This window comes from Rhodothermales bacterium (genome assembly GCA_040221055.1).
Lineage (GTDB): Bacteria > Bacteroidota > Rhodothermia > Rhodothermales > UBA10348 > 1-14-0-65-60-17.
Window position 1 is genome coordinate 1 of sequence record JAVJVN010000004.1, and the last position, 57,671, is coordinate 57,671.

A 57,671-nucleotide genomic window follows, 5' to 3' on the forward strand; every position below is an offset into this window, starting at 1 on the left:
CGGTAACTAACGACCCGGGTGGGGGGGGGCGCGTTTGCCCCCCGCCCCACTTTTTTTGCCGGATGCGTATCCTCAGACCGACCCGACGTGGTCTGATCGAGCCCGAACCAACCCGAGCACCAGAATGACCGCACTGCGCCGCATCCTCGCCTATTTGGCCGACATGGTGATCGTGTATGTGTACATGATCCTGCTGTATTTCGCGTCGACGGCCTTGAACGACATCTGGCCGTTCCATGCGGCCATGGGGGAATCCTATGCTCTACGTCATCTGGTCGGCTTTTTCACCCTGACGTTGCCCATGATTGCGTACTTCTCGCTTTTCGAGGCCGGCCGGCGCCAGGCCACGCCGGGAAAACGCCTGCTGAAGATCAGCGTCCAGTCGCCAACGGGCGAGATGACCCTTCGACGGGCCCTGCTGCGCAACGGGGTGAAATTCCTGCCGTGGGAAATCGCCCACACGCACCTGCATCTCAATCCGGCATTCATGTTCACCGGAGAAACGACATACGTCGGATGGGCTCTCGGCGTTTGGCTACCTGTTCTGGCCGCATTCGTCTATCTCGGCATGATGTTCTTCGCGCCCGCCGGTCGCACCCCGTACGATCTCGCCGCCAGGACCCACGTAGGGTCTGTGAAAGGCTGAACGCGGTGGTGCAAAACCGCGTCCCCCCGGACCGGAATCGAATCTTCCACGGCAGAACATGGGTAGGGTTATGGCTCCGGCACCGTCCCCGGGCCTGCGAAACCAGCCATTGCACTCAACCCGTCCGCCATGCGATTCCATGTACGTATCCTGCCCGTCCTGATGGCCCTCATCCTGCTTCCTGCCTGCGACAGCAACGACGATGGCGTAGTCTGCACGACAGAGGCCCGCCCCGCCATTACCGTCACGGTGACGATCGATAGCGGTGAAACCCCGGAAGACGGGATCTACGAAGCCACGGTCACGGACGGGGATTTCCGTGACACCCAGCCGGTGGTGAATGGAAATGCGAGCCTGGCGCATGAGCGGGCCGGTACGTATCGGGTGGCGGTAACAACCACCCAGGGTCAGCCGGTCTGGCACCAGGACGACGTCCGCGTAACCCGTGACGAATGCCACGTAGAAACGGTTGAGCTGACCGCGCTCGTCGAACCCCAATAGATTCCCGCCATGATCAGGACCGCAATACCCATCCTCACCGTCGCCACGTTGTTGGCCGCATGTACCACCCCCGAAGCCGATCCTTCGACGGCAACGGACACCGCCACCTGCCATCCGGACGCCGTCTGGGCGGTGGACCTGGTGCGAACACTCCCCGGCATGCAGGACACGTACCTGCGCACCATCGAGGAAAACTGGGGAGGGGCCCGGGCCCTGGTCCAGGAGCACGGTCACATCCTGTCGTACCGCGCGCTGGCTGCGGCCCCCGACTCCATCCGCGGCTGGGATGTCATCCTGATGACCGAGTACGTCGACTCCACGGCATTCCAGAACCGGGAGTCCATCTTCCAGGCCGTGTTCGATTCCCCGGAATTCGTGGCCTGGCAGGCTCCCGTTCCGTCGGCGGAAATGCGCTCCTTCACCGCCGGCGAAGTCACACTCGGAAACGTCGTATCATCGGGATGTCACCCTTCCTGATGCTCCCCTGTGAATCACCGATTCCCCCGCGAACTGGACGAACTGCCGCGCATCTTCCGTTTCCTGGACGATGCTGCGCACACGCTCCACCTGGATGCCGATGCGAAATTCGCCCTGGATCTCGCCGTTGAGGAGTTGTTCACCAATGCGCTGAAGCACAACCCGTCCGGAGGTGGGCCTCTCGAGATCGAGGTCTGGATTGAGGGGGACCCCCAAACCACGGCCAAATCCGGCACCGATCCGGTTCTGAGGGTCACGTTCACCGATCCCGACGCTTCCCCGTTCGACCCGGCGTCTGTTCCGCCCGTGGACACGCTCGCACCGCTTCACGACCGGAAACCCGGTGGGCTGGGTCTGCATATCCTGTCGAGCATCATGGACCACGTCGAGTCGGAACACGACGGTCGAATCAGCCGCATCCACCTCGGAAAATTCTTGCCCGACCATGTTTGAAGCCACACGCACCGAACCCTGCGCCATCCACCTGGCCGGCCGGCTCGACGCCACGCGGGCGCAGGCCATGGATTCCCTGTTCCAGGGGGTCGGGGAAACCTGCACGGTTCATTTCGACCGTTTGGAGTACATTTCCAGTGTCGGTCTGAGTGTGTTGCTGGCCACCCAACAGCGCCTTTCCGCCCGTGGGGCGGAACTCAGACTGCGCGGAATGACACCCCACATCCGAATGGTATTCAACCTTGCCGGCTTCGACACCGTCTTCGATATCGACTGACGCAACCTTTTCCAACCTGACACCCAACCGGTTGTAGTTCATGCATGATGATGAACAGGATCGGCTCATGGTGGAACAGACGCTGAACGGCGACCGCAATGCATTCGGAGGCCTCGTGCGCAAGTACGAGCGCCCCGTGTACAATGCGGCATACCGCATCCTCGGCAACCCACCCGACGCCGAAGACGCCGCACAGACCGCCTTCGCAAAGGCATTCGAGAACCTCGGGATGTATCGACCGGAATACCGGTTCTACTCCTGGATGTACCGGATTGCCGTAAACGAGGCGCTGAATCTGCGCAAGAAACGACGTCCGTCGCAGGACATTGATGTCGTACCCGTCGAGTCGGATTCGTCCCCCGAACTGGCCCTGCACGAGCAGGAACAGGAAGAACGGGTGGGCAAGGCCATGATGGATCTGTCCCCGGAGGACCGCGCCCTCATTCTGCTCCGTCATTATCAGGATCTCTCCTACCGGGATCTCGCCTTTGTATTCGAGGTGCCGGAAAAAACCATCAAGTCCCGACTGTTCACAGCCCGATCGCGTCTGCGCGTCATCTGCGAAAGTCAACAAATACGGTTTGAAGCATGACGGAACACATTTCCGACGATATCGCGCTCCTGATTGAGGCTGACGTGGACGGCCTGATCACCGAGGCGCAGGCGCGCGAGCTCGCCCAGGCGGCCGCTGCCGACCCCGCCATCGCAACGGCGCTTGCCGATGCCCGACTGGCCGAACAGTTCATGGCCACGCAGACCGACCTCCCGGTACCCGAGGGGTTTGCCGACCGCGTCATGGCCGCGCTTCCGGAACGGGCAGTCTGGGAGGCTGCCGCCCGAACCTCATCCGACGCAAGGCATTACGCCGTCCGCCCGGCCCGGCCCACCCGGTCCCGCTGGACCCTCGGCCTCGGATTCGCGGCCATTGCCGCGTGTGTTCTCGTGGTGGTCATGGTCATCGCGCCCGGAACGAATCCGGACGGCATCCAGGCCACCATGATCACACCCGATCGCGCCCTCACCACCGGAAGTGAGGACGTGTCCATCAGCATCCGCCAGGTCGCGGACGAAATCGTGGTACATGTCATCAGCGGTCGCTCCGAACCTGTCCAGCTGGCGTTCGACCCCTCGTGGACGTCCACCCCGGTTCCCGTGGAAATCGTTGCGGCCGGAGCAACGGACGAGTATCGCCTGCCGGTCCGCCCCTCCGATTCCGGTAGCCTCATCCTGACCGGTACGACGCCCGACGGCGAAGTCCTCTTCCGCAACGAACTCCAGGTCCAGCCATAATCGCGGCCGCCACCAGCCTGCTGCCCGTCGTCCTGTTCCTGGGCGGGCTCGTGCTGTTGGACAGCTTCAAGCTCATGCGCCTGCGGTTGCTGGGCGTCTGCCTTCTGGCCGGCGTGGCATCGGCGGTCGCCGCCCTGGTCCTGAATACGTCCTTGGGGCCGACCGCCGCGCCCCTGGTCGAGGAAGTGCTGAAAAGCCTGTGGATTGTCTGGCTCATCCACCGGAGCCGGATCGGTTTTTCGGTTGATGCAGCGATTGCGGGATTCGCGGTCGGCACAGGCTTTGCCCTGGCCGAAAACACCTGGTACCTGCTCGCGCTGACCGATGCGCCGCCACAGCTCTGGATCCTCCGCGGCCTGGGGACCGCCGTCCTGCACGGAACGTTGACGGCCGCGTTTGCCCTGCTGGCACGCGCCGTGGCCCGGACCCGGACCGTGCCGCTGGCCTGGGGTGCCGCACTGGTCCCGGTGGTCATCCTGCATGCCGCCTGGAATGCCGTTCCCCTCGATCCACGCACCCAGGTCGTGGCCCTCCTGCTGGTCGCGCCCGTGGCGCTGGTACTGGTTTTCCGGGAAAGTGAACGCCGTACCCGGATCTGGCTGGGAAGCGGATTCGATCGGGACCAGGAGGTGCTGGCCCATGTGCTGGGCGGGACGTTGCCGGATACGCCGGTGGGCGAGTACCTGCAGGGCCTCCGTGGCCACGTCGCACCGGTCGTCCTCGTGGACATGGTAAACCTCCTCCGCCTGCGGATTGAACAGTCGCTTCGTGTGAAAGGACGGATCCTCCTGCGTGCGCATGGATTCACTGAACCACCGGATGCGGACGAAGCCGACCGGCTGGCCGAATTGCGTTACCTTGAGAAGGCCGTCGGCCCCGCCGGCGTCCTGGCCCTGAACACCCTCCATCCCCATGACCCAGCGCGAAGCCCTCGACATCCTGAAAACCGGCGTGAACGTCTTCCTGACCGGTGAACCCGGCAGCGGCAAGACGCACACCATCGGGCAGTACATAGACTGGCTGAAGCAGCATCGGAAAATCGCAGGGATCACGGCCTCCACGGGCATTGCCGCCACCCACCTCGGCGGCCTCACCATCCACTCCTGGAGCGGTGTCGGCATCAAGGATCGCCTCACACCGCGCGACCTGAAGGCCATCAAGGAGAACAAGCGGCTCACGGACCGGGCCAAGAAAACGCACGTCCTGGTCATTGACGAAGTGTCCATGCTCTCGGCGGACATGCTCACCTCCATCGATCGCGCCTGCCGGGTCCTGCGCGAGAATGCGCAGCCGTTCGGCGGTCTTCAGGTCATCCTGGTGGGGGATTTCTACCAGCTGCCTCCCGTCCAGCGACGCGCCCCCGTGCCACCCCCCCGCACATCGGAGTGGGACGACATGCCCGGATTGTTCGACAACGAGCCGGAGGCCCCGCCGTCCATCCATGCCTTCGCGTCCCCGGCGTGGGACGCGCTGGAGCTTCGGGTGTGCTACCTGCACGAGCAGCACCGGCAGGCCGACAAGACCTATCTGGATGTGCTTACCGCCATCCGTTCCGAACAGCTCTACGACGAGCACTACGAACTCCTGGCGTCCCGGATCGTGGAGCACGTATCTCCCGGCATCACCAAATTGTACACGCACAATGCCGACGTGGACCGCCAGAACATGCGCGCCCTGGACCTGCTTGCGACCGACACGCGCATCTACCGGATGGAGACCAAGGGTCCGCAACCGGTCGTGGCCCAGATGATCCGCGGATGCCTGTCCCCGGAGGAACTCGTGCTCAAGGTGGGCGCCCGCGTGATGTTTACCCGGAATGACTTCCAGGCGGGCTTCGTGAACGGGACAACCGGCGTGGTCGTGGAGTTCACCGCAGACGGACCGATCGTAGAGACCGAGGACGGCACGTACATCGAAGTCGAGTCGGCGGAATGGCGCTTCGAATCGGGTGAGGATTCCGAGGAAGCCTCCCTCACGCAGTTGCCGCTGCGGTTGGCATGGGCCATTACCATCCACAAAAGCCAGGGCATGTCGCTGGACCGGGCCCACATGGATCTTTCGCGGACGTTCGAGTTCGGACAGGGTTACGTGGCGCTGTCCCGGCTCCGCTCACTCCAGGGGCTCACCCTCAAAGGCATCAACGAGCGTGCCCTCCGGGTCCATCCGGAAATCGTGTCCCGTGACCTGGCCTTCCGCCGCGCATCGGAACGCAGCGAGGACTGGCTGCATGAACTCGGCGACGAGGGACTACGACGCGTTCATGCATCGTTCCAGCAGAAGACGTAACGCATCGGCCCCCATTTCCCGGGTACGCGCAATATTGCGCTCCGGGATTCCGGACGTGGGACCATGCTTCTTTTCCCATCCGTCAATCGCCTCGGACAGGCTGTCCTCGCGCAGGATGTGCAGGAGTGGCCATGGCGAACGGTTCGTGAAGTTGGCCGGATCGTCGACCTCGGTGCCCTCGAACCGGTAGTCCGGATGGAAACTGGCCACCTGGTAGGTGCCGGTACGCTGGAGTGAATCCAGCAACGGATCCACCAGGTCCAGGAAATCCAGGTATTCATCGAACCCGGCCAGCATGTGCGGCAGGATGACCAAGGTCGTCTCAATGCCGGCATGGTCGTCCATCAGGTGGAGCTCCTCCGCCAGCGCAGACAAAAGACCGAGATCCGTGGTCGCCCGGGATTCGACGTAGCGGACCGTCCCCTGCATGACCTCTCGCCGGGCGAAGGGACACCATTCGAGTCCCACGACCAGGTTGTCGACCCACGTGCGGACGGCCTCCTCGGGGGAGGCCTTCCGGGGGGATGGGGCATGGGGTGCGGTCATGGGGTGGCCAGGCTCGTCAGTACTTCCAGGAACGCCTCTACACTCGGAATGGCAGCCGATTCGTGCATGGTATGATACCCCGTGGTCGGAATCTGGAGGGTCGTGCCGTCCACGAGCCCACCCGAGGCCGCAATGATACGTCCCATTTCGGTGCTGCCCAGGGAACGCGAGGCTTCCCCCCGTGTCGCGAGGCGTTGGTTTTCTCCTTCAACATACGCGTCCTTGTAGAGGTACGTCAAGCCGAGCTCCCGGCACGCCGCCGCCAACCGGTCCGTAGCGGCTGAGTTGAACGAGGCGTTGGCGTCCTTGCGGCGCAGCACAATGTGCTGCTCGTTGGCCGACGCGACGGTCGGAAACGGGCTCGTATCCACCACCAGCAATTCGTTGGTCGACTCACCGAATCGCCGGAACCACTCGAGCAGGTAGCGCCAGCTCTTCCCGGCCTCTTCCTGAGCCGTAAAGAAGGCCGTCCCCTCGAAACCTCGGTTGAACAGATGCACGAGCGCCGCGGCTGTCAGGACGTTGTCGAGTTGGCCCTCCAGGCGACCGTCGATTTCGTGCAGGCGGTCCTGGAACGCGATGGGCGTACCGGCAACCACATCATCCAGGCCGTCGATCTCGAAAATCAGGTTGTTGCGGTGCTCGCACACATAGGTGTTCTCGATGACACCGTTGCCGAGATAGGCCCCGGTCCACGGTTCGTAGGCAAACACCTCCTGGGCGGCAAACCGCTCCGTGATCTTCGTCATCAGCTCTTCCGATACGGAATTGTTCAGCAGGTCCGTCCGGTTGGCGGAAATGAACGCCGCATACTGGTATTCGGCGGGACCCGTGCATACCAATCCGTGCCGATCGATATGGGCCGACACCATGAGGCTGCGGGGCCGCGCCCCTTGAGCCACCAGCAGACCCTCGTACCAGGTGACCGTGGCACCGCGCTCCTCGAGCTCCCGCTGCAGCGCGCGGAAGAACGAATGTTCGGCCCCCACCACGCTCGGGCGACGGATAAGGGCTTTCAGCAGATCCAGGAATTCGGTTTCAAGCATGGCAGGAGCTCACGCGGCGGGTTGGGCCGGAAAATACCGCCGCCCCAACCACAATGACACGTGCACGAGGCCGATCAGGACCGGCACTTCCACCAAGGGTCCCACGACCGTCGCGAACGCCACGCCGGAATGGATGCCGAACACGGAAATGGCAACGGCAATCGCCAGCTCGAAATTGTTGCCGGACGCGGTGAAGGCCAGCGTAGCCGATTTCCGGTAGTCCGCTCCCAGGCGCCACGCCATGAAGAACGACACGAAGAACATGATCACGAAATACAGTACGAGCGGGATGGCCACGCGCACCATGTCCAAGGGCAGCTCCACGATGGCATTGCCCTTCAGGCTGAACATCATCACGATCGTGAACAGCAGGGCAACGAGCGTGACCGGAGAAATCCGTGGGATGAACTCCGTCCGGTACCAGGCGTCTCCTTTTCGCTTCCGGAGCACGAACCGGGTCATCATCCCCCCGAAGAACGGAATGCCCAGATAGATCATGACGCTCTGGAAGATCTCCCCCGTGCTGATTTCCACGATGGCTCCTTCCAACCCCACGAGCGGGGGCAGCCACGTGATGAAAATCCACGCGTAAACGCCGAAAAACAGCACCTGGAAAATGCTGTTGAAGGCGACCAGCCCGGCCGCATAGTCGGTATCCCCGTCCGCCAGGTCGTTCCACACCAACACCATGGCAATGCACCGGGCCAGACCGACCAGGATGAGTCCGATCATGTACTCCGGCAGGTCCGGAAGCAGGAGGATCGCCAGCGTGAACATGAGCACAGGACCCACAATCCAGTTCTGCACGAGGGACAGCACCAGGATCCGGACATTCCGGAAAACCGTGGGCAAGGTCTCGTAACGGACCTTGGCCAGTGGCGGATACATCATGAGGATGAGCCCGATGGCAATGGGTACATTCGTCGTCCCGACGGCCAGGCTGTCGATGGCCGCGCCCACCGACGGAAGGAACCGACCCAGTGCCACACCGGCCGCCATGGCCAGGAAAATCCAGACGGTCAGATAGCGATCCAGCAGGGAAAGCCGCTTCATGGATGGCTTATGGATTCGGCCGCACCGGAGACCTCGATGCCCCCGGTTTCCGGCACGTTTACGTGAATGAGACTCGGGCGGCCCATGGCCTCCCCCTGCCGGATCTGAACATACGCCGGAGTCGTCAGCCGTCCGCTGTCCCTCAGGTATCCCCCGAGGGCCGCGGCCGCGGCACCCGTGGCGGGGTCCTCAAACACACCGCCGACAGGGAAGGGATTCCTGGCATGAAAAACAGTGGGGCGCGCCGTCCCGGCGCCGCTCGTCGCCCCGCTCTCCCGCCAGACCAGCTGGAGCGTCGTCAAACCCGAGTCCGACATGATCCGCTTCATTCGATCAAAATCGTAGTGCATGTTGGCGAGTCGCTCCTCCGTCCGGACCGCGATGACCAAGTGCCAGGCGCCGGCGTAGGCGCGAGCGGGCGGGATGGTTTCGTCCAGGTCGCCTTGCGTCCACGCGAGCGCACCGAGAACGGCATCCAGTTCACCGCCGGGGGGTTCGTGCCGCGGCGCCACGGAAGTCAGCGTGGCGGTCCACACGGCTCCATCGCACGCCACACGGACCGGAATCTCCCCCGCCCGGGTTTCCAGGACATACGCCCCGACGCCCCGAAGCTGCCCGAGCAGGCATCCGGCCGCAATGGTCGCATGCCCGCAGAACGGGACCTCGGCCACGGGGCTGAAATACCGGGTGGGTATGGGAGCATCTTCCCCGACCGCCAGGAACACCGTTTCGGAGTAGCCGACATCGGCAGCCATCCGCTGCATGACAGCGGCATCGGGAAGCATGGACCCCACCCACACGCCAGCCGGATTTCCTCCGCCCGTGACGCGTGCAAAAGCCGCCAGCCTGTACATCCTCCCACCCGACACCGGATGGCCAAGTATGCCCTCAGCCACGCGAATCGAGTTTGTCGAAGGTCTTGTCCAGCGTACGCTCCAACCGGGCCACGGCACCATCTATCGCCTGGTCCATGGTATCGGCCATGTGCGTGACGGAAATCGGCTGCAATCCGGCAGGCCGCGCCTCCATGACGCATCGTTGGTCATCCCCTTTGGACTTGGTGGGGCTGTTCTCGTCGGTCAAGTGGACCTCCACGCGGGTCAACCGGTCGGAAAACCGCTCCAGGGTACTTCCCACCACCGACTCCACATAGCCCTGAAGGCGCTCACTTCCATTGATATTGTTGTCCGTATTGACCAGAATCTGCATGTGTCACTCCTTCGTTAATGAATCCAGGGCCTTTTTGGCCGTCGTGTATCCGAGCTCGATCATTTCATCGGCCCGGTGAAATTCCAATACACCGCATGCCGTCACCGGGATCTCGATGAGCAGATCCGGGGGATACGATGCAATCTGATGCCGTGCGATGCGGTCCTGCATGGCCTCCAGGGAGCGCGCTATGGTATCGATGGCGTCATAGGGATGCGCCTCGTCATCCTCGTCGCTCCACATGTCCTGCGCCCGCTGCGCCCAGCGCCGGAACAGGTTCGTGTCCTGTTCGGCACCGGGGTCTGAGCCGGCGGCTCGCGGTTGATCCGTGTCGTCGGTGTCGACCGCCCCGTTCAGCGATACGGCAATGGTCCGCTCGGTCGTACGCGCCAGCGAGGGGCCGATGGGAAGCGGACTCAACAGCCCGCCGTCTACCAGGATACGGCCGTTGCGGACCGCGGGCGTGAACAGTCCGGGAATCGCGACCGATGCCCGGATGGCTTCGAACAGCCCACCGGTGTTCAACCAGACTTCCTGGCGACGCTCCAGATCGGTGGCGACGGCCGTGAAGGGAATGGCCAGGTCCTCGAATTGCGCATCGCCCACCAGTTCCTTCAATTTCTTCATGACGCGGTCGCCCTCGAACAGCCCCTTTCCCGTGAACGAGAAATCCAGCAGTCCCCACACATCCGATCGCGACAGGCCGCGCACCCACTCGGTGTAGACATCCAGGTCACCGGCCGCATAAAGTCCGCCGATGAGCGCGCCGATCGAGGCGCCCGTCACGGACTGCACATCCCATTTTCCGTCGTCCGACAGGGCCCTGATGACGCCGATGTGCGCCAGTCCCCGTGCACCACCACTCCCCAGGACCAGGGAAACCGGCGTCTTGTCACGCGACGTGTCGTATCCGCTCATGGGTGTGGGTGAAGGGGTGATGCTTGAGCCGGGCCATCCAGAATCGGGCAATCGTAAACCAACAACAGCCGGGCCTATAGGTAACGCTGCAGTCCGCTTAGTGATTCATCCCGCCGTGGCCGCCATGATCCTGTCCGCCCATTTCATGGGCGCCGTCGCCGTGCGGGTTCTGGCCCGTGGCAATGCCCCGATGATGGGGCTGATGATGCGCTCCCCACGCCATCACGCCGATATAGCCGAGACCGCGGATGACGGGTACATCGGCTTCGTCGTCCGACGTGACCATGACATGCCAGGCATCCCCGTGCTTCATGGCCTGCATGGCCCATCCGGACTCGGCGGCCAGCTGCTGCGGATGCGCCGCAAAGACCCGTTCCAGCGCCCGGGCCGCGCGGTCCGTTGTGGGCGTCACCATGGCCTGCAGGCCGTTCGCGATGTCGGACTGCTCGACCGTCACGTTGAGGGTCATGTCATGCATGTCCAGCAGGTGCCGCCGGAGTGCTTCGATGTCTACCGTTGACCAATCCGTCGCCGGGTCAGCCGCCAGTGCTGCGATCACTTCCTGTATGGTCCCGAAGGCATCGTTCCCGGCCTCGGTCAGATCCTGGGCCGCAGCCGTGCCAGTGGTGCAAAGAAGGAGGAGGGGAACGGCAATTGCCATTGCGATCGCACCGACCCGGGCACCGGCGCCCGTATACTCACGTGTTATAATACTGTTTTTCATGGGTTTGTATTTGTAACCTCACAGGTTACATTTTGCTGGATGGTCGCAATGCCCTCCGGGAGCGGGATTTCAGGCAGACGGGCCGACGGCGAGAGGCGGGCGACCACGTCGTCCGTCGGGCGGGGGTTGGGCTCGGCCCACAGCTCGCCGCGGGTGGAGCGCATGACGACGTGGTCGCCCGCCCGTCCGAGGACCCAGGACCGGTTCAACGGTACTTTCCCGAAGGGCGTATCGAGCACGTAGACCGGCAGTGCGAATCCGGTAAGCCGTCCCTGCAGGCGTTCCATCAAATCCATGCCCACCTCGATGGACGTCCGGAAATGGGCCGTCCCGCCGATGACCTGGGCCTGATAGAGGTAGTAGGGGCGCATCCGAAGGCGCACGAGCCCCTCGAAGAGGGCGCGGAGCGCATCTTCCGAATCATTGATCCCGGCCAGCAACACGGTCTGGTTGCCCACGGGCACGCCCGCGCGGAGCAGCCGGTCAATGGCCGCACCCGCCTCGGGGGTCAACTCCTTCGCGTGATTGAAGTGCGTGTTCAGCCATACCGGATGGTGGCGGCCCAGCACGGCGCAGAGGTCCGGCGTAATCCGCTGAGGCAATTTGACCGGCATCCGGCTGCCAATCCGGATGATGTCCACGTGCGGGATGGCGCGGAGTCGGCCCAGCAGCCATGCCACATGCTCGTCGTTGAAGGTCAGCGGATCGCCGCCGGTCAGCAGGACATCCCGGATTTCGTCGTGCGCGGCAATGTAGTCGATGGCCTCCTGCAGCTCCGACTTGCGCATCATGAAGGAGGCCTCGCCCACCATCCGCTTTCGCAGGCAGTACCGGCAGTAGATGGCGCACTGGCTGGTCACGCAGAACGCCACGCGATCCCGGTAATTGTGGATGAGATTCTTGACCGGCGAATGGGCGACCTCCTCCAGCGGATCTTCGACGCCCACGATGTCGGGAAGCAATTCCTCGGCCCGCGGGACGACCTGTCGCCGGATGGGGCAGTCCGGATTGTCCGGGTTCATGAGGCTGGCGTAATACGGCGTAATACTCCACTGGAACACGCCCTCGGTCTGCCGGATGCCCGCGAGTTCGTCGGGTGTCGGCTCGAGGAATTGGCGGAGCGCATCTGCCGAGCCGACCCGGTTGCGCATGTGCCAGCGCCAGTCGGCCCAATCAGTCTTGGTTTGCAAGGGCGTGTCGAAGGGCATCGTCCAGGATGGAGGCCAAAAATGCGGGGTACGTCTGGCCCATCAATTCCGCCATGATGGCAAACGTTCCATCGGGCGCGAACGTGGGGAGGGGATTGATCTCCAGGAACCAGGGACGGCCCTCGGCATCGACCCGGAAGTCGAGTCGGGCAAAATCCCGGCATTCCAGCTTGCGGAATACCGTCAGTGCGTCCGTTGTCAACTGTGCTTCGAGCGCGGGTGTAAGCCTGCCGGGCAGCACCCACGGGCGCTCGGCCGACGGAAGATCCGGCCGATCGAGCACATGCAGCCCGATCCCGGTTTCAGAGCACAGGGCGCGCTGCAGGACGGGGAGCGCCCGTGGCGGATCGTGCCCCACGATGGCCACCGTGAATTCGCTGCCCTCCACGAACGCCTCCACGAGGGCGTCCTGCCGATAGGCGCCCGTGATGTGGGTCACCTGGCGCTCCAGTTCGGCGGCATTGTGCACCTTGCTGCGGGCGTCCAGTCCTTTGGCCGATCCTTCATAGCGGGGCTTTACGAAGAGCGGGAACGGGGGTAGCGCGGAAAACTCGAGCAGACCAGGCCGTGCCTCCCACGGATACACCACCCAGTCGGGCGTTGCCACACCGGCTGCCCGCACGAGGTCCTTCGTCCAGGCCTTGTCCAGGCTCAGGGACAGCGTGAGCGCATCGGAGCCGGCACAGGGAATGCCCAGCATGGCGAGCAACGTCGGGACCTCCCCTTCGCGGCCGCGGTGGTGGGCGCCTTCGGCAATATTGATTGCCGCATCCATCGAAAAACCCGGCTCACGCGACGCGCCAAGAAGAGCATGCGCGGGACCGATCCGGACCGGCTCGTGGCCCAGCAGGACAAGGGCGTCAGCAATGGCGTCGACCGTCTCCACCGGCTCATTCTCGGCGTGCGCATCGAACGGCTCGCCCTCCCGCCAGGGATAGTCCTCGAAGAGATCGTACAGGATGCCAACGCGCATGAGGTCCCCGGAAGCTGAATGGCGGTTGAATACGTGGGTGGACTGTTTGGGCCGGAGGAATTCCATAATATGGCCCCTCGCCCATGTCTGACAGTCATTTGCCGTGAAAACGCTGCCATGAAATACTTCGCTGCCCTGCTGCCCGTCCTGTTGCTTTCCGCCTGCATTACCGCCGAACAGAAGGATGGGCCCGAACCGGGACCGGAAGCCAACGTGCTGGCCGACCTGCTGGCCGGAGCAACGCTGATCGATTTGTCCTATGCCTACAATGACGAAACCGTCTACTGGCCCACGGCCCCGGGCTTCGAGTTCAGCACGGACTTCGAGGGGGTAACCGACGCCGGCTTCTATTACACGGCCTATACCGTCAGGACCGCGGAACACGGTGGGACCCACCTGGATGCGCCCATCCACTTCGCCGAGGGGCGGCAGTCGGCCGATCAGATTCCCCTCGAACGGCTCATGGGCGCCGCCGTGGTCGTGGATGTGTCCGAAGCGGCGCTCGCCGACCGGGATTACCAGATCGGCGTAGCGGATATCCAACGTTTCGAAGCGGCTCACGGCCCCATCCCGGATGGTGCCATCCTGCTTTTCCGCACGGGATATGGCCAATTCTGGCCCGACCGGGAAGCATACATGGGGACAGCGGAACGGGGGAACGATGCGGTGGCCAAGCTGCACTTTCCCGGCATCCACCCCGAAACCGCCGACTGGCTGGTGGCCAACCGATCCGTTGACGCAGTGGGGATCGATACGCCGAGCATCGACTTCGGACAGTCCACGCTGTTTGAAACCCACCAGACGCTGTTCGCCGAGAATATCCCGGCCTTCGAAAATGTGGCCAACCTGGACCAGGTCCCCGAAACCGGAGCCACGGTCATTGCGCTGCCCATGAAGATCGAGGGCGGCAGCGGCGGTCCCTTGCGGATTGTTGCCGTTCTGCCCTGACCCTATATAGAAACGCAACATAGGGGGCGGATCTTCGTCTTACAGGCCACACACGCACGAACCGGAGTCCCATGATTTCCCGAACCCTTGCAACGGCAACCCTGAAACCCATGGTGTTGGCCATCCTGGATGGGCGGCCCGAGTACGGGTATCAGATCATTTCCCGCATACGGGATCTGTCGGACGGGCAGATCGAGTGGACCACCGGTACGCTGTATCCTTTCCTGCATGGTCTGGAAAACGAAGGCCTGGTCGAGAGTTTCTGGCAAAACGCGGAGAACGCGCCGCGCCGGAAATACTACCGGATGACCCCGGCGGGTGAACGGGCCCTGGAGGCAGAACGCCAGCAATGGCAGACGGTCCACGCCATGCTGGCCCCGCTGTTGGCCCGCTGACAGCACCGCGAACCCATTGGAATCCCCGTGTTTTCCCTCGAACATGCCATAGCCACCTGGCGGCAGACGCTTTCCCGGCGGAAAGAGTTCTTGCCGGAGGATCTGGACGAGCTGGAACAGCACGTCCGCGACGAGGTGACGGCGCGGGTCGCGACAGGCGCCGCGACGGAAACCGCCTACCGGGAGACCATGGCGCGGATGGGCGATCACGGGGAAGTGGAGGATGCGTACCGACGTGTGTACTGGGGCAAGCTGAACAGGCGCGGCCTCGTAGCAACCACCATTCTGTCGGAGCTCTTCATGATCAGGAACTACCTTCTTCTCGCCTTCCGGAATCTGGCCCGCTACCCCGGGTATACGTTCATCAATATCGCGGGCTTGGCCGTGGGCATTGCCTGCTGCCTGCTCATCCTGCTGTTCGTGCAGGACGAACGCTCGTACGACCGATTCCATGAACGTTCCGAAGACATCGTCCGGGTCACCCTGGGGATTCCGGACCGGGACGAGAACCTGGACGTCACACCGACCATTGTCGCTCCGCTGTTCAAGCGGACCTTCGCCGAAGTGGAAGATGCGACGCGCATCTACAACATCTCGCGTTTCCGCAGTACCATCATCCGGAACGGAGACACGGCATGGGAAGAGAAGCGATTCGTCTATGCCGATTCCACGGTATTCAACGTCCTGACCTTCCCGTTCATCCAGGGAGATCCGCGGACCGCCCTCGTCCGGCCCGGTACGCTCGTACTCACGGAGTCGGCTGCCTTGAAGTACTTCGGCAGTGTCGCGGAAGCCATGGGAGGACGTCTGGTGATCGGTACCGACGCGGAGTTCGAGGTCACCGGGATCCTTGAGAACGTCCCGGCGAACTCACACATCCAGTTCGATGTCATGGCCTCCTTCGCATCCACCTGGTGGGCCAACCAGGAAATGTGGGGGTCTGCCAATTTCCAGACCTACCTGCTGCTGCACGATCGGGACGGGCTCGCGAATGTCCGGCGTCAGACCGAGGAGATGCTGACGGCCGTCCGCGCAGAAATGGGCGTCGGCCCGGGCTTCGGGCTCGGGTTCGAGCGGTTGGAGGATATCTATCTGGTCCACATGGGCCGTGCGCGGTATGTCCGGATGTTCACGGGTCTCGCGCTCCTCATCCTGTTCATTGCGTGCGTCAACTACGTGAACCTGGCCACGGCGCGGTCGGCCCGGCGGTCGCGCGAAGTGGGCATGCGGAAGGTCCTCGGGGCCGACCGCGCCCAGATCATGCGGCAGTTCTTCGGAGAATCGGCGCTGGTGGCTGGAATTGCCCTCCTCCTTGGCATCGGACTGGCCGTACTGGCCCTTCCGGTGTTCTCCGATCTGGCAAACAAATCGCTCTCGTTCAACACGCTGAATACGGCCCGGAGTTGGCTTTCGGTCGCCGGTCTGATGGCACTCGTGACGGCGGCAGCCGGATTGTATCCCGCGCTGGTCCTGTCTTCCTTCGAACCGGTACGGGTCCTGAAGGGCGGCCGGACCACCACCGGCGGCAATGCGCTGTTCCGGAAGGTCCTTGTGGTGTTCCAGTTCGGGATCACGGTATTTCTGCTGGTCGCGACGACGGTGGTGTTCAAGCAGCTCCAGTTCGTGCAGAATACCGATGTCGGATACGACCGTGAGCAGGTGGTGGCCATCCCCCTTTCCGAGACGTCTGCACGACGGGCCATCCCGGCATTGCGATCCGCCCTCATGGAGAACGTGGCCGTCCAGTCCGTGTCGGCCGTGAACGCCATTCCCGGACGCATGATGGGCGGATACCGGTTCGCCACGCCGGCGACGGTCAGTGATGACGACACGCCCATGACGTTCGCCTCGCCGGTCGACCCCCACGTGGTGGAAACGCTGGGCCTGGAACTGCTCAGCGGAGACGGCTTCCGGGAAGTACCCGACATTTCCGTCCGCCCCGACAGCGGACGCTACCAGTATGTCATCAATGAACAGCTCATGCGTGAAGCCGGCTGGACGCCGGAAACCGCCATCGGCCAGCGGATGACCGTGTCCGGAAGTACACGGATGGGGGATGTCGTCGGCGTGGTCCGCGACTTCAATTTCCTGGATCTGCGCACGGAAATCCGTCCGCAAGCCCTGTTCATCGAGCCTGAATACAACGTGTTGCTGATCAAACTGTCGACCAGTGACCTTCAAGGGACGCTCGCGTTCGTCCAACGCTCGTGGTCGGAACTGACGGGCGGAAGCCCCTGGTCCTACACGTTCCTGGACGATGCGTTTTCGCAGATGTACGATTCGGAACGCCGTCTGGCAGGCATCTTCTCGTCTGCGGCCCTCCTGGCTGTCCTCATTGCCTGCCTGGGCCTGATCGGTCTCGCCTCCTTCACGACGGAGCAGCGCACCAAGGAAATCGGGGTGCGGAAGGTCCTGGGCGCGACGGCCAGCCAGATCGTGGTCCTGTTGAACAGGGACATGACCCTGTGGGTGCTGGTCGGTGCCGTGCTGGCGCTTCCGGCGGCCTGGTGGGCCATGGATGCGTGGCTGGGCGACTTCGCGTACCGGACGGAGCTGTCCTGGTGGATATTCGCCGGAGCCGCGGCGGTTGCTGCGCTCATGGCGTGGCTGACCGTGAGCTGGCAGTCGTTCCGTGCCGCCAACACCGACCCGGTGACCGCCATACGATTCGATCAATAGGGCGTCAAACGGCCGGGCGTGCCTATCGTGGGCCTTCCCTGAGCCAGGCCATGGCATCATCCCAGTCGGTCATGACCCGGGTGGTTCCACCGCGATTGCGGGACACCGTTTCCACGAACGTGCTGCGTTCCGCATTTTCAGGTGCCTCAAGGAATACCATCCGGCAGCCATGAAAATGGATCTCGGCGGCCAATCGATTGCCCCAAGCAAAGGCATCGTGCAAGGTGAGGTGCATGTCGGCGTCGCGGAGATCAATCAACATGCCCCAAGGGATGTTGTCCCCCATGTCGGCCAGGAAGGACTCCAGCGCGGCCTTTCGCGTCTCCAGGGAGATGGGTCCGTGATATTTGACGTGCCAAAGTCCTTTTTCAAGGAGGATCAGTTCATATGAGCCTGCGGGGTCTGGCATGCAGCACGTCGGATCGGGAAGCGTTCGTACAGTAATTATACGTATTACGGACAAACAGGTCCCTTACCCTACGGAATCAGGGCCCACTGCGTCGCCGAACTGCAGATCGTGCAGACGTGCGTAGAGTCCATGCTGCTCCATGAGTTCCGTATGCGTACCCGCCTCGACCACACGCCCGCGGTCCATGCAATAGATGATGTGGGCATTCTGGATGGTCGACAGCCGGTGCGCGATCACGATCGTGGTCAGCGGGGTCTTCCGGTTGAATATGCCGTCCAGCGCATCCTGGATGACGGCTTCCGATTCGCTGTCCAGGCTGGCCGTCGCCTCGTCCAGGATGAGCACGCCCGCCTGCTTGATGACGGCCCGCGCAATGGCCACGCGTTGTTTCTGCCCACCGGACAGCTTCACGCCCCGCTCGCCGATCTCCGTGTCGTATCCCTTGGGAAGCGCCGCAATGAATCCATGGGCGTTGGCCACCCTGGCCGCGTCCTCGACCTCTGCATCCGTGGCGTCCGGTCGGGCATACTTGATGTTGTCCCGGACGGTCCCGCTGAACAGGGTGGGCTCCTGCGGCACAATGGCCACCGTGGCCCGGAGGCTGTCGAGCGAGAGTTCGCGAACATCCGTGCCGGCAAACAGGACCTGGCCCTCCTGCGGATCATAGAATCGGCCTATGAGCCGCGTCACGGTGCTCTTTCCGGAGCCCGACGGCCCGACGAGGGCCACGGTCCGGTCGCGCGGGACCGTGAAGTCCAGGTTCCGGAGCGCCGGTTCCTCCGTTCCCGGATACCAGAAAGTGACGTTCCGGAATTCCAGTTCGCCCGCAGGCATAGCCTGGTCATCGCCACCTGACTCCGGCTCCGAATCGAGCAAGTCCGACACCCGTTCGAGCGCGGCCATGCCGGCCTGCAGCTGATTGTTGAAGAACATGACGGACAGGACGGGCTGCTGCAGCATACGCTGGTACATCAGGAATGCCGTCAACTCGCCGACGGTGAGGGATCCCTGGACCACCATCCAGCCACCAATCAGCAGGATGGCGCCAATGCCGTACTCGGCGGTGATCCCGATGAGACCTTCCATCCAGCCCACATCCTTCCGCCGGTCCAGGTTGTGCTCCACATACGCGCTGTTCTCCGCACCGAAACGGTCGGTTTCCATGCGTTCGGCGGAGAACGACTTCACCACCTGGATATTCCCGATGACCTCGCTGGCGACGGCGGTCATTTCCCCGACCCGGCTCCGGATGTGCCGGGCCATGATCCGGAGCGGTTCCTGGTAGTGGCGTGTAATGACAGCCAGTACCGGCGTCACCAGCAAGTTGATGAGGGCCAACCGCCAGTCCATGACCAGCACGATGGCCAGCACCACCAGGATGGAGAACAACTGACCGGCCAGGCGGGTCGATCCGGCCTGGATCATGCCCTCCAGCGCGTTCACATCGCTCACCACACGGGAAACCAGCGATCCGGAACGCTCCTCTGCGAATCGGACCACCGGGAGGCGGAGCATCCGCTCGTAGGCCCGCATCCGGATGTCACTGATAATGCTCTGCGTGAATGCGAAGCTGAGGTACATCGAGGCGTATCCGACCAGCGTCTTGACCAGGTAGAAAACGGCATAGGCGGCCGCAAGCCACAGGAAGGGCTGCACTTGCCCGGACGGCACGACCGTATCGAACGCATACCGGACGAACTGCGGACTCACCGTTCCCAACGAAGCCGACGCACTGATGAGCAACGACAGGCCAATGACCTTGGACTTGTAGGGCCGCAGGACATGCCACAGCTGCCGGACGCTGTCGAACGAGCGGGTAGATGACGTATGGGAGTCTTCTGTCGACATGGAGGGTCCTACGCACGGACCTTATGCGCAGGTCCAGGCGTAGAAATGTTCTGTACCGTTCAACCAACAGCCTCATTCATGGCCAAGCAGGAACCGATAAAGCAGGAAGGTGTCGTCACAGAGGCACTTCCGAACACCCAATTCCGGGTCGAACTCGACAATGGACACGTCATCCTGGGGATTCTGTCCGGCAAGATGCGCAAGTTCTTCATCAAGATCCTTCCCGGCGACCGGGTGGACGTCGAACTGTCCCCCTACGATCTGACCAAGGGTCGTATTGTCTACCGCTACAAGGGTTAGAACACGGTGATCGTGCGGGACGTTGTTTGCCCGCCAGCGGTCACCAGGCGAACCACGTACGAGCCAGCGGAGAGCTTCCCGACAGGCAGCACCAGCTGGTGCCGTCCGGCGGTGCGATACCCGTTGACGAGGACCGCCACCCGTTGACCCAGCATGGAGTACAGCTCCACCGTCACCGGACCCGGCGCGGCGATTTCGAATGCCATCTGCCCGTCAGTCCCCTTGCGGAGCGGATTCGGCCACGTCGCATGGAGTACCGCCCGTCCGTCCTGCGTGGCACGGGAGGACGGTTCCAGCCCTTCCACATCCACGGTCATGAGCCCTTCGGGCGGAGTGACACGCGGCTCCTCGTCCAGGAAAACGTGGAACTGTCCCGGTGCCAGCGTCCATTCCAGTACATGGGATGCGCCGGCCGAGCCGAATTCCATGCTCCGGCGCCCGAAGAAATCGAACCATGTTCCGCCTTCGGGAAGCGTCAGGCTGACGGTCCGCTCTACCACGTCGAAGTTCCCCACGACCACCGCCGAGGCACCCGATGCGCCGAGCGTCAATACCTGGGATTTGACCAGTCCGCCCAGATCCTGCACAATGGCCGTCGATGGACTCGTGAACACCTCATGGGCCGCCCGCAGGCGGATGAGGGCCTCGTAGGTATCGCGTAGACGCGCCCGGTCCGGATGGTCCAGGTAGGACCACCGGATGGGTTTTTCCCCGGTCCGGCCGTTGAAATCAATCGATACGTCGTAGCCCAATTCTCCGAACTGCCAGATCATCTTCGGGCCCGGGGTGGTGAGCAGGAAGGCCGCTCCCGACTTCATCCGGTCCAGCGCCGTCGGCAGGTCCTGCGTGGAGTACGAACCCGAGGCATTCCCGAACGCGACATTCTTCGCCATGAGCCGCTCTTCGTCGTGGCTCTCCATGTAGGCCACCACGTTCGGAAGCGTCCACGAACGACGCCCGAACCAGATGCCGGAGATGTCCGCGCCCGACGCGTACCCCATGGCCGACTGCTGGAATCCATGGGTGATGTTCGCCCATACCATGGCGCCGTGCTCGGCCAGTTGCCGCTCTTCCGTCAAGCCCGTCCAGTGCTCCAGGATGACATAGGCATCGGGGTCGACTGCGTACAGGCCGTCCATCATGCGTTTCACAATCGCTATCCGGTCTGCGTCGTAATTGCCGCCGGAATTGTTGTTGGTGAACCCCTTCGTCAAATCGAACCGGAAGCCATCCATGCGATACTCCGTCAGCCAATGCCGCGTGACCCGGTCCACATACGCCCGCGTTTCCGGGCTCTCGTGGTTGAAGTCGACGCCGAAACAGGTGCCGTCCGACGGGTGCGCGCACACGGCATTGAACCACGGATTCTGAGCCGAGGGCTGCCCGCCCGACCAGTACTGCCGGGCCAGCGGACTCTGCCCGAACGTGTGGTTCAGCACGATGTCCATGATGACCGCCATGCCCCGCGCGTGCGCTGCGTCCACGAAGCGCTTCAGGTCGTCGGCCGGGCCATAGTACTTGTCCACGGCGAAGTGGAAGGAGGGGTTGTACCCCCAACTGGAGTTCCCCTCGAACTCGTTGGGCGGCATGAGTTCTATGGCGTTCACGCCCAGTCGCTCCAGGTAGCCGAGCGTATCGATGAGCGTGGACCAGTCGTGCTGCGCGAGGAAGTCCCGGACCAGGAGTTCGTAGATCACGAGTTCGTGGGCGGGAGGGCGCTCGAAGTCGTTTACCGTCCACACGAACGCCTCCTGGGCCGTCTCGAAGATGGACACGGCGTGAAGCGTCTGACCCTCGGGGTATGGCTTCAGGTCGGGGTAGATGGACGCGGGTATGAATGCGTCCTCGGGCGAGAGCACTTTTTCCGCGTAGGGATCGGCCAGGCGCAGCGTTCCATCCATGACGTACTGGAAGGCATATTCGCGGCCCGGCTCGAGCCCGTCCAGGGTGATCCACCAGTGTACGCTGTCCTCCCGGATGGCATCCCGGTGGAGTGCCCCGTCCGGATGGATCTCCCAGTCGTTGAAGTCGCCTATCACGTGGATGAACGACTTGTAGGGCGCATACACGGACAGAGTCACGCGCGACGCATCGGTGGGGTCGTAGGTAATGCCATCAACGATGCCCACCGGACGGGGCGCGTCGCTTGGCGCATCCACCAGAACGGCGTAGAAAGAGTCGGATGCCGTCTCTGCGCCCTGCCGGGCCTCCACGCGCACGTCCACGCGTCCGGGCGACATGAGTGGGAGCGACCAGTCGAGGGTATCGTTGGCCACCGTATACACCGCCGCGCCGTCCACGAAGAGGGTCAGGTCATCGACGGTCGGCAGCGAAACGGCCCGGATATCGATGGTCCCGGGTTCCGACCGAACGACGGGCTCAAGCGCGCTCGCCGCCGGCGACACGATCGACACGGCCACATCTCCCCGCGAGAGGTCCAGGAAAACGTCGCAGGACCCGGTCCCCTTCCCGGTCCGGTTGCCCGATGCGTCGCGGAAGACCATGGCCAGGCGGAGGATGTCCTCGGACGCCGGCACGCCGTACCACGACCGGATGTCGTCGATGGTCAGCGTATACGTGTCGGGGGCCGTGCGCGTCATCCGGGTCTGGGTCGTGTTCACGCCCCACGCCGTCCGGACGTAGCGCCAGTTCGCCGCATTCGGGCCGCATCCATCCTGGACGGCACTCAGGTTCGTGATGACGCCGGTGTGGATGTAGACGTCCCCGGTATGGCCCATCAGACCGCGATCGCCTTCGTTGGCCCGGAAGGTGAGCGTCACCGGGCCATCCTCCACCGGAAACGCCGGATCGGAGGAGACGACCTGGGCCTGGGCCTGCCCCGGCGCCATGGTCGCCAATGGACCCAACCCCATCTGGGTGATCAATACCAGCAGAAACGCCGCGAGGCGGATCGGCCTCACGGTTTCGGCACGAGCCGCACGATGGACGGGCTGCCTCCCGGGCTGTCGAGTGCCACGTACACGTATCCCTCAGGCCCCTGACGAACATCCCGTACGCGGCCGATGTCCTTGAGCAGGGTCTCCTCGCTGACGACCTCCTGACCGTCCATGGTCAGACGGGCCAGTTGTTGGCCGGCCAGTCCTCCGACGAAGAAATTGCCGTCCCATTCCGGAAATGCCTCGCCCGTATAGATGAGCAGGCCGGACGTGGCAATGGACGGCACCCAGTAGTACACCGGCTGCGTCATTCCCTCTTTTTGCGTGGTGTCGTGCAGCTCGGATCCGCCGTAATTCACGCCGTAGCCGATGACCGGCCATCCATAGTTCTGCGCGGGCTGCACCAGATTCAATTCGTCGCCGCCCTGCGGACCGTGCTCATTCAGCCATACCTGGTCCGTAACCGGATGCACGGCAAGGCCTTGCGCATTCCGATGGCCCCAACTCCAGATTTCCGGAAGCGCATTTGCCTGACCCACGAACGGGTTGTCCTGGGGGATGCGCCCGTCGTCGTGCAAGCGGATGACGGTACCGTGATGGTCCGTCAGCTGCTGCGCAGGATGCGCCGACAGGTCCCCGCGCGGCGGGGCCTGCCGATCGCCAACCGTAATGAACAGGTAGCCGGCCGCGTCAAAGGCCAACCGGGATCCGTAATGCCCACGACCTTCGGATTGGGCGACGAAAATGTCCTCGACGTCCAGCAGGGCGCCGTCCTCATACCGGGCACGGGCCACGGCCGTCGTGGAATTGTCGCCTACCGGCTTCGAGTAACTGAGGTAAATGATGCTGTTTGAAGCGAAATCCGGATGCAGGATGACATCCAGCAGGCCGCCCTGGCCCTGCGCATGGACCGCCGGAACGCCACTGACCGGCTCGGCATCCACGGCGCCGTCCCGGACCACGCGGAGGCGACCCGGGCGCTCTGTGACGAGCATGTCTCCATTCGGGAGGAAGGCCATGGCCCAGACATGCTCCAGGCCTCCGACCACCGGTTCGACGATGAAGATTTCATCCCCTGTTCGGGGTTCGGGCTGGGGCTGCGCACAGGCGACGGTGGACAGGGACACGAAGAGCGCCACAATCGGAAGACGCGCGCGTAGTGGGTTGGAGATGAACGTGGGCATGGGTCGATGTTCGGCAGGTGGCGGGAGTCGGGTCGCACGAAATTTGAAAACCCGCCCCTGAACCGTGAAGTTCCTGTCCACATCTTCCGCCCGGTGGTCAAATTGTGGATATTGGGCCGTCCAAAACAGTTAAGACCCAAGTCTGATGACAGTGATCCCCGATTTGAAGTTGTCCCGATGTGCACCGGCCGCTCGCGCATTCGCGCATGTGCTGGTGCTTACACTCATTGTGACGCTGGCGTCCGCCCTGGCCGCACCCGCCCTGGCTCGCGAGCAGGTCCAGGAGCGCCAACGGACCCAGGCGCGCCAACACGCGGCTCTGGATGTTTCGCCCCCGCGGATTGAAGCCGAAATCGTGGTGGACGGCGTGCTCGACGAACCCGAGTGGCAGCAGGCCGCTGTGCTCTCCGATTTCAGCCAGTATCAGCCGGTGGATGGTCGTCCGGCGTCCGATCCCACCGAAGTCCGGGTGTGGTACAGCCCGCAGGCCATCCATTTCGGGATCCACGCGCGCGAACTGCATGGTGACGTGGTCCGTGCCACCCAGGCAAACCGGGACAACATCAACAGTGAGGACCAGATCCAGATCCTCTTGGACACGAACAACGACAGCCGGATTGCCTTTGTGTTCGCCGTGAATCCATTCGGCGTCCAGGCCGACGGCACCCGGAGCGACAACTTCGGCGGGGGCGCAGGCGGTCGGTCGGCCACGGGCGGCGGCTCCCGCAACATCAATCCCATGGACGGCAACCTGGACCTGAACCCGGATTTCCGGTTTGATTCGGCCGGGCGCCTGGTGGACGATGGATACGTCGTCGAAGTCCGGATTCCCTTCCGGAGCCTCCGATTCCAGGACGCCGAGGTGCAGGATTGGGGCCTGCACATCCTGCGCCGCGTGCAGCATTCAGGATTCCAGGACACCTGGGCACCAGCGGTCCGGGCCAACGCCAGTTTCCTCGGGCAATCCGGCACACTGAAGGGACTCACCGGATTCCAGCGGGGACGCATCCTGGAAATCGCTCCTTCGGTTACCGGCCGGCTGGACGGCGCGGAGGATTCCGGTGGGGATTGGGCCTATTCGGAAGAGGCTGAAATCGGGGCCGACCTCAAGTGGGGCATCCGCCAGAACCTGACACTCAACGGCACCATCAACCCCGACTTTTCCCAGGTGGAGGCGGATGTGGGCCAGGTCGTATTGAATGAGCGATTCGCGCTGTTCTTCCCCGAGAAACGCCCCTTCTTCCTGGACGGACTCGAGCTGTTCGATACGCCGAGCCAGCTCATCTATACTCGCCGGATTGTGGCTCCGGTGGTTGGAACGAAGCTGGCGGGGAAAGTGGGCGTGACCAACATTGCGACCATCATTGCCGTGGATGACCGGACCTATTCGGCGTCGGGCGATGACAACCCCGTCTTTGCGGTTGCGCGCGTGCGCCGCGACCTGCCCGGCAACGGCGTGGCGGGTGCCGTGCTGACAGCCCGCGAGGAGGGCAGCGACTGGTCCCGCCTGGCCGGTGGTGACATCCGGTTGTACCACTCGCAGAAGTATTTCGTGGAGCTCGAAGGGGTCGGGTCGTGGACGTCGGCGGGCGGTTCGACAGCCTCGGGATCGCTCTTCAAGGGCACGTGGGACCGGACGGGGCGGAACTGGGGATTCAATTACTCGGTCAACGCCATTTCACCGGACTTCCGTGCGGCCGCCGGATTCGTGAACCGGACGGGCTTCATCAACGCATCGTCCTTCAACCGATTGACGGGATACGGCGCGGAAGGCGCACTGATCGAGACGTTCGGGGGATTCGGCGGTGTAAGCCGCCTCTGGGACTACGAAAACACCGGCGATGGCCCGCTGGAAGGCGGTGAACAGCTGTTCCCATCGGCCACCTTGCGCGGTGGATGGCGCCTGAGTGGCTCCCTGGCCCGGAATTTTTTCACGTACGATCCCGCCGCCTACGCTGGCCTCGAGGTGATATCCGGCGCCGGGGCCATTACGCCGTTCACCGTCCCCGGACGCGAGGACAACCTGGTCTCCGGCTCGTTCGGCGTCACCACCCCGACCTTCCGCTCATTCACGGCCAGCGTGACCTACAGCCGCGGAGAAACCGCCCTGTTCGCGGAAGCTGCTCCGGGCTCCAGCCGGCGTGTGGACGTGGTGCTCGACGTACGTCCGACATCGTCGCTGCGTGCGTCGCTCCAGATTACCGATCTTGTACTGAGGCGGGACGTGGACGACAGCCAGTTCTCGTCGGAGCTCATTCCGCGCCTGAAGGTGGAGTACCAGTTGACCCCGTCCGTGTTTTTCCGCGTCATCGGCCAATACGCGGCGCGGGAACGTTCGGCGCTCCGTGACCGGGAAGGACGTCCCATCCTGTCCGGCGGCGCACTGACCACGGCCAGCGAGCAGAACACGTTGAACCTGGATGTGCTCTTTTCCTACCGCCCGTCGCCCGGCACTCTCGTGTATCTGGGCTACGGCTCGGCCATGGACGACGTGGGCCAGAAGCGCTTCGAACAATTCGACCGCACCGCCGACGGCTTCTTCACCAAGATCAGCTACTCCTTCCGGGCGGACCGCTAACCCCCCAAGAAGCGAATATTTCCCAGCTCAGATGCCTTCCGGAAGTAGCGTGCATCGGCCGTCATCATGGTTGATCCCGTTTCCAATGCTACAGCGTGGTAGAGTGTATCGAAAAGGTGGTGTTTCAGTTCGGTTGATAGCCGTACTGCGCGACTCCAGATCTCAACTTCGTCGAATGTTTGCCACTCCAGTGCGTGCAACAATGCCGTGTCTGCCTCTGCAGACTCCGGACTGAGGCGTGCCAGCACACCCGCGGTTTCGGCCAGCCAATGGACTGGCTGACATACGCTGACCCGTCCGGACTGGACGTCGGCCCACACGTCCCGGCCATGACGGAAGAGCTCCGTTGACGCAGACGACGGAATGAGCGCGGCCACGATTACACTGGCGTCCAGAGTGATCATTTATGCATCCCGCAGGGAATCCCGGGCTTCAATGAAGTCGGCCTCGGATGCTTTCCGTCGCAATGCGACACGAGCCAAGAGCTCATCCATGATCACCTGTCGCCGGATTTGGCGTTGGTCTTCCTCTACGGCCTGCTCCATGAGCCTCGCAATGACGGCACTCTTGTTTCGGCCCTTGAACTGCTTGTTGAACACGTCTTTCACCTCATCCGGAACGCTGAAATTGACCGTGGCCATGCTGCACCTGCGCAATTGTTGATGATTTCAACAACCCAGCCGTCGTGTGTGGAGTTCCAGACACGCCAGCCGTGCATTCATAACCCATCCGGGGCAGGCCAGCGCTACCGGGTTCCGGAGTCCGTTTCCGGAGTCCGCTCGCGCGGAGGCAGGCTGAGCCCATCCGGACCGGTTGCGAACCCCATTGCATGGGTGCGGATTGGGGATTTACGAGCCGAATCACGTCGTCTGGACGTAGTCCTCGCCGGGGTTGATGAAGAGGTTCTCCTCCCACTTGTACTGCTGGTCGTGCAGGTCGCGGTAGCGGCCGCCTGCGGCCATGAGCTCGGCGTGCGTCCCTGCCTCCACGATTTCGCCGTTCTCCAACACCAGGATGCGATCTGCACTACGGATGGTCGAGAGCCGGTGCGCGATTACGAAGGTGGTCCGGCCCTGGCGCAACTGGCGGAAGCCGGCCTGGATGAGGGCCTCGCTCTCGGAATCCAGACTGGACGTGGCCTCGTCCAGGATCAGGATCCGGGGATCGGCCAGGATGGCCCGCGCGATGGCTATCCGCTGACGTTGCCCGCCCGACAACTTGATGCCGCGCTCGCCGACCACGGTGTTGTATCCCTCGGGAAATTCGGAGATGAACGTATGGCAATGGGCCAGACGGGATACCCGTTCGACGTCCTCGAGCGAGGCATCCGGCCGCGCAAACCGGATGTTGTCGGCCACCGTGCCATCGAACAGGAAGTTTTCCTGCAGCACGACGCCCAGGTGCCGACGGAAATCCTTCAGCTTGACGGAGGACAGGTCCCGTCCGTCCACCAGGATGCGACCGCTGTCGGGCCGATTGAAGGCCATCACGAGGCTCACGAGCGTACTCTTGCCGGATCCACTGGACCCGACCAGGGCCGTCGTCGTGCCGGCTTCTGCAGCGAACGTCACGCCCTTCAGAACGGGCACGCCTTCCTCGTAGCTGAACCGGACATCCTCGAACGCAATGGTACCACGGACGTCGTCGAGCGGCTCGAGCGACGCATCTTCCTGGTCTTCCGTGGGATTTGCCATGAGCTCCCGGATGCGGTCCAAGCCGGCAAACGCCTCCGAAACCTGGGTGCCGATGGATGCCATCTGCACAATGGGTGCGGCCAGGAGGCCAATCAAGAAGATGTACAGCACGAAGTCGCCCAGTGTCATGGACTCCTCGATGATGGCGCGGCCGCCCACCACGAACATCAGGATTCCGATGCCTCCGATGATGAGGCCGGCGAACGTGGAAATGGCCGATACGCCGGTAATGGACTGCTTGACGTTGCGGAACAGGCGCTGGACACCGTCATGGAACACCGACTGCTCGCGTTCCTCCACACCGTAGGCCTTCACGATCCGGATGCCACTCAGCGTCTCGCTCAAGCGGCCGGTGACGTCCGCGTTGATTTCGCCGCGCTCGCGGAAAACCGGCCGCAACTTGTTGAACGCCAACGCCATGCCGCCTCCGAACAGGGCCAGCAGGACCAGCATCATGGCCGTCAGCTGCCAGTTCAGCCAGAACAGGGCTCCGAGCGCCAGCACGGCCGTAAAGACACCGCCCACCAGCTGCACGATGCCGGTGCCCACCAGATTCCGGATGCCTTCAGCGTCCGTCATGATCCGGGAGATGAGCACGCCGGTCTTGGTGCCATCAAAATACCGGACGGGCAGCCGGGTGACGTGGGCCTGGACCCGGGCGCGCATGTCCATGATGGCCGCCTGCGCCGTGATGCTGATGACCTGGGCCAGGGAGAAGGTGGTCACCGCCTGGATGACGGTGGCGACGGCCACGGCCAGGGCGATCGGAACGAGTAATTCATGCTTGCCCGCACCGAGGACGTCATCAATCAGGTATTTGGAACTGGCCGGCAGCACGAAGCCACTGAGCCGGTTGATGACCATGAGCACGAACCCCAGGGCCAGTTTGTGGCGGTGCGTCCACATGAGGGCGCGGGCTTCACGCCACGTTGCAGCTTTCTTCACGGGTTTGGACGGGGTCGGGTTGGAAAAACCCGTGAACGAAGGTCGGGGCAATAGGTTGTACGGCCCATGTATTTCATCCATCATCCCGACTGCCTGCTCCACGATGTGGGGGCGTGGCACCCCGAGCGGCCAGCCCGGCTCAACAAGATCCGGGACTACCTGGTAGCCACGGGTCGCATGGGTCTGATGACGGTGCTCGAAGCGCCCATGGTTTCAGAGGATGCGGTGCTCCGGGTGCACACGCGGGCGCATGTGGACCGGCTCGAACGACTGGCGGCGCACGCCACGGCGGATGCGCCGTCGGTGATTGATTCCGATACGATGGTGACGCCTTCGACGATGGATGCGGCGGGGCGGGCGGCCGGCGCCGTCCAGCACGCGGTGGACCGCGTGCTGGCGGATGCCGCCGCAGGCGGCCAAAACGCGCACGCGTTTTGCGCCGGCCGCCCCCCCGGCCACCACGCCACCCCGACCGCCGCCATGGGCTTCTGCTTCCTGAACAACGTGGCCATCGGCGCGGCCCATGCCCGCGAGGCCCACCAATGTCAGCGCGTGGCCATCGTGGACTTCGACGTGCATCACGGCAACGGCACCGAGGCCTTCGTCGCCGGAAGGGACGGGTACCTGTTCCTGAGTGTGTTCCAGCATCCGTTCTACCCGCCCGTGCCCGACGCGCCACCCGCCGACAATGTCATCCACGTCAAACTGCCCGCCGGAACCGCGAGCGCCCAATACCGGGAGGCCATCACGACGCATCTCCTGCCTCCGCTCCTGGCGTATCAACCGGATCTGCTCCTGCTGTCCTCTGGCTTCGACGGCCATGCCGCCGATCCGTATGCCGACTGGAACCTGCACGAGGACGACTACGGGTGGCTGACCACGCGCCTCCTGGAGACCACGGACTGCCCCGTGGTGAGTGTCCTTGAGGGCGGGTATGACCTGGCCGCGTTGGCCCGGTCGGTGGCCGCCCACATCGACGCGCTGCTGTAAGCCTAGTCGAACGTCATCGTGAGCGTATACACATTATCGCTGAGCGTGCTCTCCAGTTGGTCGAACGCCCGGTGGAAGAGCGTCAGCATGGCCTTGTTGTCCACGAGCACATCCGCGACGAATCCCGTGATTCCGGCCTTCCGGGCAGAGAAAATCAGGCTCCGAAGCAACGCGGCGCCAATCCCCTTGCCCTGGTGCTCGTCGGCGACCAGCAAGGCAATTTCGGCGTAGTTCGTACGGGGGTTCAGGATGTAGCGGCCAATGGCCACAATCCGGCTGTCCTCGTTCTCGCCCACCGTCGCTACCATGGCCATGTCGTCCTTGTAGTCCACCCGCAGGAATTCCTGCAGCTTTTCATGCGGCATGGCCTTGACCGTGCTGAAAAACCGATGGTAGATGGTGTTCTGCGACAGGGAGTAGAACATTTCCCGCATCTGCCCCTCGTCGGTGGCCTTGATGGGCCGCAGACAGACCTTCACGCCGTCGCTCGACACCATCTCCTCTTCCAGGTCGACGGGGTACTGCGGCGTCGAGAAGGGCATTTCAATCTGGTCGGCGTACACCACGCGGCGCGCTTTCGCCTCCGCCATGAGCCACGGCCGAAACTTGGGATGCGCCACCTGGATGAGTGCCAGTGCCCGCTCGCGCACCGTCTTGCCGTGCAAATATGCCGTGCCGTACTCGGTGACCACATAGTGCACGTCGGCACGCGACGTCACAACGCCTGCGCCCGGCTTCAGATTGGGCACAATCCGGGAAATCGTGCCGCCCGAAGCCGTGGACGGCAGCGCGATGATGGCCTTCCCTTCCACAGCCCGACTGGCACCGCGGACAAAGTCCACCTGGCCGCCGAATCCGCTGTAGAACGACTCCCCGATGGAGTCGGCGCACACCTGGCCCGTCAAATCCACCTCCAACGCCGAGTTGATGGCAATCATGCGGCGGTTCTGGGCCACAATGAACGGATCGTTCGTGTATTCACTCGGCCGGAATTCGACCATCGGGTTGTTGTCGATGAAGTCGTACAACTTGCGCGAACCCAGTACGAAACTGGCCAGGATCTTCCCGGCATGCAGCGTCTTCTTGTTGTTCGTGATGATGCCCTTCTCGATCAGCGGGATGATGCCGTCCGAGAACATCTCGGTGTGGATGCCCAGGTCGCGGTGCCCCGTCAGGAAGTGCAGGACGGCATCGGGAATGGAGCCGATGCCGAGCTGCAGCGTCGCCCCGTTCGGGATGAGTCCCGTGATGTTGCGGGCAATGGCTTTCGACAGTTCATCCGGCGAGCCCTGCGGTGCCTCCAACAACGGATCGTCGCAGGGCACCAGCCGGTCAATACGGTTGACGTGGATGAAACTGTCTCCAAGCGCCCGGGGAGCGTTCGCGTTGACTTCGGCAATCACAATCCGGGCGCTCTCCGCCGCCGACTTCACCACGTCCGTAGCCACACCGTAGCTGCAATACCCGTGCTCGTCCGGCTCCGAAACCTGGATGAGCGCGATGTCGATGGCTATCCGGCGGTTCTTGAACAAGCGCGGGATTTCCGACAGGAACACCGGCGTGTAGTCGGCATCGCCCCGCGCCACGGCCCCACGCACGTTCTTGCCAATAAAGAACGCATTGTGCCGGAAGCGACCGGCATGCTTGGGGTCGGCGTATGGCGCAATGCCGAGCGTCATGATGTGGACGATCTCGATGTCACTGACCGCGGGATTGTCGACCATGGCCCGGACCAGGGATTGCGGCTCGCCGGCACCGGAGCCAATGAATACCCGGCGCCCGTGTGCCATATCGGCCACGGCGGCATCGGCCGTGAATACCTTGTCTTTGTAAAGTGATTTCCAGTCCTGCATGACGATACGACGGGGGAGTTGGCAACAGTATGGGCGATGGGGGTGCCCCATGCCGACCCCAATTTACCACCCGCGAAACCGCTCCGTGCCGTACCCCACCTGACACGATTGCCGGGGGAATCCCTACAGTTCCATGTGCAGGATGGGGAAAGGGCGACCTTGCGCATCCGTGGCCGATCGCGACCGCACCAGAAATCCATACTTCCGGTAGAAGGCCAGCGCGCCAGGATTCCCTTCGTTCACGTCCACCCGCCAGACCCGGCACACGTCCAGCGCGTGTCGCATGAGCGCCCCACCGACGCCGTGTCCCATTGCGGCCGGATCCACGAACAGCGCCTCCAGCTTTGACCCCGAGATCCCTGAAAAACCCAGGATCACTCCCTCCTCATCGACCGCCACCGTCACATCCAGCGCGGTCTCGAGGGCATCGGCCACGAGCGGCACGAGCCCGGCAATGTCATCCTCCGTAAGGAACGTGTGCGAGGCACGGACCGAGGCCTCCCAGAGTTCCACCAGGCGCGACGCATCGGCCGCCTCCATGGCCCGAAGCGCAACGTCAGCGCACATCGCCTTTGATGAATCGACCCACGGCCAATACGCTGCCCGTCCATCCCACGAAAATACCGGTCAACACCAACAACACGGAGAACGACACGCGCAGCATCACCGAAATCGCGGTCATCTGCGGAATGTACAGGCGCATGGCAGCGTAGAGCGCCGCCAATACCAACAACGCCAGGGCGGCGGCGACCACACCCTGGACAATCCCCTCCACCAGGAACGGCTTGCGGATGAACCCGTCGGTCGCCCCCACCAAACGCATGGTCCGGATCATGAGACGCCGGGCATAGATGGTCAGTCGGATGGTATTGGCCACCAGCACCATGGACGCAAAAATCACCAGGATCCCGAGGGCGGCGCCGATCATGGATATCAGGCGCACGTTCGTCTGCACCTTGACCAGCAACGGCTGGTTGAAAATCACCTCATCGACCCGGTTCCAGGACCGGAATTCCTCAACCAGACGCGACAGGCTGTCGGCGTTGGCATAGTCCGGTTCCACGCGGACGCGGATGGAGGCGGGCAGGAAGGCCGCATCGAAATACACGTTCGCCTCCTCCCCGAACTCCTGCCGGAAGATGAGTTGGGCCTGCTCCTTCGAAATGAACGTAGCTTCCTCCACACCGGGGACCACCTCGGCACGGGCCTGCAACGCCAGGGCGTTCGCCTCCGACGTCTCCTCCAGGAACAGCTCCACCTCACCCACGCGCTGCTTGAGCCACGTACTCACGGTCCGGGCTTCCCACGACACGATGGCGAACAACCCCAGCAGAACCAGCGCGACGGTCATGGACAGCACCGAGGCCGCGGTTGAAAACCGCGCCCGGTTCAATCCGGCCAGACCTTCGCGCAGGGTGTAGGAAATCATGGGTTACATTCCCGGCATGAGCATGACGGCATTCTGGACGAGTCGCGCCGGCCCGACCCAGAACAGTCGGTACTGGGTGTTGTCCACGAGCAGCACGACCCGCCCGCTCCCGGACGTCTGCACGGCGGCGAAGGCATGCCCGGCAATGCGGCGGGTATTCTCACCCGAGGCGTATCCGGAAATCAGGACATCGTCCGGATTTTTCGCATACCAGCCCACCGTCTGCAACCGATCCGACGGGACCAGCGCATCGGCATTGAACTTGATGGAGTAGAGCGATTCGCCGACCCCGAACGCCAGCGGATGCGTTGCATCCAGTTGTCCCAGCATGGCGGCACCGGGCACCCGGCGCAGCCCCGACGAATCGGACCGCGCTTCGTACGGCGTGTAGTAGCGGTCCTTCAGGCCGGACGACGAGTCAGGCTTGGGAGCCGGTGCCCATTTCGCATCGACCAGGCCGGATGACACGGCAAACGACGTGGCACTTTCGGTGGCCACCAGCGTCCCGCCCGCACGGACCCACGCCGACAGGCGCTCCGTCTGCGTGCTGTCCAGGACCGCGCTGTAACTGCCACCGGCCAGGAGTACGACATCGTATTCCGTCAGGTCCAGCGATGGGAACGATCCGGTCCGGATCCGGTCCACCCCGAACTCCGTCCACTGGTCGAACAGGAACCACAATTGTCCGGCAGTGAGGGAGGAGACGCCCTCATCCACCAGGAGGGCCACTTTCGGCTCTTCCACCGGTCTTGAACTGCCGGACGCCAGATCGATGCCTTCGTCCATGCGACCGGTTTGGAAGGCCTGGATGCGGACTCCCGTCTCACGGGCAATCCGCTGCATGTCGGCATGGATGCGGTCCGCGCGCTCCCGGTTGCGGCCCATGAGCACGACGAGCGATCCCCGTGACCACGTCGTCCCTTCGAACGTGAAGGGTTTGGTAACCGAACGTACCCGGTAGTCGGCGCGCCAGAGCGCGGCCAGGGCCTTCGGCGCATGCCGCTGCGCCCAGTCGATGACGTAGGCATACCCGGCCTCGCCACCTTCCACCCGGCCAGCCACCCGGGGCGCTTCCGCAACGCGCTCGGTCGCCACACGAATGTCCGACTCGGACCACGCGGCATCCAGGTTGTAGGCCAGCGGGACGGACCACGTGGACATGTCGTACATCACGCTGTCCTCGATTTCCATCCGTCGCTGCATGAGCGTTTCAATGAAGATGTGGTCGGCCTGGTCCGTCCGGACCACATACGTTCCGGCGTCGAACGAGCGCGCGGACGGTGTCCCCGTCCGGTAATCATGCGCATCCCGGACCGTGGCCGCCGCCGTGGTCCGTTCCACCGTGACACCGTGCTTCAGGAGTGTATTCAGGACCTCGTACAGATACCCGTTGCCCTGGTCGTCCGGCAGCCAGTAGGCGGTGGTCCGTGTCGTGCGGCGCGCCGGATCGTGGAACGCCACGAAATAATCCAGCAGCGCACGGCGGTTTTCCACGGCCGCCTCGATGGTCGCCAGCGACGTCTCGTAATGGTCGAAAATACGCTGGCGCAGCGTCAACACGTATCCGTCGTCGGTCTCGACCGCCCGGCCGCCGCGGCTGTGTCCTCCCTGCTCGGTGAGCATACCGATGGCCCCGAACAAACTCGGATAGGACGAACCGTAGCCTGGATAGAAAAAGTCGAAGGCTTCGCGCGTGAAGTAATTCACCTGCGCCCGGTCGAAGGCCTCGGCGTTGGCTCGTCCGAACAGGTCGGCCCAGTTGTCATAGGCGTCCGGCAGGTTCAGATTCCGCGGCGACTGCCCCGGCATGGTGAAATAATTGGCGTTGAAGCCCTGTTCGTGATAGTCCGTGTGCACCTGCGGCAACCATTGCTGGTACACGTCAATCCGGCCGCGCGACTCCGGATGCACCAGCCAGGTCCAGTCCCGGTTCAGGTCGAACCAGTAGTGGTTGCTGCGGCCACCCGGCCAGGGCTCATCATGCTCCAGATCGGACGCATCCAGCCGCAATTGCTTGCTGGCCACCGAACGGTACCAGTACACGTACCGGTCCCGACCGTCGGGATTCATGCTGGGCACGATGATGACCACCACGTCCTCCAGGAGCGCTCCGGTCCCGGCGTCCGTCGCCGAGGCCAGATGCCACGCCACCTGCATGGCCGTCTCCGTGCTGGAGGCTTCATTTCCGTGCACGTTGTACGACAGCCACACGATGACCGGGTTGTCGGCCAGGATGGCGTCGCGCTCGGCGGTCGGCGTGGCCGGATCGGCCAATCGCGCGTTCGCCTGGCGGATTTCCTCCAAGCGTGCGTGGTTGGCCGCGCTCGTCACCCACAGCACCGGCATCGGCCGGTCTTCGTACGTCGTCCCGAACACGTCCATGGTCACCCGGTCCGACGACGCTGCGAGCGTCCGGACATACGCCACCATGTCGGCATGGAACGTGTAGTTCGCACCCGGCGCATAGCCCAGGAAGGCTTCGGGGGATGGCACGTCCGGGTTGCGCGGCGTGTCCGGACTGAACTGGAAATGGGGAGGCAGGAGCACCGGCGCGTCGGCCGGATTCTGTGTTGAATCCTGTGCAGCGGCCGGTGCAGCCACCAGAAGTGCAAACAGCGCGAGTCCCGTCAGGAACCGGGTCGGAAAAAGGGTCGGGGTCATCGGGTCAGTACGTTGGTTTGCGCCAATATACCTGCCATCACCGAACGATGAGCAGGGGTTTGATGTGCACGTTTCCGGAAGATGCGATGCGCACGGCGTACCATCCCGGCGGCAGCGTGGACACATCCACCGTGGCCGCTGCGCCATCCGATGCGCCGCGCCACACCGTGCGGCCCATGACGTCGTGGATGGACAGCGGCGTGCCGCCCTCGACGGTTATCCGGTCCCGGGCGGGCAGGGGATAGATCCCGGCAAGCGCTGGGCGGTTCGGGGGCGCGGCGGGCTCAAGCCCGACAACGGCGGCCGGCTCCACGCCGCGGCCCAGGAGCACCGCGCGAAGCTCCGTCTCATACTGTCCTCCGTAAAGCACCTGCTCGGCCGCGAGCAGATCGGCCGCCGCCGTTTCGAACGTCAGCCCCACGTCGTGCCGGCGCACCGCTTCGAGGGCAATCCGGTCGGATGCCTCCGCGCCTACCGCCGAGCGCATGTCCCACAGAAGGTTGCCCCAGATGATGGCCCACACGTACACCTCCGTGTAGTTGTTGAACGAGGCCTTGCACTTGCGATCGCCCGTATGGTACCTGAGACAAAAACCATACTGCAGGGTCGCATCCGGAGCGCCGAACCCCCAGTTCCAGACATCGGCCGGCAGGTCGAGCCGGCGCAGGTCCGTATCGTTTTCGGGCCCCTCACAGTCGTTCCGCGGCGGACAGGTCACAATCCATTCCCCGAACACCGGATCGTCTGTGTACGTGGCCGCGAAATAGTCCGCATAGCCTTCACTCAGGGCGCGCTCCTGGGTGGTTGATTCCGTCGTGAGGACCCAGCCGAGGTCGGCGGTCACCAGATGGGTGTATTCGTGGTAGATGAGATCGTCCGACAGGGCGCCGTTCTTCATGAAGATCTCCCCGGCGGCGACCTTCATACGGAGCGTCGGCGCATCCGCGAAACCGCCGTCCCCGATGATGTGCGCCGTGGCCTCCGCCTGGAAATCAATATCCAAACCCATCCGGGCCACCCAATACTCCGCCGCGAACCGGTCCACGTGCCAGTACAGGTTCACGGCATCGAAATGTGGACAGACCTCCGCGTTCAAAGGACAGTCGCGGATGCTGTCCAGGACGGGATCGTAGCGGAAATCGGCCTGCCCGTCCTTGCCGGGTGCCGCGTCGCGGTTTCGGTCCAGCACGTCGCTGCGGGCCCGCACAAACTGGCCGTCGAGTGCCGTGGCATCGCCATGCAGGCGCTCCAGCGTGACCTCCTGCGCATCCCCTTCCATGGGACTCTGCAGGAAGACACGGGCCGGCGCCGTACCTCGCGCCGTGAACCGGGGCGTGCGGTACGACAGGCTGCTCACGACTCCCCTTCTGCCCCGGACCGGCCCGAACACCACGCCCTCACCCGACACGTGCGTGGCCATGACCTGCTGAACCGGGCAGATCTCCTCCATAGTGTCATCCACGAAAGGGACCGCGGCCTGCCCTGCCAACTCCGCGGGAGTCACCGCCGAGCCCACACCCCAAAGCACCACTATGGTCCACCATCTGCGCATGCGAAACCCTACGCTACCCACCGGAAAAAGGTCTATCCGGCTGAATGCTTCTCGGCGAGGCATTCTCCGGAAACAATTTGGTTCGTCAGTCCCGAATGGTTGAATGGTGGTTCCTCCACGCTTGATCTATTCAAGCGAATCTACGCGCGCTGAGAGGTCGCCAAGGAGTGTCTCAATCTCAACCGCCCTTTCTGATTGCAACTCGACGAGTGTTCGTTGGAATCCACACTCATTTGTAGACCCCTTTGACAACAACCTCGCCGTCCTTCTCCTCTACCTGAAGATCATGCCCAGCGTATTTGGCCAGCTTTACGCCACCAAACGACACGTCACTAGAAAATGCAACCGTAGGACCGAGTGTGAAACCGCCGATTTGGACCTTGGTCAACGGTCGTATGGTGCCGTTGGGCAGGATTCGGAAGACACTATCGAATCTGATGCGCTTCAAGGCTATCGGGTCAACGTGCGATGTTATCGTCATGGGAAGAACAGAGCTTGACGGGGAATTGTTCTCCACAGACACCGCCCGTACGCGGGCGTAACCCTCTAAAGCGTCTCAAACCGGTTCTCTGCCCGGTTCTTGCGGACCGTACCCCTCGGGAAGACGCATCCGTTCATGGCGATGTAGGCGCCCGGCGGCAGCGTCTGGACCGCCCCGATGGCGAATCCGATGTTGAACTCCGCATCGGATCCCTTGAAACGGGCGGGACTCAGCGATCCGACCAGCACGATGGTCCGGTCCTCGGCGACGCCGGCAAGGGCATCCTGCGTATCGACCATCGTGTCGGTGCCGTGCGTAATCAGGATGTGCTTGTGGGGGCTCTCGGCGACCGTCCGGACGATCTGTTCGCGGTCCTCGTCCGTGATTTCCAGGCTGTCCTTCTGGAAGAGCGGCGTCACCTCGAAGTCCATGAGCGCGTTGGCCGTGCGCAGGATGTCCACGATCATCGGCTCGCCGATGGTATAGTCCGACTTGGCGTCGAAATACACCTTGTCAATCGTGCCGCCGGTCGTGATGATATGCAGGGTCATGGGAGCGCTCGCCTTTGATGAACGTCGCCGTGCAGGCGTCGGACCGGAAATGATACAGCCAGTGGTTGACATCCGGAACCTCCAACACCGTGAAGTTGGCGTGCTTTCCGGGTTCAATGGATCCCATGACGTCCTCGCGGCCCATGGCCCGCGCGGCGTACAGCGTGGCGCCCTTCAGCGCCTCGGCCGGCGTGAGCCGGTTCATGGTACAGGACAACATGAGGGCGAGGGGCAAATCGTACGACGGCGCCGAGCCCGGATTGAAGTCCGTCGCCACCGCCACCGCCGCTCCAGCATCCACGAACATGCGTGCATCCATGGGAGGCTGTTTCAGATACAGCGATGCCAAGGGCAACGCCACCGCCACCGTCCCAGCCGCAGCCATGGCTTCAGCACCCGCCTTCCCGGTGAATTCCAGATGATCCGCGCTGACGGCTTCAACCGATGCGGCAAGTGCGGCCCCGCCTCCGTCGTGCAATTGGTCCACGTGCAGCTTGGGACGCAACCCGTGTTTGCGCCCCGCCTCAAGGATGCGCCGCGCATGCTCGATGGTGAATGCCGTGTCTTCGACGAATACATCGTTGAACTCGGCGAGCCCGGCTGCCGCGACCTGCGGAATGAGTTCGTCGGTGATCATTGAAATGTAACCTGCCAGGTTACATTTATCGAAGTCGGGGAAGATGTGCGCCGCCAGGAGCGTAGGGACGATTTCAACCTCTTGCAGCTCATTGAGTTGGCGGTACAGGAGCAGCATGCGCATTTCCTGCTCCAACGACAGGGCATAACCCGTCTTCGCCTCGATGGCGGTCACGCCGAGCCGCCGCATGGCGCGCAGGTACCGCAACCCATGCTCGAGCAAGGCCCCGTCCGAAGCCGCCCGCGTCTGCCGTACGGTCTTGCGGATGCCTCCTCCTTCGCGGGCAATGTCCAGGTAGCTCTTCCCGGCCAGTCGGGCCGCGAATTCGTCGGCGCGCCATCCGCCGAAGAGCAGATGCGTGTGGCAATCAATCAGTCCGGGCACGACGGCCTGACCACCGGCGGAAACCCGGGGCTCTTCGGCGTACGCAGATGGCAAATCCGCCTCGCGGCCTACCCACTCGATCACCCCGTCGCGGTACACGACTGCCGCGTTCTCGATGGGCTGGATGCCGGCCTGTCCGCCTTCGTCGCGGCACTGCGCCAGCCAGGATATGTCAGTGAGGATGGGCACCCCGTAATGTACACGTGCTCGACGCACGGTTCCACAGATACATTCTTCACCGATCTCCCTGCTCAGGACCGTTTCTCACGGGCGTGGCTGGGGGGATTTCCGGTCGGCCATCTCCAATCTTGCCCGAACATGGGCGCCCATATAGGGGAGATGGAGGCCCGAAGATCCCCCCATCCCCGCCCGTTTTACCGAACTCAAATTGGGATCCCCACTCAGTATCATTTTTCACAGACCTGCCGACTCAGGTACATTTTTCACGCGTTTTCCCGCTCAGGTACGTTTTTCACGCGATTGTCAGCTCAGGTACAAATTTCAGGGGCCGGAATCGTTTTTCATGGACGAGGACTCGGGGATTCATCCCAGGTCAAGCCAGAGCGGATGTATACATCGTCGCCATAATCACTCGTCAGACGGCCACCTTTGCGACACGGAGCCAGTCCGCAGGCATTGGCGTAGCAAGTCGCCATAATATGTTCATTGGCCTCTCGCCCGAGTGCTCAACGTAGGACACTGGGCCAAGGAACAGGTAGGCCGAAGTCGTTCCGTGCTCTGTCTTTTTCCTTTCGCGGATGAAGAGGAGCGGTGTGACTTGTTTCTTCCGATGCTGCCAATGTCGCCTGCCCTTCTCCGAATCCGGTCGTGTCCGACTCTGCGACTGCCAGTGAAAATCTTGGGCCGACACCGCATAATCCTCGTACATGGTCGACGGGGAGTAGTCTTTTTCCGACTTGTGCAGAGTAACAAAAAGAAGATTGGCCTGCGACGGGGCATGATATACCACGCCTTCACGTGGCCGATACAGCTTTCCGTTTCGGATATCGCCAAACGCAGACATCACGTCATCCAGACTGTACGAACAGTGGAGCGAGAGCGGGACTTCCTCGGGGATACCATCCGCCCGTCGTGGCACGTGGGTGATCCTTTCACCGAGAATGGGAAGCAATTCAGATATCTCTTGGACAATTGCTGGATGCTTGAAGAACAAGCTCACCGAATCTGCGATGTTTCCAGCAGCTGATTCGCCAAACAACGTGACCATCAACATTATTACCCGGCGACGATCGGCCTCACTCAGTTGTCTCAAAAACGACTCTGCGTCTGTGTGGGACAGGAGTTCTGAATAGACCGCAAGACGCCTTGGTTCATCCACGTGGAGCAGCCGCACGATTCCTCTTGCCAGAACATCTTCTTTCGGACCGGCGGCCGGTACCCGAAAATTTGCCGCCCGACGCAGGTCACTGTAGCTGCGACCACCCCTGTACACTTCCTCTACCTCCAGACCTGTCTCCCCCAAGAAGACAGCCAAAGATGTGTCGGGGCCGAGCCGGACCAGTTCTTCGACCAGCTGACTTCGCCGACTGCCAACGGCACGTTTGATGTTCTCCAGGACGATGTCTCGGCTGGCCCTATCCAATTGCAGCGTGCAGCCCGACGGGAGCAATGGGAAACCTTGCTCAACTTGACGCTCTACCTGTCTTCGTGTCGCCCCCGTGATGGCGCGAAACTTGAGATCGAATCGATATTCTCGCCGGGCTTGCCCGATGAAGTCGAGAACGGTCAAACACTCTTTCCCGTCATTTGTCCGCAGTCCGCGCCCCAGCTGTTGCAAAAACACGGTGGCACTGTTCGTTGGGCGCAGAAAGAAAATTGTGTCGACTTCAGGAATATCCACGCCTTCGTTGAAGAGGTCCACTACAAATATTGTACAGATCTCACCTCGCCGCAGCCGACTAATAGCGGTAGCTCGGTCCTCCCTCGAAGAAGAACCCGTTAGCGCTATTGCGGGCAGACCAGCCTCAGTGAATTTCGCGGCCATGAACGCCGCGTGCCGGACGCCAACACAAAAACCGAGTGCCTTCATGGATAAAGGCTCAGTGACTTTGTCCTTGACGGCCTCAAGAATCAGGTTTACCCGAAAGTCGCTGGCCGTATACACATCCTCTAGCTCAGAATCGTCATAGCTCCCCCTTCGCCAAGTCAGTGCAGAAATATCCACATTGTCATGCACACCAAAGTATTGGAACGGAACCAACTGGCCGAGGTCAATCGCGTCCCACAAGCGCAATTCGTACGCCGTCCGACCGTCAAACCACTCCCGGACGTCAGCACCATCGGTCCTCTCAGGCGTAGCGGTGAGTCCCAACAATTCCTTTGGACGAAGGTGCTCCAGAAGCCTACGGTACGTTCGAGCCTCAGCGTGATGAAACTCGTCCACGATTACGACATCCCAGGCTGACGCATCAATGTCTTTCAAGGGGAGATTCGCCAACGACTGGACGGAGGCGAACACATGCACACCATCTCTCGGTCGTTCCCCATCGACATACATTTCTCCGAAACTGCCGTCTCGCAGGACGTTCCGGAATACCCTTCGACTCTGTTGAAGGATTTCTTTGCGATGAGCAACAAAAAGCAGCGAAGGCTGCTTTCCCTTCCCAACCATTCGCTTGTAATCGAGGGCTGCCACGATCGTTTTCCCTGTACCAGTTGCAGCTACAATCAGATTCTTGTGGCGATCGTGGACAGATCGCTCAACCTCGAGACGTTCCAGAATTTCTTTCTGGAATGAATGGGGCGTGATGTCAAAGAATCCGATTGAGATGCTGTCCGGAGAGCGCTCCTGAGCAATCGCCGAGCGGAACGTGCTCACATCGGCGGGAATGCCCGTGTATGGCACGAACTCATCGTCGTGCCAGTATGTCTCGAACGTAGCATTGAACTTTTGAAGGATGCGCGGTGCATCGATAGCCGACACTCGGACGTTCCATTCCAATCCATGGACCTGTGCCGATGCAGATAAATTTGACGAACCGATATAGGCTGTCGTGAATCCCGTCTTGCGATGAAACAACCACGCCTTGGCATGCAGGCGCGTGCGGCGGGTGTCGTAAGAAACCCGAACCTCCGCACCATTATCGACCAAGAAGTCCAATGCACGCTGCTGCGTGGCTCCCATATAGACGGTCGTAATTACTCGTATTTGAACTCCACGCAACCGCGCCGCCTTCAACTCCTCCTCGAGCACACGAATTCCAGACCACTTGATGAATGAGAGCAGCATGTCAATCCGATCGGCCGATGCTATCTCACGGGCTATTTCAAACCCGACCCTGAATTCGCCGGTTGCGTTTACCAGCAATTGAGACTCCGACAGGGGAATCCCGGGACGCGGCGTAGCGTCCCTTGAGGTCCAGTTTCCTTTGGGACGCACCTCACGCAGGACTTTTGATTGAACACGCCCCTCCCCGCTCGGAGATCCACTCGTGTGCCGTTCAATCAGGGTCACGATGTCATTCGCAAGCGTAATCTGCCTGGCAGTCTTCTGATCACTGGGCATTCCTTTAAGTGCCCGCTCAATTTCCGCATGAAGATGCCGGGCCAAAATTACGTGCACCTCCGCCTCATCCATTTCCTCCATTGCCGCTTGCAGTTCCTTAGCCAAACGGACACGCTCCTCAAGTTCGAGCGTGAGAACAGCTTCATAGAGGCCTGGAGTCAGACTGGTATTTTCTGTCGATGAGTGCATTATTCAGAATTTCCTGGGAGATTGCTCGATCACCAGAATACTAGACTCCCGGAACCATGAATCCAATTCAATACAAGGACACGCAAATGTCAGTGTCCATAGGCGACCTGAATGCGTCGAGCAATTCAAAACGGCATTCGCCTGTTTCTGTCAGTGCCTCTCTGCGTCTTGGCGCACTCTGCATCGCCGTGGAGAATAGTAGAACAAACCACACCGTTGAATTACTCGTTGAAGATGTCACGCTAAAACAGCTCAATTTCCTGACTGCAGGAATCGAATCCGTCGCCGAGACTTTGCGCAATTTTCCACCTAGAGCGGTTGTTCGACCGACCAGAATTTTGCCAACTGGAGACGTGGAGGTTGTCGATTCTCCGTCCGAAGCAACCATGTTCAGCGTCTACATGCGGGTGGGACCGGAAGAGAAATGGATATCTGATTGCTCTACTCTGGACCACGCGCAATCGCTAGCCGATGCAGTAAATACAGACTGACTACAACGACCTGCCTAGAAACACAAGCTACCCCAACCCCCCGACCTCGGCCTCCACCGCCTGCTGCAGCGCGGAGGTCCGGACGAGTTCGACGCAGGGGCGCATGTCGTCCTGGAAGAGGTAGTCGGCTTCGCGGTGCGGGACGACGGTGCGGACGTAGCGGTGGGCGACTTCCACGCCGCGACCGGGGCGGAGCGGGGCCCGGTAGTCCAGGGCCTGGGCGGCGGTCAGGAGCTCGATGGCCAGGACGTGCTCCACGTTCTCCAGGACCTGCCAGAGCTTGAGCGCACCCACGCTGCCCATGGACACATGGTCTTCCTGGCCCAGACTCGTCGGAATGGAATCGACGCTGGCGGGATGGCACAGCACCTTGTTCTCCGATACCAGGGCGGCCGACGTGTACTGTGGAATCATGAAGCCGGAATTCAGGCCGGTTTCCCGCATGAGCAGCCGGGGCAGTCCATCGTGCCCCTCCAACAGGAGGTAGGTCCGGCGCTCGGAGATGGAGGCGAGCTCGGCGATCGCAATGGCGGCATAATCCAGGACGAGCGCCAGAGGTTGACCATGGAAATTCCCTCCCGAGAGGACCGAGCCCCTTCCACCCTCTACGCCTTCGCCGCCCCCCGGAAACACCAACGGGTTGTCCGTCACCGAGTTGATTTCCGTCTCGACGACGTTGACGGCGTGGCTGAGCGCATCGCGCGACGCGCCATGCACCTGCGGAATGCATCGCAGGGAATAGGGGTCCTGGACCTTGCCGCAATTCCGGTGCGATTCGAGGATCTCGCTTTCCTGCAGCAACAGCCTGACGTTCTTCGCCACGGTGACCTGTCCCGGATGGGGCCGGACGGCGTGGATGCGCGCATCGAAGGGGGTCGCGCTGCCCTGCAAGGCCTCCAGGCTCATGGCGCCCAGGATGTCGGCCGTGCGCACCAGACGCGTGGCGCGGTGCAGGATGAAGGCCGCATAGGCGGCCATGAACTGCGTTCCGTTGATGAGCGCAAGGCCGTCCTTGGCTTGCAGCGCAATGGGTTCCAGCCCCTCCTCCGCCAGCACTTCGGCGGCGGGCCGCTCGGTGCCGTCCGGCAGGGTGAAGGCGCCGTATCCGATGAGCGGCAACGCCATGTGCGCCAACGGCGCCAGATCTCCGGACGCCCCTACCGATCCACGCGTGGGCACGGCGGGCACCAGGTCCCGCTCGGCGAACAGCAACAGCCGATCGAACGTCGCGCGGCTCACGCCGGAGTATCCCTGGCCCAAGGCCACGATTTTCAGCTGCAGCATGAGGCGGGCAATTTCCCGCGGGACGGGCGCTCCCACGCCGACGGCGTGACTCAACAACAGATTCCGCTGCAGGTCGCCGAGTCGATCGTCGGGCACACGGGTGGAGGCCAACTTCCCGAAGCCTGTGTTGACGCCATAGGTCGGCTCCCCGCCGGCTACGACGTCTTCCAGGACACGGCGCGACGCATCGACCCGCTCGGCATTCGCGCGAAGCGAAGCGAGCGCATCATCCAGATCAGAAAAGAGGGTGGCAATACGGATCATGCCTGGTGACCGTTGACCATGGGCAGGTCCACGCCCCGCTCATTGGCGGTTTCGATGGCGGACGGGTAGCCCGCATCGGCGTGGCGCATGACGCCGGTGCCGGGGTCGGCCGTGAGCACGCGTTCCAGGCGCCGGTCGGCCATGTCCGTACCGTCGGCAACGCAGACCATGCCGGAGTGGATGGAGTACCCGATGCCGACGCCGCCGCCATGATGAAGCGACACCCACGAGGCCCCGCAGGCGGTGTTCAGGAGCGCATTCAGCAGCGGCCAGTCCGCTATCGCATCCGAGCCGTCCCGCATGCCCTCGGTCTCCCGGTTGGGCGATGCGACGCTCCCGCTGTCCAGATGGTCGCGCCCGATGACAAGGGGGGCGGACACCCGACCGGTCTTGACGAGCCAGTTGAATTTGAGCCCCATTTCTGCCCGTTCCCCGTACTCGAGCCAGCAGATGCGTGCCGGCAATCCCTGGAACGCCACCTGCTCGCTGGCCTTGCGGATCCAGCGGGCCAGGGCTTCTTTCTGCGGGAACGTCTCGAGAACGGCCTTGTCGGTGACGGCGATATCGTTGGGGTCGCCGGAAAGAGCCGCCCATCGGAACGGTCCGGAACCCCGGCAGAAGAGCGGCCGGATGAACTCGGGCACGAAGCCCGGAATGTCGAACGCCTGTGTCATGCCGCGGTGGTCGGCCACCTGGCCGCGGAGGTTGTTGCCGTAGTCGAACGTGACCGCACCCGCCGCCTTCAGGTCCAGCATGGCCTGGATGTGCACCTGCATGCTGTTCAGGACCGCTTCGCGATACGTATCCGGGTTGTTTGCGCGAAAAATGGCGGCTTTCTCCACGTCATACCCGGACGGGATATAGCCCACATCCAGGTCGTGGGCGCTCGTTTGATCGGTCAGCACATCGGGGGTGATGCCGCGTTTCACGAGTTCAGGCAGCACCTCGGCGATGTTGCCCAGCAGTCCGACGGATACGGCTTCGCCCGATTCCCGGGCTTGAAGCACGCGCTCGATGGCGCGGTCCAGATCATCGATGCGCTCATCGCAATACCGATCATGAACGCGGCGGTCAATACGCGTCGGATCGATCTCGACGGTCAGGCAGGCCGCGCCGTTCATGGTGGCCGCGAGCGGTTGTGCGCCGCCCATACCGCCGAGCCCGGCCGTCACGACCAACCGGTTCTGGAGCGTCCCACCGAAATACTTGTTCGCGCATTCGGCGAACGTCTCGTACGTGCCCTGGAGGATGCCCTGCGTGCCGATGTAAATCCACGAACCTGCCGTCATCTGGCCGTACATGGTCAGGCCGAGCGCGTCCAACCGGCGGAATTCATCCATCGTGGCCCAGCGGGGGACGAGGTGCGCGTTCGCAATGAGCACGCGCGGCGCTTCTTCATGGGTACGGAACACGCCGACCGGCTTTCCGCTTTGCACGATCAGCGTTTCGTCGTTCTCCAGGCGTTGCAGCGTGGCCACAATCCGGTGGTAAGATTCCCAATTTCGGGCGGCCTTGCCTCCACCACCGTAGACGATCAGTTTCTCCGGATGCTCGGCCACCGCCGGATCCAGGTTGTTCATGAGCATGCGCAGGGCGGCTTCCTGATGCCAGCCCTTGCAGGACAGGGTGGTGCCGCGCGGCGCGCGGATGGCAGTCGTTTGTGTCATGCCGGAATATCGGAAACCGGACTCTTGAAAACATCTTGGGGGGCCGACGCCCGGGCCGGGGCTGAGGTCGGAGACGCGATTTTGACTTGATTGTCCGGGTATATCCGTGTACCCTTTCCGGATGAAGTGTCTCAATATCCTTGTTTTGGCGGTTGCATTGGCTTCGCCGGCCCTCGCTCAAGGCGTCCTTACGGTTACCACCGACAAAGAGGTCTACGCGCACGGCGAACCGATTGAGGTTCGCGTCCGAGTGGACAATCCGACAAACGAAACGTTTTACCTGCAAGGCAGCAGTTCATGTCAGGGACAGTTTCGCCTTGATGACGTCGGTCCGTATACCCAAATGTGCACGACGGATGCCATTGAGATCCAGTTCAATCCCGGATCTTGGCGGGAGTGGATATGGGAATTCGATCCAACGGTATATGGTTTGGCCGCCGTGGATGGCAAGGTCAATGTGATCGGCTACTATCCGGGCACGGCGATGGTCGATACTCTCCAGATTGAGGCGCCCGCCTATGTCGGCGGACACGTTGCCGTCAAAGTATTGAGTCATGTCACGGCCGACGACCTTCAACCCGTTCTGGATTCCCTGAATGTGACGGTCCTCGAAAGCGAAGATCGGTCCAACGGCCGCTCGGAACGGTGGCACATTGACGGCACGACCGTGTCGGCAGCGATAGACACGTACGCATCCGATTCCCGGTTCGGTTGGTTCGAGACGCCCATGCTGAATATCAGTTGGACCATGGTCGATACGGAACCCATGCCGGAGCGCCCGAATGCGTCGCCCAGTCTGTCTGTGTATCCCAATCCGTGTCGGGCGCAGTGCGAAATCGACTATTCCGGCAGTCCGGATGGTCGGTATCGTCTGGACGTGTTCGATTCGCAGGGCCGCGCCGTCAGTACTCCGGACAACCCTGACGCCTTCGACGCTTCAGACCTCCCTGCCGGCGTGTATTTCGTTCGCGTAGTCACGCAGGAGGCATCTATTTCAAAGCCATTCACGGTCATTCGCTGACGTTGGAACCAACATGCTCGTTCGCATTGGGGACTTCCACAAGGTCTGGTACAAGATGCGACAGGGCTTGGGCTTTGACCACCGGCGTGTACTTGCCGGTCAACAGGAAAAAGTCTCGTCTGCGTGGTCCCACACGTCCTATCCAAGGAAGAACTGGGGCGCCTTGCCTCGTATTGCCGAGCACTGGAATGGGCTCATTGGCGACACTGTATCGGAGGATTTCCGGGATTTCATAGCGCGGACGCACCTTCCGCAAGGAAATGCGAAAGCGATCTCCATTGCCTGCGGCACGGGCACCAATGAATTGAAATGGGCCCGGACCGGTGCGTTTTCCAGTATCCATGCCTTCGACGTTTCCGAGCCCCGTATTGCCAAGGCGCGAGAAGTGGCAGCCACCGTTCGCCTGGACCACATAGTTGAGTTCTCCGTCGCATCGTTCGACGACCTGGCATCGTTCGGCACGGGCTTCGGCGTGGTCATCGCAGAGAACGCGTTGCATCATGCTGTCGATCTGGATCGTACCGTTGAAGCCTGTTCACGTGTCCTGCGCAACGACGGGTTTTTGATCCTCAAGGATTACGTAGGACCGGATCGATTCCAGTGGACCAATATCCAGGTCGCGCATGCCAATCGCATCCTGAAAACCATTCCGCCTGCGTACCGGACCCGGTGGAACGTGCGAACGGTGAAAAACCGGATTTACCGGACCGGCACCCTGCTCAACCGACTGATCGATCCATCGGAAGCCGCCGCGTCATCCCGGATTCCGGACGTGCTTTCCCGTTATTTCGAGCAAACGCTGCTGGTCCCACTCGGTGGCACCCTGCTGCAACCCGTGTTTGATGACATAGCCCACAACTTCCAGGAAACCGACGATACGGCCATGGAAATTGTGCAGGCATGCATTGCCAGGGAGCAACGCCTGATCGAAACCGGGACCATCCCGTCAGACTTCGTTTTTGCCATCTATCGGAAAACAGAGGCGTCGCAAACCCCTCCCGGTTGTCCATGATAAGTACAGTGCAAATCGGAATGCCCTGTCCGATTTCATCGACGAGAATCTGTATCGGGGTGTATAATAAAATCAATCAACTGTTTGCGAACAACGCTTACTCCGGACATGCATATGACATTGTTTTCCCGCAAATCAGTATTGGCTCTGCTTTTAATGACAATCGCGCCTCATCTAGCTGTTGGCCAGCAACATTCTGGTGGTACTGACCTTTTTGAGGGTACCGTCGTCAAAATGAATGAAGACAACGCAACTCCCATGGAAATAATCGAGTCTGACGATTGCGAATATCAAGTCTTCGATTGGCCAACGGATGGGAAAGATCCATTCGGATACGACTCATCAACAAATTCGCATTCCGAATATTGGGTAGCCGATTGCTGGTGTATTTTCAATGGTTGGGATAATTACCAGCAGGCAATATTGGACAAATCATCTTCGCCCTACGGGTACTACGCTACGATAGATGATCCGGGTGGAACCCCTGCCATGCTCACGAGACTCGGAAATTACTGGCCCTACAAAGCCATTACGTGCAAACGCAATTGCTGATGACCATTATTCAGTGCATGCGTGCCCTTGGATTGCTCGGTTTGATCGCCCTGTTGGCCACCCCCGTGAACGCACAAAGTCGCCTGGAAGTGGTGTACACGTTCTTGTACCAGGACTGCGCAAGCGAATACAATGCGCCGGACCGTCAACCGAGTCCGGTGGTCGCGAGCCAATTCACCAGGACCGGTGTGGGATGCCACACGCTGAGCGGCCCAACGTGGCCGTCAGCGGTGGATGGTGCGTATGGGACCCGATCGTGGCCAACGACGACTGCTCCCGACCCGGATAAATACGTAAGTTTCACCCTTTCAGCCCCAGAGGGCACGGCAATCCGGACCACGCCTTCCGACTCCATGTCTTTCTGGATTTCTGGAGACGCGGCCCTGCACATCGTGACAGAACTCGACTCGCAAACCGAAATCTTTCTGTTTCAGCGGGTTCGCGGCACGGAACATGATTGGCACAGAATCATCTTTGCGATGCCCGACATGGTACTTGGTTCATCCGTGACGATTCGATTCCATGCGTTCGAACCGACCGGACTGGTCGGCTTCGATTCGGTCCGGCTGACCTTCGATACCGCTGCAGCGGTCTCAACGGAGCCCGTGGCGCGTCCGGGCGTCGACGCATCGTGTGCCATTGAATCGCTCTATCCGAACCCGAGCAATGGGACCGTCACGGCATCTTGGCGGAACAGCAGCCGTGGGCCTTCGACCCTGCGTGTCATCGACACGCTTGGCCGCGTCCGGTTGTCGACGGACACCCGTGGAACGACGTCCGACCGCCTGGACGTGGACCATCTGCCGCCAGGAGTCTACATGGTCGACCTCTTGTGCTCAACCATGGCGACGCCGCCCGTCAAGCTGGTGGTTTCGGGCTGAGTGAACAGACCCTGCAGGCCTATTCAAACTGCTGCTTGAAGCGCTCGAACGCATCCTCCAGGTCGGCCAGGCGCTGCTTGATGTCGTGCAGTTCTTCCGTCAACGACGATGTCGGCCCCGCTGGATGCGCCGTGGCCTCGGCTTCCAACGCTTCCAGGTCGGGTTCGCCGCCCAGCAGGTGCAACAGCCGGGCCTCCTTCTTGCCGGGTTGCATGGGCAGCTGCACCAGCAGCGGCTCCTCCCGGTCGCGCAGCGCGCGGAGCACATCTGCCGCATCATCCAGGGAGTCGAATTCAGCCATTCGTCCGGTGCGGCCCTTCACTTCGCCGATGGTCTGGGGACCGCGGAGCAGAAGTACCGCCAGCGCCGCACGCTCCCGCTCGGACAACCCCATGGATTCGGCAAGGGTGTGACGGAATTTCTCGGCGCGCGATCCGGCGCCGGTCACATGCCCGATCAGGCGCCGCTTCTCCAGCTCCTCGATGGCGTATCGCACCTCCGACTCGTGGTACGCCACGACCGGATCCCGGTTGGATTTCTGGTTGCAGGCGTTGGTCAGGCTGTTCAGCGTCAGCGGGTAGTATTCCGGCGTCGACAACTCCTTTTCGACAAGGACGCCAAGGACGCGGACGGCTTCCGGAGAGAGAGGTTCAAACATGGTAATCGGGTCAAGGTCCGAGAAGGGCGGCCGGGACGACGGCTATGCCGTCCTTGCGACGATACGCCTGGGGCCCGGTGGTAATGATCATGGCATCCAACATATCGGCCCCGGCTTTCTCCTTCAACCAGTGCAAATGCGCGGCATCGGAGTCTTCGGGGGTCGACGACAATTTTACTTCGGCGGCAACGAATCGCCCATCCGGGCGCGCAATGATCAAATCTACTTCATGGCGCTCCCCCATGGTTCGCATATGATACACGTTGGCCTCACACGCCTGGGCATACACTTTCACGGATTGCGTTACCAGGCTTTCGAACAGATGGCCGAGCAGCGTGCCGTCACGCGGGACGGGCGGGCCAGCCTCCTCGCCTTCGAGCAATGCTTTCCGGCTCAAACCGAGGAGGGATACGGCCAATGCCGGATCCACCAGTTGGTGCTTGGGCGGCCGGGTCAGGCGCCCCAGATAATTCCGTGACGGTATCCAAGCGGGTACCTCGTCCAGAATGAACAACCGCTCCAGCGTATCCCGATACGGAATGACCGTTGATTTGGCCGGCTTGTCTGCCGTTCCTGCCGTCGCCGCATCCCGGATGGTCTCATACGAGGCGGTCGTGGACGTCGCCGCGGCGTAGGCTGCCATCCATCGCCGCAACAGGTCGGGCTTGCGTACGACCACACCCAGTTCGTCGAAATCCTGATCCACAATCCGTTCCAGATATCCCGCGATCTGCTGCCTGTGGGACCGCCCCGTCAACTCCCGTATCCCCGGAAAACCGCTCTCCACAATGAAGTCGACGTAGGATTCCAGCGTCAGGTCCGACGTACCCGAGACGGGCCCCGGCTTTCCGCTGTCCAGCATGTTCGCGAGGCTGACCGAGGCCGACAATCCTGTTCGCTCTGCAATCGAGAGCGGCCGCATCCGGACACGAACGATCCTTCCAGCACCGGAGTGCCGTGGTACGGTCGGACCGGCTGATCCCGTCAGAATGAATTGGCCTGGCGATCGATCCTCATCCACGGCGCGGCGTACTACGTCCCAGACTTCCGGTACATACTGCCATTCATCAATCAGTACCGGTCGCTCTTTCCGACTGATTTGTCGGGGATCGGCCGCGATGATGGCCCGCTGCGTGCTGTCGTCCAGGGAAATGACGGTCGCTGCACGTCGTTGAGCGGTTACGGTCTTCCCGACCGCCTTGGGACCGTCCAATGACAGGGCTGCGACCCCTCCCAGCAGGTCGTCCAATTCTCCATCGACTATGCGCTTGTAATACTCCGCCATGGCACTTTCGTCATTGATACGGGAATATACGCTACCGTTCATCCACTTCCTACGCTACCGTTCATCCACCTTTTACGCTACCGTTCATCCACCTCCTACGCTACCGTTCATCCACTCGATTTGATTTCGAAACCGCCATTCCGCACATTCTGGAGATGATTCACTCCGCAAAGGCTTTCCGCGCACAGGCGGTATGCAGACTGGCGCTCGCCGCCCTGCTCCTGCTCGGGGCCGGGTGTGACACGTCGGATCCGGGCGACGGCGGCCCGGTCGGCACACCGGGCACCCCGACCATCTTCGAGAACATCGAGCGGGGCTATGCGCTCTCACCACGGGGCTTTCCGGAGGATTTCAGCCAGATTGAAGCCTTTTTCGATGAGGTGCAGGCGCTGGGTCGGGCTTCCGTCCAGGCGAACACGTTGTGGCGGGACGATGCGACAGGCGGTGCCATCCCTGCCGTTGCCCAGGTGGCTGCGGCACAGGATGCGCTCCGGGATGTTCAACTGGTGATCGTCTTCGGCTGGAATGAAGAGGATGATTGGAGCAATCCGGAAACCGTCCAGACGTTTGCCCGGATGGCGGCATCGTACGCGGCGGCCCACAAACCCGACTACCTGTTCTTGGGCAACGAAACGGATTTCGACGCCGAAGCGGATTTCGAAAACTACCTGCTGTGGGCCGCCGCGTACCGGACCATCCGCCAGGAAATCAAGCTCCGGAATCCCGCCACGCTCGTGGGCACGGTTTTCAACGTGGAACACCTCATGGGGACCGGCCGGTTTTCGGGCTGGACATCGCCGGTCCCGGAGGCCTGGACGGCCCACCACGCCGGCACCATCGATGTGGTCGGCCTGACGGTCTATCCGTTCCTCGGGACGGCGACCGTCGCCGACGTGCCGGACACCTAGCTGACGCCGCTGTTCGATCTCGTGGGCGACAAGCCGATTGTGGTCACCGAAACGGGGTGGCCCGCCGATTCATTCAACGGAACGAGCGAGGGGCCCGTGCCGTGGACACCGGGAGAAGAAGCTCAGGTGCAGTTCACCACGAAGCTCAAGACGATGCTGGCCGGGCGGGATGTCCGTGTGGTCAACTGGCTGTTCCTGTATCCGCTGACCTCAGGAGCCGCTCCTGATGTCATCCGGACCTTCGGCAGCATAAGCGCCTATGGGCGGGACTTCAGCCCCCGTCCGCTCTACGATGCCTGGCAGGCATTCAACGTGGACCGGGAGCGCTGATTCAGATCCCCGACGCAATCAGCAGTTCGATGTCGCGATGGGGCATGCCGAACATGGTCGCCAGGCTTTTTTTCGTGAGGTGGCGACGGTAGACGTAGGCGCCGTTGCGCAGGGCGACGTCTGTCCAGAGGGCCTCATTGATGGAGCCCGCATCGCCGATTTTTATGAGATACGGCACGAGCACGTTGGTCAGTGCATAGGTGGCCGTCCGGGCCGCGTTCGACGGCATGTTGGGAACGGCGTAGTGGATGACGCCGTGCTTCACGCGCGTGGGCTCGGAGTGCGTGGTGGGTTCGCTGGTTTCAATGCATCCGCCCTGGTCAATGACCGCATCCACAATGACGCTGCCATCCCGCATGGCCGCAACCATGTCTTCGGTCACGACGATGGGGGCGCGGTGTCCGGCGGCCATCATGGCGCCGATGACGACGTCGGCCGTCAACAGGGCCTGGCGCACGTATTGCTCCGTCGCCATGGCGGTCGTGACACCGCGCCCCAGATAATGTTCGAGGGCTCGCAGGGCGCCCAGATCGTTGTCCAGCACGATGACGTGCGCACCGAAGCCCTGTGCCGTGCGGGCCGCCCATTCGCCGACGACGCCGGCTCCCAGGATGACGACGTTCGACGGAGGCACCCCGGAAATGCCCCCCAGCATGATGCCGCGGCCGCCTTCGCTGCTTTCCAGGTAGCGTGCGGCCACCTGGACGGACATGGAGCCCATGATTTCGTGCATCATGCGGACAATGGGCAGCGTGCCGTCCGTATCCCGGATGAACTCGAACCCGATGCCCGTAACGCCCAGTTCCATGAGGCGCTTCACAAACTGGGGATTGGCCGCACCCAGATGCAGGGCTGAAATAAGGATCTGCTTCTCCTGCAGGAAATCGATTTCCTCGTCGCAGGGCGGCCCGACCTTCACGATGAGTTGACTCTTGGCGTAGAGGTCGGCCGGATCGGCGACGATGTCAGCGCCCACGTCCGCGTACTGCGCGTCGGGAAAGTTCGCGCCTTCCCCGGCCCCCTTGCCAAGCAGGACCCGATGTCCGTCGGCGACGAGCGCCTGGACACCGGCCGGTGAAATGGCCACCCGCCGCTCCTCGTTCGACACTTCACGGGGAACGCCAATCAGGAGGGCATTCTCGTGGGTGCCGACTTTCTGTCGTTTTTCCTTGGTCAGGATCCCGTGTTCGAGACCGAGACCCTGGAGGGCGGGGATTTCCATGGACGTCGTGGGGAAGGGAACTGGTTAATATAAAGAGGTTACGACCACGCTGCAATCAGGATGCCGCCCGCGACGGCAACATTCAGGGATTCCACGCCGCGTCCTGAAGTGCGACCATGACCCGTTTCCGGTTCGCTCTGGCGGCCGCCCATGGGTATGGAAACCGATCCGTGGGAAAGGGCGCGGACCGCCGCGCTCACACCGTGGGCTTCGCTGCCCAGCACGAGGACCGATCGCTCCGGAGCCGCCCAGGAACGAACGGGCGTCCCGTCCATGTCGGCCACGAACACGGGCATGCCCAGCCCGCGCAGGGTTTCTGCCAGATCATCGACCACCAACAAGGGCACATCCCATACCCCGCCCATGGTGGCACGCAGGGTCTTGGGGCTCCAGAAATCCGCCGTTCCCGGCCCGGCCACAACGGCATCGACCCCGAACCACGCCGCCGTCCGGACGAGCGTACCGACATTGCCGGGATCCTGGACGCTATCCAGGACCAGGATCCGGCGGGCATCGGCCAGGCCATCCAATCCGAACACAGGAATGCCGACCACCGCCAGGACGCCGGGGGACGTGGTGGTCTCCGTGAGCTTCATGAGCGTGCGTTCGTCGGTGCGCGTTATGGGGACGGGAGCTCGGCGCATCAGTCGGGCCGGGACCTCGACCGACTCGGCGACAAGAATGTCGCGAATGTCGGCGCCGGCATCGATTGCCGCATCAACCGAACGAAAACCCTCGAGAATGCACTCTCCGGTCTCGTCCCGGTGCTTTTTCCGGGACAGGCGGGCGATTTCCTTTCGACGACGCTCAGTCAACTGCATTGGATTAACGGGGATTTCCCAATCGGGATCATACGGGGCGCAGTACTTTTGCGCCCACCTTCATTTCATACGTACTGCCATGTCGTCCAAAGACGTCTACAAGCGCTCCGTGTATCGCGAACCCGCTCCCATCCTCGACGAGGACAATCCTTTTGAGGCCATGGTCGAGCGGTTCGACATCGCCGCCAAGATCCTGGAGCTCGATCCGGGGTTCTACGAATACCTGGTTACGCCGGCCAAAATCCATATTACGGCCATTCCGGTTGTCATGGACGACGGGCGGATAAACATGTACCAGGGGTACCGCGTCATCCACAGCGAGATCCTCGGCCCATCGAAGGGCGGCATCCGGTACGCGCCCGATGTGCACCTGGAAGAGGTCAAGGCCCTGGCGGCCTGGATGACCTGGAAGTGCGCGGTCGTGAACGTACCGTTCGGCGGCGCCAAGGGCGGCGTGGTCTGCAATCCGCGCGAAATGAGCCCGGGCGAGCTGGAGCGGATGACCCGCCGCTACACCGCGAACATGATGGACGTTTTCGGCCCGGACCGGGACATCCCGGCGCCGGACATGAACACGAATGAGCAGATCATGGCGTGGATTTTGGATACGTACTCCATGCATTCCCGGCGCACCGAGAATGCCGTCGTGACGGGCAAGCCCATCATGCTCGGCGGCAGTGCAGGACGGCGCGAGGCGACCGGCCGCGGCGTCATGACCGTCACGCTGGCGGCCATGGAGCGGCTGAACCTGCGTCCGTCCGAGAGCTCGGTTGCGGTGCAGGGTTTCGGCAACGTGGGCTCCGTCGCCGCCGACCTGCTCAGCAAGCAAGGCTGCAAGGTCGTGGCCGTGAGCGACGTGTCGGGCGGTTACTACAACCCGAACGGCCTGGACATCCCGGCCATGATTGCCTACTCGGCCGGCAAGGGCAACAGCCTGGAAGGCTTCCCGGGCGCCGAGCCCATTTCCAACGAAGAGCTGCTGACGCTCGACGTGGACGTGCTGGCTCCGTGCGCAAAGGAAGACCAGATCACCTCGAAGAACGCGCACCTCATCAAGGCCAAGATCATTTCCGAGGGCGCCAATGGTCCGACGACGCCGAAGGCCGACAAGCTGCTGGCCGACCAGGGCGTGCTCGTCATTCCGGACATCCTGGCCAACGCCGGTGGCGTGACCGTGTCCTACTTCGAGTGGGTACAGGACCGTCAGGGCTACTTCTGGACGGAAGACCGCGTGAATCGCCGGCTGGACCGGATGATGCACGCCGCATTCGACTCCGTCTACGAAACGGCCCTGGAGAAGGACGTCACGCTGCGGATTGGCGCCTACGTACGGGCCATCCACAAGGTCGCCGTCGCGCTGAAGCTCCGCGGCATCTACGCCTGAGTCCGGACCCGGCCGTCGTGACTGCGTACGGCCGGGTTTTATTTCGGATATTGGGGCATGATGCGCCCTGAACCCCGGAATACCCCGTTGCTGGCCGTGCTCGCGGTGTGCGTGGTTGCGTGCGCCATTCCTGCGCTGCCGGTCGCGGCACAGG

Annotated in this window: 55 protein-coding genes (1 of these 55 running past the window's edge); 24 read left to right on the forward strand and 31 right to left on the reverse strand. The window is 62.4% G+C overall.

What is annotated here, in order from left to right; genetic code table 11:
- The first annotated feature begins 124 nt into the window (after positions 1-124).
- The 9 genes from RIE53_00590 to RIE53_00630 all read left to right on the forward strand — a co-directional run bounded on the left by RIE53_00590 (position 125) and on the right by RIE53_00630 (position 5,930).
- Positions 125-646 carry an RDD family protein gene (locus RIE53_00590; GenBank protein MEQ9103171.1) on the forward strand — a complete coding sequence of 174 codons (522 nt, stop codon included), beginning with the start codon at positions 125-127 and terminating at the stop codon, positions 644-646.
- Between the two features lie 129 nt (positions 647-775).
- Positions 776-1,147, forward strand: a complete 372-nt coding sequence (locus tag RIE53_00595) for a hypothetical protein (protein ID MEQ9103172.1) — start codon at positions 776-778, stop codon at positions 1,145-1,147.
- 9 nt (positions 1,148-1,156) lie between these two features.
- Positions 1,157-1,624 carry a hypothetical protein gene (locus tag RIE53_00600; GenBank protein MEQ9103173.1) on the forward strand — a complete coding sequence of 156 codons (468 nt, stop codon included), beginning with the start codon at positions 1,157-1,159 and terminating at the stop codon, positions 1,622-1,624.
- A 9-nt stretch (positions 1,625-1,633) separates the two neighbouring features.
- Positions 1,634-2,077 carry an ATP-binding protein gene (locus tag RIE53_00605; GenBank protein MEQ9103174.1) on the forward strand — a complete coding sequence of 148 codons (444 nt, stop codon included), beginning with the start codon at positions 1,634-1,636 and terminating at the stop codon, positions 2,075-2,077.
- A complete protein-coding gene (locus RIE53_00610; protein MEQ9103175.1) occupies positions 2,070-2,354 on the forward strand; it encodes an STAS domain-containing protein in 285 nt (94 codons plus the stop codon). The genes RIE53_00605 and RIE53_00610 overlap by 8 nt, the downstream gene beginning before the upstream one ends.
- 40 nt (positions 2,355-2,394) lie before the next feature.
- The gene (locus tag RIE53_00615; protein MEQ9103176.1) at positions 2,395-2,946 is read left to right on the forward strand and encodes a sigma-70 family RNA polymerase sigma factor; all 552 of its coding nucleotides are present in this window, start codon (positions 2,395-2,397) and stop codon (positions 2,944-2,946) included.
- Positions 2,943-3,644 (forward strand): hypothetical protein, encoded by a 702-nt coding sequence (locus tag RIE53_00620; protein ID MEQ9103177.1) that lies wholly within the window; start codon positions 2,943-2,945, stop codon positions 3,642-3,644. Before RIE53_00615 ends, RIE53_00620 begins: the two co-directional genes overlap by 4 nt.
- A 50-nt stretch (positions 3,645-3,694) precedes the next feature.
- Positions 3,695-4,618, forward strand: coding sequence for a PrsW family glutamic-type intramembrane protease (locus tag RIE53_00625; GenBank protein ID MEQ9103178.1), 924 nt, complete (start codon positions 3,695-3,697; stop codon positions 4,616-4,618).
- Positions 4,557-5,930: a PIF1 family DEAD/DEAH box helicase gene (locus RIE53_00630; GenBank protein MEQ9103179.1), complete on the forward strand. Its 1,374-nt coding sequence runs from the start codon at positions 4,557-4,559 to the stop codon at positions 5,928-5,930. The genes RIE53_00625 and RIE53_00630 overlap by 62 nt, the downstream gene beginning before the upstream one ends.
- Here the strand turns inward: RIE53_00630 and RIE53_00635 are convergent.
- The 9 genes from RIE53_00635 to RIE53_00675 all read right to left on the reverse strand — a co-directional run bounded on the left by RIE53_00635 (position 5,892) and on the right by RIE53_00675 (position 13,607).
- Positions 5,892-6,476, reverse strand: coding sequence for a DUF1415 domain-containing protein (locus tag RIE53_00635; protein MEQ9103180.1), 585 nt, complete (start codon positions 6,474-6,476; stop codon positions 5,892-5,894). The genes RIE53_00630 and RIE53_00635 overlap by 39 nt on opposite strands.
- Positions 6,473-7,522, reverse strand: a complete 1,050-nt coding sequence (locus tag RIE53_00640; protein ID MEQ9103181.1) for a hypothetical protein — start codon at positions 7,520-7,522, stop codon at positions 6,473-6,475. The genes RIE53_00635 and RIE53_00640 overlap by 4 nt, the downstream gene beginning before the upstream one ends.
- Before the next feature lie 9 nt (positions 7,523-7,531).
- Positions 7,532-8,575 carry an ACR3 family arsenite efflux transporter gene (arsB, locus tag RIE53_00645; GenBank protein ID MEQ9103182.1) on the reverse strand — a complete coding sequence of 348 codons (1,044 nt, stop codon included), beginning with the start codon at positions 8,573-8,575 and terminating at the stop codon, positions 7,532-7,534.
- Complete coding sequence (locus RIE53_00650; protein ID MEQ9103183.1) at positions 8,572-9,471, reverse strand: PhzF family phenazine biosynthesis isomerase; 900 nt, start codon at positions 9,469-9,471, stop codon at positions 8,572-8,574. Before RIE53_00650 ends, arsB begins: the two co-directional genes overlap by 4 nt.
- Complete coding sequence (locus tag RIE53_00655; GenBank protein MEQ9103184.1) at positions 9,464-9,784, reverse strand: HPF/RaiA family ribosome-associated protein; 321 nt, start codon at positions 9,782-9,784, stop codon at positions 9,464-9,466. Before RIE53_00655 ends, RIE53_00650 begins: the two co-directional genes overlap by 8 nt.
- Positions 9,785-9,787: 3 nt before the next feature.
- Positions 9,788-10,702 carry a patatin-like phospholipase family protein gene (locus RIE53_00660; protein MEQ9103185.1) on the reverse strand — a complete coding sequence of 305 codons (915 nt, stop codon included), beginning with the start codon at positions 10,700-10,702 and terminating at the stop codon, positions 9,788-9,790.
- A 97-nt stretch (positions 10,703-10,799) separates the two neighbouring features.
- Complete coding sequence (locus tag RIE53_00665) at positions 10,800-11,426, reverse strand: hypothetical protein (protein ID MEQ9103186.1); 627 nt, start codon at positions 11,424-11,426, stop codon at positions 10,800-10,802.
- Complete coding sequence (locus RIE53_00670; GenBank protein MEQ9103187.1) at positions 11,423-12,616, reverse strand: KamA family radical SAM protein; 1,194 nt, start codon at positions 12,614-12,616, stop codon at positions 11,423-11,425. The genes RIE53_00665 and RIE53_00670 overlap by 4 nt, the downstream gene beginning before the upstream one ends.
- Positions 12,600-13,607, reverse strand: a complete 1,008-nt coding sequence (locus tag RIE53_00675) for a D-alanine--D-alanine ligase (GenBank protein MEQ9103188.1) — start codon at positions 13,605-13,607, stop codon at positions 12,600-12,602. The genes RIE53_00670 and RIE53_00675 overlap by 17 nt, the downstream gene beginning before the upstream one ends.
- 117 nt (positions 13,608-13,724) lie before the next feature.
- Between RIE53_00675 and RIE53_00680 the strand changes: the two genes are divergently transcribed.
- The 3 genes from RIE53_00680 (at position 13,725) to RIE53_00690 (ending at position 17,629) form a co-directional block, all read left to right on the forward strand.
- Entirely contained in the window at positions 13,725-14,555 is an 831-nt protein-coding gene (locus RIE53_00680; GenBank protein MEQ9103189.1) for a cyclase family protein, read from the forward strand.
- Positions 14,556-14,626: 71 nt separating this feature from the next.
- Positions 14,627-14,950, forward strand: coding sequence for a helix-turn-helix transcriptional regulator (locus RIE53_00685; protein MEQ9103190.1), 324 nt, complete (start codon positions 14,627-14,629; stop codon positions 14,948-14,950).
- Between the two features lie 27 nt (positions 14,951-14,977).
- Complete coding sequence (locus RIE53_00690) at positions 14,978-17,629, forward strand: FtsX-like permease family protein (protein ID MEQ9103191.1); 2,652 nt, start codon at positions 14,978-14,980, stop codon at positions 17,627-17,629.
- Between the two features lie 22 nt (positions 17,630-17,651).
- Here RIE53_00690 and RIE53_00695 read toward each other — a convergent pair whose 3' ends face one another.
- Positions 17,652-18,038, reverse strand: a complete 387-nt coding sequence (locus tag RIE53_00695; protein ID MEQ9103192.1) for a hypothetical protein — start codon at positions 18,036-18,038, stop codon at positions 17,652-17,654.
- Between the two features lie 63 nt (positions 18,039-18,101).
- On the reverse strand, positions 18,102-19,886 hold the full coding sequence (locus RIE53_00700) for an ABC transporter ATP-binding protein (GenBank protein ID MEQ9103193.1): 1,785 nt from the start codon (positions 19,884-19,886) through the stop codon (positions 18,102-18,104).
- Between the two features lie 78 nt (positions 19,887-19,964).
- Between RIE53_00700 and infA the strand changes: the two genes are divergently transcribed.
- Positions 19,965-20,186, forward strand: coding sequence for a translation initiation factor IF-1 (infA, locus tag RIE53_00705; GenBank protein ID MEQ9103194.1), 222 nt, complete (start codon positions 19,965-19,967; stop codon positions 20,184-20,186).
- Here the strand turns inward: infA and RIE53_00710 are convergent.
- Both RIE53_00710 and RIE53_00715 read right to left on the reverse strand, forming a co-directional pair.
- Entirely contained in the window at positions 20,183-23,107 is a 2,925-nt protein-coding gene (locus RIE53_00710) for an alpha-amylase family glycosyl hydrolase (GenBank protein ID MEQ9103195.1), read from the reverse strand. The genes infA and RIE53_00710 overlap by 4 nt on opposite strands.
- Complete coding sequence (locus RIE53_00715; GenBank protein MEQ9103196.1) at positions 23,104-24,267, reverse strand: PQQ-dependent sugar dehydrogenase; 1,164 nt, start codon at positions 24,265-24,267, stop codon at positions 23,104-23,106. The genes RIE53_00710 and RIE53_00715 overlap by 4 nt, the downstream gene beginning before the upstream one ends.
- Before the next feature lie 145 nt (positions 24,268-24,412).
- On the opposite strand from RIE53_00715, the gene RIE53_00720 reads away from it, so the two are divergent.
- On the forward strand, positions 24,413-26,845 hold the full coding sequence (locus RIE53_00720; protein ID MEQ9103197.1) for a DUF5916 domain-containing protein: 2,433 nt from the start codon (positions 24,413-24,415) through the stop codon (positions 26,843-26,845).
- On the opposite strand, the gene RIE53_00725 is transcribed toward RIE53_00720, so the two are convergent.
- The 3 genes from RIE53_00725 to RIE53_00735 form a co-directional block, all read right to left on the reverse strand.
- Complete coding sequence (locus RIE53_00725; protein ID MEQ9103198.1) at positions 26,842-27,249, reverse strand: type II toxin-antitoxin system VapC family toxin; 408 nt, start codon at positions 27,247-27,249, stop codon at positions 26,842-26,844. The genes RIE53_00720 and RIE53_00725 overlap by 4 nt on opposite strands.
- On the reverse strand, positions 27,250-27,486 hold the full coding sequence (locus RIE53_00730) for a hypothetical protein (protein ID MEQ9103199.1): 237 nt from the start codon (positions 27,484-27,486) through the stop codon (positions 27,250-27,252).
- A gap of 219 nt (positions 27,487-27,705) precedes the next feature.
- Positions 27,706-29,484 (reverse strand): ABC transporter ATP-binding protein, encoded by a 1,779-nt coding sequence (locus RIE53_00735; GenBank protein ID MEQ9103200.1) that lies wholly within the window; start codon positions 29,482-29,484, stop codon positions 27,706-27,708.
- A 66-nt stretch (positions 29,485-29,550) separates the two neighbouring features.
- Here RIE53_00735 and RIE53_00740 point away from each other — a divergent pair, with 66 nt between their 5' ends.
- A complete protein-coding gene (locus RIE53_00740; protein ID MEQ9103201.1) occupies positions 29,551-30,474 on the forward strand; it encodes a histone deacetylase family protein in 924 nt (307 codons plus the stop codon).
- A 2-nt stretch (positions 30,475-30,476) separates the two neighbouring features.
- Here RIE53_00740 and RIE53_00745 read toward each other — a convergent pair whose 3' ends face one another.
- The 9 genes from RIE53_00745 to RIE53_00785 form a co-directional block, all read right to left on the reverse strand.
- A complete protein-coding gene (locus RIE53_00745; protein ID MEQ9103202.1) occupies positions 30,477-32,327 on the reverse strand; it encodes a GNAT family N-acetyltransferase in 1,851 nt (616 codons plus the stop codon).
- A 123-nt stretch (positions 32,328-32,450) separates the two neighbouring features.
- Positions 32,451-32,894 carry a GNAT family N-acetyltransferase gene (locus RIE53_00750; GenBank protein MEQ9103203.1) on the reverse strand — a complete coding sequence of 148 codons (444 nt, stop codon included), beginning with the start codon at positions 32,892-32,894 and terminating at the stop codon, positions 32,451-32,453.
- Positions 32,884-33,756 carry a permease-like cell division protein FtsX gene (locus tag RIE53_00755; protein MEQ9103204.1) on the reverse strand — a complete coding sequence of 291 codons (873 nt, stop codon included), beginning with the start codon at positions 33,754-33,756 and terminating at the stop codon, positions 32,884-32,886. The genes RIE53_00750 and RIE53_00755 overlap by 11 nt, the downstream gene beginning before the upstream one ends.
- Before the next feature lie 3 nt (positions 33,757-33,759).
- On the reverse strand, positions 33,760-36,417 hold the full coding sequence (locus tag RIE53_00760) for a M14 family zinc carboxypeptidase (protein MEQ9103205.1): 2,658 nt from the start codon (positions 36,415-36,417) through the stop codon (positions 33,760-33,762).
- 37 nt (positions 36,418-36,454) lie between these two features.
- Entirely contained in the window at positions 36,455-37,969 is a 1,515-nt protein-coding gene (locus tag RIE53_00765) for a T9SS type A sorting domain-containing protein (GenBank protein ID MEQ9103206.1), read from the reverse strand.
- A gap of 229 nt (positions 37,970-38,198) precedes the next feature.
- Positions 38,199-38,417 carry a hypothetical protein gene (locus RIE53_00770; GenBank protein MEQ9103207.1) on the reverse strand — a complete coding sequence of 73 codons (219 nt, stop codon included), beginning with the start codon at positions 38,415-38,417 and terminating at the stop codon, positions 38,199-38,201.
- 98 nt (positions 38,418-38,515) lie between these two features.
- The gene (locus tag RIE53_00775; protein ID MEQ9103208.1) at positions 38,516-39,001 is read right to left on the reverse strand and encodes an asparaginase domain-containing protein; all 486 of its coding nucleotides are present in this window, start codon (positions 38,999-39,001) and stop codon (positions 38,516-38,518) included.
- Positions 38,964-40,211 carry an imidazolonepropionase gene (gene hutI / locus RIE53_00780; GenBank protein MEQ9103209.1) on the reverse strand — a complete coding sequence of 416 codons (1,248 nt, stop codon included), beginning with the start codon at positions 40,209-40,211 and terminating at the stop codon, positions 38,964-38,966. The genes RIE53_00775 and hutI overlap by 38 nt, the downstream gene beginning before the upstream one ends.
- Before the next feature lie 406 nt (positions 40,212-40,617).
- Positions 40,618-43,737, reverse strand: a complete 3,120-nt coding sequence (locus RIE53_00785) for a DUF3427 domain-containing protein (GenBank protein ID MEQ9103210.1) — start codon at positions 43,735-43,737, stop codon at positions 40,618-40,620.
- 56 nt (positions 43,738-43,793) lie between these two features.
- On the opposite strand from RIE53_00785, the gene RIE53_00790 reads away from it, so the two are divergent.
- A complete protein-coding gene (locus RIE53_00790) occupies positions 43,794-44,228 on the forward strand; it encodes a hypothetical protein (protein MEQ9103211.1) in 435 nt (144 codons plus the stop codon).
- Positions 44,229-44,255: 27 nt separating this feature from the next.
- On the opposite strand, the gene hutH is transcribed toward RIE53_00790, so the two are convergent.
- Positions 44,256-45,776, reverse strand: coding sequence for a histidine ammonia-lyase (gene hutH, locus RIE53_00795; protein MEQ9103212.1), 1,521 nt, complete (start codon positions 45,774-45,776; stop codon positions 44,256-44,258).
- On the reverse strand, positions 45,773-47,443 hold the full coding sequence (gene hutU, locus RIE53_00800) for a urocanate hydratase (protein MEQ9103213.1): 1,671 nt from the start codon (positions 47,441-47,443) through the stop codon (positions 45,773-45,775). The genes hutH and hutU overlap by 4 nt, the downstream gene beginning before the upstream one ends.
- 343 nt (positions 47,444-47,786) lie before the next feature.
- On the opposite strand from hutU, the gene RIE53_00805 reads away from it, so the two are divergent.
- The 4 genes from RIE53_00805 to RIE53_00820 all read left to right on the forward strand — a co-directional run bounded on the left by RIE53_00805 (position 47,787) and on the right by RIE53_00820 (position 50,909).
- Complete coding sequence (locus RIE53_00805) at positions 47,787-48,464, forward strand: T9SS type A sorting domain-containing protein (protein ID MEQ9103214.1); 678 nt, start codon at positions 47,787-47,789, stop codon at positions 48,462-48,464.
- A 13-nt stretch (positions 48,465-48,477) separates the two neighbouring features.
- Positions 48,478-49,476: a class I SAM-dependent methyltransferase gene (locus RIE53_00810; GenBank protein ID MEQ9103215.1), complete on the forward strand. Its 999-nt coding sequence runs from the start codon at positions 48,478-48,480 to the stop codon at positions 49,474-49,476.
- Between the two features lie 108 nt (positions 49,477-49,584).
- Positions 49,585-50,028, forward strand: coding sequence for a hypothetical protein (locus RIE53_00815; protein ID MEQ9103216.1), 444 nt, complete (start codon positions 49,585-49,587; stop codon positions 50,026-50,028).
- A 506-nt stretch (positions 50,029-50,534) separates the two neighbouring features.
- Entirely contained in the window at positions 50,535-50,909 is a 375-nt protein-coding gene (locus RIE53_00820; protein ID MEQ9103217.1) for a T9SS type A sorting domain-containing protein, read from the forward strand.
- Positions 50,910-50,928: 19 nt separating this feature from the next.
- Here RIE53_00820 and RIE53_00825 read toward each other — a convergent pair whose 3' ends face one another.
- Positions 50,929-51,567: a YceH family protein gene (locus RIE53_00825; protein MEQ9103218.1), complete on the reverse strand. Its 639-nt coding sequence runs from the start codon at positions 51,565-51,567 to the stop codon at positions 50,929-50,931.
- A 10-nt stretch (positions 51,568-51,577) separates the two neighbouring features.
- A complete protein-coding gene (locus tag RIE53_00830) occupies positions 51,578-52,852 on the reverse strand; it encodes a DUF4143 domain-containing protein (GenBank protein ID MEQ9103219.1) in 1,275 nt (424 codons plus the stop codon).
- Positions 52,853-53,007: 155 nt separating this feature from the next.
- Here RIE53_00830 and RIE53_00835 point away from each other — a divergent pair, with 155 nt between their 5' ends.
- Together RIE53_00835 and RIE53_00840 are read left to right on the forward strand one after the other, a co-directional pair.
- Positions 53,008-53,760: a hypothetical protein gene (locus RIE53_00835; protein MEQ9103220.1), complete on the forward strand. Its 753-nt coding sequence runs from the start codon at positions 53,008-53,010 to the stop codon at positions 53,758-53,760.
- 21 nt (positions 53,761-53,781) lie between these two features.
- Complete coding sequence (locus tag RIE53_00840) at positions 53,782-54,090, forward strand: hypothetical protein (protein MEQ9103221.1); 309 nt, start codon at positions 53,782-53,784, stop codon at positions 54,088-54,090.
- Between the two features lies 1 nt (position 54,091).
- On the opposite strand, the gene RIE53_00845 is transcribed toward RIE53_00840, so the two are convergent.
- Together RIE53_00845 and RIE53_00850 are read right to left on the reverse strand one after the other, a co-directional pair.
- A complete protein-coding gene (locus RIE53_00845; protein ID MEQ9103222.1) occupies positions 54,092-55,312 on the reverse strand; it encodes an alanine dehydrogenase in 1,221 nt (406 codons plus the stop codon).
- 38 nt (positions 55,313-55,350) lie between these two features.
- Positions 55,351-56,133, reverse strand: coding sequence for an RNA methyltransferase (locus tag RIE53_00850; protein ID MEQ9103223.1), 783 nt, complete (start codon positions 56,131-56,133; stop codon positions 55,351-55,353).
- 79 nt (positions 56,134-56,212) lie between these two features.
- On the opposite strand from RIE53_00850, the gene RIE53_00855 reads away from it, so the two are divergent.
- Both RIE53_00855 and RIE53_00860 read left to right on the forward strand, forming a co-directional pair.
- On the forward strand, positions 56,213-57,517 hold the full coding sequence (locus tag RIE53_00855) for a Glu/Leu/Phe/Val dehydrogenase (GenBank protein ID MEQ9103224.1): 1,305 nt from the start codon (positions 56,213-56,215) through the stop codon (positions 57,515-57,517).
- A gap of 57 nt (positions 57,518-57,574) precedes the next feature.
- Positions 57,575-57,671: the start of a hypothetical protein gene (locus tag RIE53_00860; protein ID MEQ9103225.1), read on the forward strand. 512 nt of this gene lie beyond the right edge of the window; only the first 97 of its 609 coding nucleotides appear in the window; the start codon lies at positions 57,575-57,577; the stop codon falls past the right edge of the window.

What these genes read in the sequence shown, in the direction of transcription:
- RIE53_00590 (MEQ9103171.1), top strand. Translation starts at nt 125, where the DNA reads ATGACCGCACTGCGCCGCATCCTCGCCTATTTGGCCGACATGGTGATC.
- RIE53_00595 (MEQ9103172.1), top strand. Translation starts at nt 776, where the DNA reads ATGCGATTCCATGTACGTATCCTGCCCGTCCTGATGGCCCTCATCCTG.
- RIE53_00600 (MEQ9103173.1), top strand. Translation starts at nt 1,157, where the DNA reads ATGATCAGGACCGCAATACCCATCCTCACCGTCGCCACGTTGTTGGCC.
- RIE53_00610 (MEQ9103175.1), top strand. Translation starts at nt 2,070, where the DNA reads ATGTTTGAAGCCACACGCACCGAACCCTGCGCCATCCACCTGGCCGGC.
- RIE53_00615 (MEQ9103176.1), top strand. Translation starts at nt 2,395, where the DNA reads ATGCATGATGATGAACAGGATCGGCTCATGGTGGAACAGACGCTGAAC.
- RIE53_00620 (MEQ9103177.1), top strand. Translation starts at nt 2,943, where the DNA reads ATGACGGAACACATTTCCGACGATATCGCGCTCCTGATTGAGGCTGAC.
- RIE53_00630 (MEQ9103179.1), top strand. Translation starts at nt 4,557, where the DNA reads ATGACCCAGCGCGAAGCCCTCGACATCCTGAAAACCGGCGTGAACGTC.
- RIE53_00635 (MEQ9103180.1), bottom strand. Translation starts at nt 6,476, where the DNA reads ATGACCGCACCCCATGCCCCATCCCCCCGGAAGGCCTCCCCCGAGGAG.
- RIE53_00640 (MEQ9103181.1), bottom strand. Translation starts at nt 7,522, where the DNA reads ATGCTTGAAACCGAATTCCTGGATCTGCTGAAAGCCCTTATCCGTCGC.
- arsB (MEQ9103182.1), bottom strand. Translation starts at nt 8,575, where the DNA reads ATGAAGCGGCTTTCCCTGCTGGATCGCTATCTGACCGTCTGGATTTTC.
- RIE53_00655 (MEQ9103184.1), bottom strand. Translation starts at nt 9,784, where the DNA reads ATGCAGATTCTGGTCAATACGGACAACAATATCAATGGAAGTGAGCGC.
- RIE53_00660 (MEQ9103185.1), bottom strand. Translation starts at nt 10,702, where the DNA reads ATGAGCGGATACGACACGTCGCGTGACAAGACGCCGGTTTCCCTGGTC.
- RIE53_00665 (MEQ9103186.1), bottom strand. Translation starts at nt 11,426, where the DNA reads ATGAAAAACAGTATTATAACACGTGAGTATACGGGCGCCGGTGCCCGG.
- RIE53_00675 (MEQ9103188.1), bottom strand. Translation starts at nt 13,607, where the DNA reads ATGCGCGTTGGCATCCTGTACGATCTCTTCGAGGACTATCCCTGGCGG.
- RIE53_00680 (MEQ9103189.1), top strand. Translation starts at nt 13,725, where the DNA reads ATGAAATACTTCGCTGCCCTGCTGCCCGTCCTGTTGCTTTCCGCCTGC.
- RIE53_00685 (MEQ9103190.1), top strand. Translation starts at nt 14,627, where the DNA reads ATGATTTCCCGAACCCTTGCAACGGCAACCCTGAAACCCATGGTGTTG.
- RIE53_00695 (MEQ9103192.1), bottom strand. Translation starts at nt 18,038, where the DNA reads ATGCCAGACCCCGCAGGCTCATATGAACTGATCCTCCTTGAAAAAGGA.
- RIE53_00700 (MEQ9103193.1), bottom strand. Translation starts at nt 19,886, where the DNA reads ATGTCGACAGAAGACTCCCATACGTCATCTACCCGCTCGTTCGACAGC.
- infA (MEQ9103194.1), top strand. Translation starts at nt 19,965, where the DNA reads ATGGCCAAGCAGGAACCGATAAAGCAGGAAGGTGTCGTCACAGAGGCA.
- RIE53_00715 (MEQ9103196.1), bottom strand. Translation starts at nt 24,267, where the DNA reads ATGCCCACGTTCATCTCCAACCCACTACGCGCGCGTCTTCCGATTGTG.
- RIE53_00720 (MEQ9103197.1), top strand. Translation starts at nt 24,413, where the DNA reads ATGACAGTGATCCCCGATTTGAAGTTGTCCCGATGTGCACCGGCCGCT.
- RIE53_00725 (MEQ9103198.1), bottom strand. Translation starts at nt 27,249, where the DNA reads ATGATCACTCTGGACGCCAGTGTAATCGTGGCCGCGCTCATTCCGTCG.
- RIE53_00730 (MEQ9103199.1), bottom strand. Translation starts at nt 27,486, where the DNA reads ATGGCCACGGTCAATTTCAGCGTTCCGGATGAGGTGAAAGACGTGTTC.
- RIE53_00740 (MEQ9103201.1), top strand. Translation starts at nt 29,551, where the DNA reads ATGTATTTCATCCATCATCCCGACTGCCTGCTCCACGATGTGGGGGCG.
- RIE53_00745 (MEQ9103202.1), bottom strand. Translation starts at nt 32,327, where the DNA reads ATGCAGGACTGGAAATCACTTTACAAAGACAAGGTATTCACGGCCGAT.
- RIE53_00750 (MEQ9103203.1), bottom strand. Translation starts at nt 32,894, where the DNA reads ATGTGCGCTGACGTTGCGCTTCGGGCCATGGAGGCGGCCGATGCGTCG.
- RIE53_00755 (MEQ9103204.1), bottom strand. Translation starts at nt 33,756, where the DNA reads ATGATTTCCTACACCCTGCGCGAAGGTCTGGCCGGATTGAACCGGGCG.
- RIE53_00760 (MEQ9103205.1), bottom strand. Translation starts at nt 36,417, where the DNA reads ATGACCCCGACCCTTTTTCCGACCCGGTTCCTGACGGGACTCGCGCTG.
- RIE53_00765 (MEQ9103206.1), bottom strand. Translation starts at nt 37,969, where the DNA reads ATGCGCAGATGGTGGACCATAGTGGTGCTTTGGGGTGTGGGCTCGGCG.
- RIE53_00775 (MEQ9103208.1), bottom strand. Translation starts at nt 39,001, where the DNA reads ATGACCCTGCATATCATCACGACCGGCGGCACGATTGACAAGGTGTAT.
- RIE53_00785 (MEQ9103210.1), bottom strand. Translation starts at nt 43,737, where the DNA reads ATGCACTCATCGACAGAAAATACCAGTCTGACTCCAGGCCTCTATGAA.
- RIE53_00790 (MEQ9103211.1), top strand. Translation starts at nt 43,794, where the DNA reads ATGAATCCAATTCAATACAAGGACACGCAAATGTCAGTGTCCATAGGC.
- hutH (MEQ9103212.1), bottom strand. Translation starts at nt 45,776, where the DNA reads ATGATCCGTATTGCCACCCTCTTTTCTGATCTGGATGATGCGCTCGCT.
- hutU (MEQ9103213.1), bottom strand. Translation starts at nt 47,443, where the DNA reads ATGACACAAACGACTGCCATCCGCGCGCCGCGCGGCACCACCCTGTCC.
- RIE53_00805 (MEQ9103214.1), top strand. Translation starts at nt 47,787, where the DNA reads ATGTGCACGACGGATGCCATTGAGATCCAGTTCAATCCCGGATCTTGG.
- RIE53_00810 (MEQ9103215.1), top strand. Translation starts at nt 48,478, where the DNA reads ATGCTCGTTCGCATTGGGGACTTCCACAAGGTCTGGTACAAGATGCGA.
- RIE53_00815 (MEQ9103216.1), top strand. Translation starts at nt 49,585, where the DNA reads ATGCATATGACATTGTTTTCCCGCAAATCAGTATTGGCTCTGCTTTTA.
- RIE53_00825 (MEQ9103218.1), bottom strand. Translation starts at nt 51,567, where the DNA reads ATGTTTGAACCTCTCTCTCCGGAAGCCGTCCGCGTCCTTGGCGTCCTT.
- RIE53_00830 (MEQ9103219.1), bottom strand. Translation starts at nt 52,852, where the DNA reads ATGGCGGAGTATTACAAGCGCATAGTCGATGGAGAATTGGACGACCTG.
- RIE53_00835 (MEQ9103220.1), top strand. Translation starts at nt 53,008, where the DNA reads ATGATTCACTCCGCAAAGGCTTTCCGCGCACAGGCGGTATGCAGACTG.
- RIE53_00845 (MEQ9103222.1), bottom strand. Translation starts at nt 55,312, where the DNA reads ATGGAAATCCCCGCCCTCCAGGGTCTCGGTCTCGAACACGGGATCCTG.
- RIE53_00850 (MEQ9103223.1), bottom strand. Translation starts at nt 56,133, where the DNA reads ATGCAGTTGACTGAGCGTCGTCGAAAGGAAATCGCCCGCCTGTCCCGG.
- RIE53_00855 (MEQ9103224.1), top strand. Translation starts at nt 56,213, where the DNA reads ATGTCGTCCAAAGACGTCTACAAGCGCTCCGTGTATCGCGAACCCGCT.